54 protein-coding genes and 1 riboswitch (2 of these 55 running past the window's edge) are annotated in these 54,689 nt (G+C 65.9%); of the genes, 27 read left to right on the top strand and 27 right to left on the bottom strand.

The features are described from left to right. The 8 genes from rpsK to ACUCV0_RS20940 all read left to right on the top strand — a co-directional run. On the top strand, positions 1-271 hold the 3' portion of the coding sequence (gene rpsK / locus ACUCV0_RS20975; RefSeq protein ID WP_003281811.1) for a 30S ribosomal protein S11. 119 nt of this gene lie to the left of the window's left edge; only the last 271 of its 390 coding nucleotides appear in the window; its start codon lies beyond the left edge, outside the window; the stop codon is at positions 269-271. Positions 272-287: 16 nt separating this feature from the next. Continuing rightward, entirely contained in the window at positions 288-908 is a 621-nt protein-coding gene (gene rpsD / locus ACUCV0_RS20970) for a 30S ribosomal protein S4 (RefSeq protein ID WP_059316455.1), read from the top strand. Between the two features lie 22 nt (positions 909-930). Further along, positions 931-1,932, top strand: a complete 1,002-nt coding sequence (locus tag ACUCV0_RS20965; protein ID WP_059316454.1) for a DNA-directed RNA polymerase subunit alpha — start codon at positions 931-933, stop codon at positions 1,930-1,932. A gap of 44 nt (positions 1,933-1,976) precedes the next feature. Beyond that, a complete protein-coding gene (rplQ, locus tag ACUCV0_RS20960) occupies positions 1,977-2,366 on the top strand; it encodes a 50S ribosomal protein L17 (protein WP_482213581.1) in 390 nt (129 codons plus the stop codon). A 196-nt stretch (positions 2,367-2,562) separates the two neighbouring features. Beyond that, a complete protein-coding gene (locus tag ACUCV0_RS20955) occupies positions 2,563-4,020 on the top strand; it encodes a catalase (RefSeq protein WP_454253889.1) in 1,458 nt (485 codons plus the stop codon). Positions 4,021-4,165: 145 nt separating this feature from the next. Continuing rightward, complete coding sequence (yccS, locus tag ACUCV0_RS20950) at positions 4,166-6,370, top strand: YccS family putative transporter (protein ID WP_174523154.1); 2,205 nt, start codon at positions 4,166-4,168, stop codon at positions 6,368-6,370. Between the two features lie 87 nt (positions 6,371-6,457). Continuing rightward, complete coding sequence (locus ACUCV0_RS20945) at positions 6,458-7,357, top strand: sugar nucleotide-binding protein (RefSeq protein WP_174523153.1); 900 nt, start codon at positions 6,458-6,460, stop codon at positions 7,355-7,357. Continuing rightward, on the top strand, positions 7,350-8,279 hold the full coding sequence (locus ACUCV0_RS20940; RefSeq protein ID WP_482213580.1) for an NAD-dependent epimerase/dehydratase family protein: 930 nt from the start codon (positions 7,350-7,352) through the stop codon (positions 8,277-8,279). The genes ACUCV0_RS20945 and ACUCV0_RS20940 overlap by 8 nt, the downstream gene beginning before the upstream one ends. A gap of 91 nt (positions 8,280-8,370) precedes the next feature. Here ACUCV0_RS20940 and ACUCV0_RS20935 read toward each other — a convergent pair whose 3' ends face one another. From ACUCV0_RS20935 to ACUCV0_RS20915, 5 genes are all read right to left on the bottom strand, one after another. Next, positions 8,371-9,060, bottom strand: a complete 690-nt coding sequence (locus ACUCV0_RS20935) for an OmpW/AlkL family protein (protein ID WP_482213579.1) — start codon at positions 9,058-9,060, stop codon at positions 8,371-8,373. Between the two features lie 97 nt (positions 9,061-9,157). Continuing rightward, positions 9,158-9,652, bottom strand: coding sequence for a DUF3299 domain-containing protein (locus tag ACUCV0_RS20930; RefSeq protein WP_271653255.1), 495 nt, complete (start codon positions 9,650-9,652; stop codon positions 9,158-9,160). A 13-nt stretch (positions 9,653-9,665) separates the two neighbouring features. Next, on the bottom strand, positions 9,666-10,919 hold the full coding sequence (locus tag ACUCV0_RS20925) for an ABC transporter permease (protein WP_271653254.1): 1,254 nt from the start codon (positions 10,917-10,919) through the stop codon (positions 9,666-9,668). Position 10,920: 1 nt separating this feature from the next. Then, positions 10,921-11,628, bottom strand: a complete 708-nt coding sequence (locus ACUCV0_RS20920) for an ABC transporter ATP-binding protein (RefSeq protein ID WP_454253887.1) — start codon at positions 11,626-11,628, stop codon at positions 10,921-10,923. A 7-nt stretch (positions 11,629-11,635) separates the two neighbouring features. Next, positions 11,636-12,178 carry a ZrgA family zinc uptake protein gene (locus ACUCV0_RS20915; RefSeq protein WP_482213578.1) on the bottom strand — a complete coding sequence of 181 codons (543 nt, stop codon included), beginning with the start codon at positions 12,176-12,178 and terminating at the stop codon, positions 11,636-11,638. 122 nt (positions 12,179-12,300) lie between these two features. Between ACUCV0_RS20915 and ACUCV0_RS20910 the strand changes: the two genes are divergently transcribed. Beyond that, complete coding sequence (locus ACUCV0_RS20910) at positions 12,301-12,657, top strand: hypothetical protein (protein WP_454253885.1); 357 nt, start codon at positions 12,301-12,303, stop codon at positions 12,655-12,657. A 126-nt stretch (positions 12,658-12,783) separates the two neighbouring features. Here the strand turns inward: ACUCV0_RS20910 and trxA are convergent, their stop codons facing one another. From trxA to ACUCV0_RS20890, 4 genes are all read right to left on the bottom strand, one after another. Continuing rightward, the gene (gene trxA, locus ACUCV0_RS20905) at positions 12,784-13,653 is read right to left on the bottom strand and encodes a thioredoxin (protein WP_059316444.1); all 870 of its coding nucleotides are present in this window, start codon (positions 13,651-13,653) and stop codon (positions 12,784-12,786) included. 148 nt (positions 13,654-13,801) lie between these two features. Beyond that, entirely contained in the window at positions 13,802-15,535 is a 1,734-nt protein-coding gene (ltrA, locus tag ACUCV0_RS20900) for a group II intron reverse transcriptase/maturase (RefSeq protein ID WP_482213577.1), read from the bottom strand. A 1,118-nt stretch (positions 15,536-16,653) separates the two neighbouring features. Beyond that, entirely contained in the window at positions 16,654-17,301 is a 648-nt protein-coding gene (locus tag ACUCV0_RS20895) for a class I SAM-dependent methyltransferase (protein WP_059316443.1), read from the bottom strand. Then, the gene (locus ACUCV0_RS20890; RefSeq protein ID WP_059316442.1) at positions 17,298-17,762 is read right to left on the bottom strand and encodes a YbaY family lipoprotein; all 465 of its coding nucleotides are present in this window, start codon (positions 17,760-17,762) and stop codon (positions 17,298-17,300) included. The genes ACUCV0_RS20895 and ACUCV0_RS20890 overlap by 4 nt, the downstream gene beginning before the upstream one ends. A 181-nt stretch (positions 17,763-17,943) precedes the next feature. Between ACUCV0_RS20890 and nrdR the strand changes: the two genes are divergently transcribed. The 10 genes from nrdR to ribA all read left to right on the top strand — a co-directional run bounded on the left by nrdR (position 17,944) and on the right by ribA (position 25,611). Next, positions 17,944-18,414, top strand: coding sequence for a transcriptional regulator NrdR (gene nrdR / locus ACUCV0_RS20885; RefSeq protein ID WP_007161213.1), 471 nt, complete (start codon positions 17,944-17,946; stop codon positions 18,412-18,414). Further along, on the top strand, positions 18,411-19,535 hold the full coding sequence (ribD, locus tag ACUCV0_RS20880) for a bifunctional diaminohydroxyphosphoribosylaminopyrimidine deaminase/5-amino-6-(5-phosphoribosylamino)uracil reductase RibD (protein WP_482213576.1): 1,125 nt from the start codon (positions 18,411-18,413) through the stop codon (positions 19,533-19,535). Before nrdR ends, ribD begins: the two co-directional genes overlap by 4 nt. A 56-nt stretch (positions 19,536-19,591) precedes the next feature. Beyond that, positions 19,592-19,751: riboswitch (FMN riboswitch) on the top strand. A gap of 142 nt (positions 19,752-19,893) precedes the next feature. Next, on the top strand, positions 19,894-20,556 hold the full coding sequence (locus ACUCV0_RS20875; RefSeq protein ID WP_059316440.1) for a riboflavin synthase: 663 nt from the start codon (positions 19,894-19,896) through the stop codon (positions 20,554-20,556). 10 nt (positions 20,557-20,566) lie between these two features. Beyond that, positions 20,567-21,655 carry a bifunctional 3,4-dihydroxy-2-butanone-4-phosphate synthase/GTP cyclohydrolase II gene (ribBA, locus tag ACUCV0_RS20870; RefSeq protein ID WP_271653247.1) on the top strand — a complete coding sequence of 363 codons (1,089 nt, stop codon included), beginning with the start codon at positions 20,567-20,569 and terminating at the stop codon, positions 21,653-21,655. A gap of 109 nt (positions 21,656-21,764) precedes the next feature. Beyond that, complete coding sequence (ribH, locus tag ACUCV0_RS20865) at positions 21,765-22,241, top strand: 6,7-dimethyl-8-ribityllumazine synthase (RefSeq protein ID WP_007161209.1); 477 nt, start codon at positions 21,765-21,767, stop codon at positions 22,239-22,241. Next, complete coding sequence (gene nusB, locus ACUCV0_RS20860) at positions 22,238-22,729, top strand: transcription antitermination factor NusB (RefSeq protein ID WP_059316438.1); 492 nt, start codon at positions 22,238-22,240, stop codon at positions 22,727-22,729. Before ribH ends, nusB begins: the two co-directional genes overlap by 4 nt. A gap of 14 nt (positions 22,730-22,743) precedes the next feature. Beyond that, complete coding sequence (gene thiL, locus ACUCV0_RS20855) at positions 22,744-23,700, top strand: thiamine-phosphate kinase (RefSeq protein WP_482213575.1); 957 nt, start codon at positions 22,744-22,746, stop codon at positions 23,698-23,700. A gap of 22 nt (positions 23,701-23,722) precedes the next feature. Continuing rightward, entirely contained in the window at positions 23,723-24,232 is a 510-nt protein-coding gene (locus ACUCV0_RS20850) for a phosphatidylglycerophosphatase A family protein (RefSeq protein ID WP_323149233.1), read from the top strand. A 27-nt stretch (positions 24,233-24,259) separates the two neighbouring features. Next, positions 24,260-24,892 carry a retropepsin-like aspartic protease family protein gene (locus tag ACUCV0_RS20845; protein ID WP_323149232.1) on the top strand — a complete coding sequence of 211 codons (633 nt, stop codon included), beginning with the start codon at positions 24,260-24,262 and terminating at the stop codon, positions 24,890-24,892. 95 nt (positions 24,893-24,987) lie between these two features. Continuing rightward, on the top strand, positions 24,988-25,611 hold the full coding sequence (ribA, locus tag ACUCV0_RS20840; protein WP_323149231.1) for a GTP cyclohydrolase II: 624 nt from the start codon (positions 24,988-24,990) through the stop codon (positions 25,609-25,611). Between the two features lie 33 nt (positions 25,612-25,644). On the opposite strand, the gene dxs is transcribed toward ribA, so the two are convergent. The 3 genes from dxs to ACUCV0_RS20825 form a co-directional block, all read right to left on the bottom strand. Next, positions 25,645-27,576 (bottom strand): 1-deoxy-D-xylulose-5-phosphate synthase, encoded by a 1,932-nt coding sequence (gene dxs, locus ACUCV0_RS20835; RefSeq protein WP_482213574.1) that lies wholly within the window; start codon positions 27,574-27,576, stop codon positions 25,645-25,647. 150 nt (positions 27,577-27,726) lie between these two features. Beyond that, on the bottom strand, positions 27,727-28,605 hold the full coding sequence (locus tag ACUCV0_RS20830) for a polyprenyl synthetase family protein (protein WP_482213573.1): 879 nt from the start codon (positions 28,603-28,605) through the stop codon (positions 27,727-27,729). Then, entirely contained in the window at positions 28,602-28,844 is a 243-nt protein-coding gene (locus ACUCV0_RS20825; RefSeq protein WP_434775171.1) for an exodeoxyribonuclease VII small subunit, read from the bottom strand. Before ACUCV0_RS20825 ends, ACUCV0_RS20830 begins: the two co-directional genes overlap by 4 nt. A gap of 272 nt (positions 28,845-29,116) precedes the next feature. On the opposite strand from ACUCV0_RS20825, the gene ilvA reads away from it, so the two are divergent. Next, positions 29,117-30,658 carry a threonine ammonia-lyase, biosynthetic gene (gene ilvA, locus ACUCV0_RS20820; RefSeq protein WP_482213572.1) on the top strand — a complete coding sequence of 514 codons (1,542 nt, stop codon included), beginning with the start codon at positions 29,117-29,119 and terminating at the stop codon, positions 30,656-30,658. 286 nt (positions 30,659-30,944) lie between these two features. Here ilvA and ACUCV0_RS20815 read toward each other — a convergent pair whose 3' ends face one another. The 6 genes from ACUCV0_RS20815 to exaC form a co-directional block, all read right to left on the bottom strand. Beyond that, positions 30,945-32,006 carry an AsmA family protein gene (locus ACUCV0_RS20815; RefSeq protein WP_323149226.1) on the bottom strand — a complete coding sequence of 354 codons (1,062 nt, stop codon included), beginning with the start codon at positions 32,004-32,006 and terminating at the stop codon, positions 30,945-30,947. 437 nt (positions 32,007-32,443) lie between these two features. Next, positions 32,444-32,971 (bottom strand): inorganic diphosphatase, encoded by a 528-nt coding sequence (gene ppa, locus ACUCV0_RS20810; protein WP_007161198.1) that lies wholly within the window; start codon positions 32,969-32,971, stop codon positions 32,444-32,446. Between the two features lie 51 nt (positions 32,972-33,022). Continuing rightward, entirely contained in the window at positions 33,023-33,859 is an 837-nt protein-coding gene (locus tag ACUCV0_RS20805; RefSeq protein WP_482213571.1) for a M90 family metallopeptidase, read from the bottom strand. Positions 33,860-33,863: 4 nt separating this feature from the next. Then, positions 33,864-34,511, bottom strand: coding sequence for a DedA family protein (locus ACUCV0_RS20800; protein ID WP_271653239.1), 648 nt, complete (start codon positions 34,509-34,511; stop codon positions 33,864-33,866). 175 nt (positions 34,512-34,686) lie between these two features. Then, positions 34,687-35,718 carry an alcohol dehydrogenase AdhP gene (gene adhP, locus ACUCV0_RS20795; protein ID WP_482213570.1) on the bottom strand — a complete coding sequence of 344 codons (1,032 nt, stop codon included), beginning with the start codon at positions 35,716-35,718 and terminating at the stop codon, positions 34,687-34,689. Between the two features lie 185 nt (positions 35,719-35,903). Then, positions 35,904-37,424: an acetaldehyde dehydrogenase ExaC gene (gene exaC / locus ACUCV0_RS20790; protein ID WP_482213569.1), complete on the bottom strand. Its 1,521-nt coding sequence runs from the start codon at positions 37,422-37,424 to the stop codon at positions 35,904-35,906. A gap of 247 nt (positions 37,425-37,671) precedes the next feature. Between exaC and ACUCV0_RS20785 the strand changes: the two genes are divergently transcribed. After that, positions 37,672-39,564: a sigma-54-dependent Fis family transcriptional regulator gene (locus ACUCV0_RS20785; RefSeq protein ID WP_434775167.1), complete on the top strand. Its 1,893-nt coding sequence runs from the start codon at positions 37,672-37,674 to the stop codon at positions 39,562-39,564. Here the strand turns inward: ACUCV0_RS20785 and ACUCV0_RS20780 are convergent. Together ACUCV0_RS20780 and ACUCV0_RS20775 are read right to left on the bottom strand one after the other, a co-directional pair. Beyond that, complete coding sequence (locus ACUCV0_RS20780; protein ID WP_482213568.1) at positions 39,561-40,724, bottom strand: SLAC1 family transporter; 1,164 nt, start codon at positions 40,722-40,724, stop codon at positions 39,561-39,563. The two genes, ACUCV0_RS20785 and ACUCV0_RS20780, sit on opposite strands and share 4 nt — an antisense overlap. A gap of 129 nt (positions 40,725-40,853) precedes the next feature. Beyond that, positions 40,854-41,228: a COG4315 family predicted lipoprotein gene (locus ACUCV0_RS20775; RefSeq protein WP_271653235.1), complete on the bottom strand. Its 375-nt coding sequence runs from the start codon at positions 41,226-41,228 to the stop codon at positions 40,854-40,856. Between the two features lie 210 nt (positions 41,229-41,438). On the opposite strand from ACUCV0_RS20775, the gene mpl reads away from it, so the two are divergent. The 3 genes from mpl (at position 41,439) to ACUCV0_RS20760 (ending at position 43,877) form a co-directional block, all read left to right on the top strand. Further along, positions 41,439-42,794 (top strand): UDP-N-acetylmuramate:L-alanyl-gamma-D-glutamyl-meso-diaminopimelate ligase, encoded by a 1,356-nt coding sequence (gene mpl / locus ACUCV0_RS20770; protein ID WP_482213567.1) that lies wholly within the window; start codon positions 41,439-41,441, stop codon positions 42,792-42,794. After that, the gene (ubiX, locus tag ACUCV0_RS20765; RefSeq protein ID WP_007161189.1) at positions 42,794-43,426 is read left to right on the top strand and encodes a flavin prenyltransferase UbiX; all 633 of its coding nucleotides are present in this window, start codon (positions 42,794-42,796) and stop codon (positions 43,424-43,426) included. The genes mpl and ubiX overlap by 1 nt, the downstream gene beginning before the upstream one ends. A 178-nt stretch (positions 43,427-43,604) precedes the next feature. Further along, positions 43,605-43,877, top strand: coding sequence for a YceK/YidQ family lipoprotein (locus ACUCV0_RS20760; RefSeq protein WP_482213566.1), 273 nt, complete (start codon positions 43,605-43,607; stop codon positions 43,875-43,877). On the opposite strand, the gene ACUCV0_RS20755 is transcribed toward ACUCV0_RS20760, so the two are convergent. After that, positions 43,874-45,277 (bottom strand): aminotransferase-like domain-containing protein, encoded by a 1,404-nt coding sequence (locus ACUCV0_RS20755; protein WP_482213565.1) that lies wholly within the window; start codon positions 45,275-45,277, stop codon positions 43,874-43,876. The two genes, ACUCV0_RS20760 and ACUCV0_RS20755, sit on opposite strands and share 4 nt — an antisense overlap. A 145-nt stretch (positions 45,278-45,422) precedes the next feature. Here ACUCV0_RS20755 and ACUCV0_RS20750 point away from each other — a divergent pair, with 145 nt between their 5' ends. Beyond that, positions 45,423-45,551, top strand: coding sequence for a hypothetical protein (locus tag ACUCV0_RS20750; protein WP_257721101.1), 129 nt, complete (start codon positions 45,423-45,425; stop codon positions 45,549-45,551). Here ACUCV0_RS20750 and ACUCV0_RS20745 read toward each other — a convergent pair. Together ACUCV0_RS20745 and ACUCV0_RS20740 are read right to left on the bottom strand one after the other, a co-directional pair. Then, a complete protein-coding gene (locus tag ACUCV0_RS20745) occupies positions 45,539-46,015 on the bottom strand; it encodes a YbaK/EbsC family protein (RefSeq protein ID WP_323149219.1) in 477 nt (158 codons plus the stop codon). The two genes, ACUCV0_RS20750 and ACUCV0_RS20745, sit on opposite strands and share 13 nt — an antisense overlap. 63 nt (positions 46,016-46,078) lie before the next feature. Beyond that, a complete protein-coding gene (locus ACUCV0_RS20740) occupies positions 46,079-47,455 on the bottom strand; it encodes an L-serine ammonia-lyase (RefSeq protein ID WP_313649824.1) in 1,377 nt (458 codons plus the stop codon). A 126-nt stretch (positions 47,456-47,581) separates the two neighbouring features. Here ACUCV0_RS20740 and ACUCV0_RS20735 point away from each other — a divergent pair, with 126 nt between their 5' ends. Next, the gene (locus tag ACUCV0_RS20735) at positions 47,582-48,517 is read left to right on the top strand and encodes a LysR substrate-binding domain-containing protein (protein ID WP_323149217.1); all 936 of its coding nucleotides are present in this window, start codon (positions 47,582-47,584) and stop codon (positions 48,515-48,517) included. Positions 48,518-48,738: 221 nt separating this feature from the next. On the opposite strand, the gene ACUCV0_RS20730 is transcribed toward ACUCV0_RS20735, so the two are convergent. The 3 genes from ACUCV0_RS20730 to ACUCV0_RS20720 all read right to left on the bottom strand — a co-directional run bounded on the left by ACUCV0_RS20730 (position 48,739) and on the right by ACUCV0_RS20720 (position 52,536). Then, on the bottom strand, positions 48,739-49,380 hold the full coding sequence (locus ACUCV0_RS20730; RefSeq protein ID WP_059316416.1) for an oxidoreductase: 642 nt from the start codon (positions 49,378-49,380) through the stop codon (positions 48,739-48,741). A gap of 88 nt (positions 49,381-49,468) precedes the next feature. Then, positions 49,469-51,007, bottom strand: coding sequence for a C13 family peptidase (locus ACUCV0_RS20725; protein ID WP_271653229.1), 1,539 nt, complete (start codon positions 51,005-51,007; stop codon positions 49,469-49,471). A gap of 20 nt (positions 51,008-51,027) precedes the next feature. Next, positions 51,028-52,536: an AhpA/YtjB family protein gene (locus ACUCV0_RS20720; RefSeq protein WP_482213564.1), complete on the bottom strand. Its 1,509-nt coding sequence runs from the start codon at positions 52,534-52,536 to the stop codon at positions 51,028-51,030. A 189-nt stretch (positions 52,537-52,725) separates the two neighbouring features. Between ACUCV0_RS20720 and serB the strand changes: the two genes are divergently transcribed. Beyond that, positions 52,726-53,880 carry a phosphoserine phosphatase SerB gene (gene serB, locus ACUCV0_RS20715; protein WP_059316413.1) on the top strand — a complete coding sequence of 385 codons (1,155 nt, stop codon included), beginning with the start codon at positions 52,726-52,728 and terminating at the stop codon, positions 53,878-53,880. 112 nt (positions 53,881-53,992) lie between these two features. Here serB and ACUCV0_RS20710 read toward each other — a convergent pair whose 3' ends face one another. Further along, a protein-coding gene (locus tag ACUCV0_RS20710) for an EAL domain-containing protein (RefSeq protein WP_482213563.1) crosses the window boundary here: on the bottom strand, positions 53,993-54,689 show its final stretch. The gene runs 1,379 nt beyond the window's last position; 697 of the gene's 2,076 nt are visible here — the last part of the coding sequence; its start codon lies beyond the right edge, outside the window; it ends in the stop codon at positions 53,993-53,995.

Raw genomic sequence — 54,689 nt, 5'->3', positions numbered from 1 at the left:
TGCGTTGTCCTGGGCGACCTCCGGTGGCTCCGGCTTCCGTGGCTCCCGTAAGAGCACCCCGTTCGCTGCGCAGATCGCTGCCGAACGTGCCGGCCAAGCCGCCCTGGAATATGGTTTGAAGAATCTGGATGTGAACGTCAAAGGTCCCGGCCCCGGCCGTGAGTCCGCTGTTCGCGCCCTGAATGCCTGTGGTTACAAGATCGCCAGCATCACCGACGTGACGCCTATCCCGCATAACGGGTGCCGTCCGCCGAAGAAGCGTCGCGTGTAATAGGAGACAGTGAGAAATGGCTCGTTACATTGGTCCCAAGTGCAAACTGTCCCGCCGCGAAGGCACTGACCTCTTCCTGAAGAGCGGCGCTCGTGCCCTCGACTCGAAGTGCAAGCTGGAAACCGTTCCTGGCCAGCATGGTCAGCGTCGCGGTCGTCTGTCCGACTACGGTCTGCAGCTGCGTGAAAAGCAGAAAGTTCGCCGTATGTATGGCGTGCTCGAGCGTCAGTTCGCCGGTTACTACCAGGAAGCTGCCCGTCGCAAGGGTGCTACCGGTGAGAACCTGCTGCAGCTGCTCGAATGCCGTCTGGACAACGTGGTGTATCGCATGGGCTTTGGTGCCACTCGCGCTGAATCGCGCCAGCTGGTCTCCCACAAGTCGATCACCGTCAACGGTCAGACCGTTAACATTCCCTCCTATCAGGTCAAGGTCGGCGACGTCGTCGCGGTCCGTGAAAAGGCCAAAAACCAGCTGCGTATCGCTCAAGCTCTCGAGCTGTGCGGCCAGCGTGGCCGGGTTGAGTGGGTCGAAGTGAGCACCGAGAAAAAGGAAGGCACCTTCAAAAACGTGCCGGCCCGTGGTGATCTCTCCGCCGACATCAACGAAAACCTGATTGTCGAGCTCTACTCCAAGTAAGGGCTAGAAAGTAGGTGCATCCATGCAGAGTTCGGTAAATGAGTTCCTGACCCCCCGCCATATCGATGTGCAGGCGGTTAGTCAGACCCGTGCCAAGATCACCCTCGAGCCTCTCGAGCGTGGTTTCGGCCATACCTTGGGCAACGCGCTGCGGCGTATCCTGTTGTCCTCCATGCCTGGCTGCGCGGTAGTCGAAGCAGAGATCGACGGTGTTCTGCACGAGTACAGCGCCATCGAAGGCGTGCAGGAAGACGTGATCGAGATCCTGCTCAACCTCAAGGGTCTGGCCATCAAGTTGCACGGCCGTGACGAAGTCACCCTGAGTCTGAGCAAGAAAGGTCAGGGGCCAGTTCTGGCCTCCGACATTCAGGTCGATCACGACGTCGAGATCGTCAACGGTGAGCACGTCATCGCCCACTTGGCGGACAACGGTTCGCTGAACATGAAGCTGAAAATCGCGCGCGGTCGTGGCTATGAGCCCGCCGATGCGCGTCAGAGCGAAGAAGACGAAACCCGCGCAATCGGTCGTCTCCAGCTCGATGCTACGTTCAGCCCGGTTCGTCGCGTGGCCTATGTGGTGGAAAACGCCCGGGTCGAACAGCGTACCAACCTGGACAAGCTCGTGCTTGACCTGGAAACCAACGGTACCCTGGATCCGGAAGAAGCCATCCGCCGTGCCGCCACCATCCTGCAGCAGCAGCTGGCAGCGTTTGTCGACCTCAAGGGCGACAGCGAGCCGGTCGTGGTCGAGCAGGAAGACGAAATCGATCCGATCCTGCTGCGTCCGGTGGACGATCTGGAACTGACCGTTCGTTCGGCCAACTGCCTCAAGGCGGAGAACATCTACTACATCGGTGACCTGATTCAGCGTACCGAAGTGGAGCTGCTCAAGACCCCGAACCTGGGCAAGAAGTCCCTGACCGAAATCAAGGACGTCCTGGCCTCCCGTGGTCTGTCGCTCGGTATGCGCCTGGACAACTGGCCCCCTGCAAGCCTTAAGAAGGACGACAAGGCTACTGCCTGATCGTCATTGTTCACCGAACGATAGTTTGGGAAGGAATTTCAATCATGCGTCATCGTAAAAGTGGTCGTCATCTGAGCCGCACGAGCGCACACCGCAAGGCCATGTTTCAGAACATGGCTGTGTCGCTGTTCGAGCACGAGCTGATCAAAACTACCCTGCCGAAAGCCAAGGAACTGCGCCGCGTTGCCGAGCCGCTGATCACCCTGGCCAAGGAAGACAGCGTCGCCAATCGTCGCCTGGCTTTCGACCGTACCCGTTCGAAAGCTGCCGTTGGCAAGCTGTTCAGCGACCTGGGCAAGCGCTACGCCAACCGTCCGGGTGGCTACCTGCGCATCCTGAAGTGCGGCTTCCGCGCTGGCGACAACGCGCCCATGGCGTACGTCGAGCTGATCGATCGCCCTGTTGGTGGTACTGTGGAACAAGCTGCTGAATAAGTAGCTGCCTTCCAGGAAAAGCCGGGCTCTTGCCCGGCTTTTTCATGTCCGGCATTCGGCTAGAGCAATGCGGGCAATATGGGTTCTCCTGGTTTTCTCTATCAGGGTGCTAGGATCAATAAATTAGTCCTAAAGTATTGCCATGGCGATACTTCTCCCAAGCGATCAGCCAACGCGATCCAGAGGGAGAAAACCTGTGACTGATACCAAGATCCTCACCACCGCCAGCGGCATCCCGGTGGCCGATAATCAGAATTCCCGTACCGCTGGTCCCCGTGGCCCGCTGATGCTCGACGACTTCCATCTGGTCGAGAAGCTGGCGCATTTCAATCGGGAAGTCATTCCCGAGCGCCGGGTGCACGCCAAGGGGTCTGCTGCCTATGGCACCTTTACCGTCACCCAAGACATCACCCACCTGACCAGCGCCAAGTTGTTCGCCACCGTTGGCAAGCAGACCGAGACCATCCTGCGTTTTTCCACCGTGGGTGGCGAGCGCGGCTCGGCGGATACCGAGCGCGATCCGCGTGGCTTTGCCCTGAAGTTCTATACCGAGGAAGGTAACTGGGACATCGTCGGCAACAACACCCCGGTGTTCTTCATCCGTGATCCCCTCAAGTTTCCCGACTTCATCCATACCCAGAAACGCGATCCCTGGAGCAACCTGAAGAGCCCCCAGATGATGTGGGACTTCTGGTCGCTGTCGCCGGAGTCGCTGCATCAGGTGACCATCCTCTTCTCCGATCGCGGCATTCCAGATGGCTATCGCTTCATGCACGGCTTCGGTAGCCACACCTTCAGCCTGATCAACGCCCAGGGCGAGCGGCACTTCGTGAAGTTTCACTTCAAGAGCCAGCAGGGGATCAAGAACTTGGCGCCTGCCGAAGCGGCGCGCCTGGCGGGTACAGATCCGGACTACAGCCAGCGCGACCTGTTCCAGGCCATTGAGCGCGGTGAATTCCCGCGCTGGAAGATGTGCATCCAGGTGATGAGCGAACAGGAGGCAGCCGGTCGTGCCGAGAATCCCTTCGATGTGACCAAGGTCTGGTCGCAGCAGGAGTACCCGTTGCAGGAAGTGGGCGTGCTGGAACTCAACCGCAATCCGCAGAACTACTTTGCCGAAGTGGAGCAGGCCTCCTTTGCACCGAGCAACGTGGTGCCGGGCATAGGCCTGTCGCCCGATCGCATGCTGCAGGGCCGGGTATTCGCCTACGCCGATGCCCAGCGGTATCGGGTGGGGACCAACTACCAGCAACTGCCGGTCAACGCTCCCCGTTGCCCCTATGCCAACAACCAGCGGGATGGTGCCATGCGCTTCGATGGCAATGGTGGTTCCCAGCCGAACTACGAGCCGAACAGCTATGGCCACACGCCCAAGCAGGCGCCGCAGTATCGAGAGCCCGCACTGAACTTCGCAGGTCCCGCCGATCGCTACGATCACCGGGTGGACGAGGACTACTACAGTCAGGCCGGTGCGCTGTTCCGCCTGATGAACGCGGACCAGCAGGCGCTACTGATCGGCAACATCGTCGGGGCCATGGGTTCGGTGACCCGCGATGTCCAGCTGCGGCAGATCGGTCACTTCCTCAAGGCCGACCCCGCCTATGGGATGGGTATCGCCAAGGGCCTGGGAATAGATCCCAGCGAAGTGGCCTGACACAGAGGAAAGGAAAAGCCCGGCGCATGCCGGGCTTTTTTTGTCCGTGAAAAAAATGCGGGAAAGGCTGTCTCGGACGCCGCTTGCGACGTCGCAGTGCTAAGGTTCGCATCAAGCGCGAAAACACGAGGCTCGCTCTCCCGTCATGACTGTGTTTGGAGTGTCTTTGCGCCAGCTATGGGCGCACGAAAAGGCCAGCTATGGCGTTCGCGTCTTTGTCGCCCTGAGCGGCGCCATGGCCGTCTGTTGGTCGCTCGGCGATTTGCGGGCGCTATCGCCGGTGTTCCTCGGCATTATCGCCAGTGCCCTGGCGGAAACCGACGACAGCTGGCTAGGTCGTCTAAAGTCGTTGGTGGTGACGCTGCTGTGCTTCGCGGTCGCTGCCTTCGCCGTTGAGCTGCTGTTTCCCTATCCCTGGATTTTCGTGGCGGGCCTGGGCCTGGCCACCTTCAGCCTGACGATGCTGGGTGCCATCGGCGAGCGTTATGCCTCGGTGGCTCAGGCGACGGTGATCCTGTCCATCTATGCCATGATCGGCGTGGATCAGCGCCTCGGCGCCCAGGTACCGCTGTGGTACGAGCCGGCGCACCTGCTGGCCGGCGCCCTGTGGTATGGCCTGCTCTCGGTGCTCTGGTGCGCGCTCTTCGCCCACCAACCGGTACGCCAGAATCTATCCGCCCTCTATGGAGAGCTAGGGACCCTGCTCAGGCTCAAGGCCGAGATGCTCGAGCCAGTGCGCGGGGTGGACCTGCACCGGCGACGCGTGCTCCTGGCGCAGCAGAACGGCAAGGTGGTGCAGGCGCTGAACCAGGCCAAGGCGACCATCCTCAATCGCTTCGGCCGCTCGGGGCGGCCTGGGGCGCGCTCCGGACGTTACTTCCGCCTCTATTTCATGGCGCAGGACATCCATGAGCGTGCCAGCTCCTCCCACTATCCCTACAGCGCCCTGACCGAGGCCTTCTTCCATAGCGACATCCTGTTTCGCTGCCAGCGCCTGCTCAAGCTGCAGGCCAGCGCCTGTCTCAACATGGGCGAGGCGATCCGGCTCGGCCAGCCCTTCGAATACGGTCAGCAGAGCCAACAGGGTCTGACCGATCTGCAGGCATCGCTGGAGTATCTCAAGCAGCAGCAGAATCCGCGCTGGCGGGGTCTGTTGCGCTCCCTGGATCTGCTCGGCCATAACCTTTCGACCCTGGAACGGCAGTTCTCCGAAGCGGGCAACAGTGATTCGGGCGCGGCGGATCTGGACACCAGCCTGTTGGATCCCGCTGCGCGCTCCCTGCCCGAGGTGTTTCGGCGCATCCGCCTGCAGCTGACCCCAACCTCGTTGCTGTTCCGCCATGGCCTGCGCATGGCCCTGGCGTTGATGGCCGGCTATGGCGTGCTGCACCTAATCCACCCGGTGAACGGCTACTGGATCCTGTTGACCACGGTATTCGTCTGCCGACCGCAATACGGGGCGACCCGGGTGCGCCTGGTGCAGCGGATCGTGGGCACGGTGATCGGCTTGCTGCTGGGTAGTGCCTTGCTGGAGCTGTTCGCTCAGCCGGAAGTCCAGCTGCTGCTGGCGCTGGTCGCCGGGCTGGTGTTCTTTATCACCCGCACGGATCGATACACCATCGCTACCGCGGCCATTACCCTGATGGTGCTGTTCTGCTTCAACCAGGTGGGCAATGGCTTCATGCTGATCTGGCCGCGGCTGCTGGATACCCTGCTGGGCTGCCTGATCGCGGTGCTGGCGGTGTTCTTCGTCCTGCCGGACTGGCAGGGGCGGCGCCTGCATCAGGTGATGGCCAATACCCTGCGCACCAATGCACTCTATCTGCGCCGGTTGCACGAGCAGTACCGGACCGGCAAGCGGGACGATCTCGACTACCGTGTGGCGCGGCGCAATGCCCATAACGCCGATGCGACGCTGTCGGCCGCGCTGGCCAACATGCTGCGCGATCCCGGGCACTTCCGCCGCAACCTGGAGGCGGGCTTTCGCTACCTGGCACTGTCCAACACGCTGCTGGGCTATCTGTCGGCGTTGGGCGCGCATCGCCGCCAGCTGGAGGCGGCCGAGCACGATGCTCTGGTGGAGCGCGCCGTGACGCGCATTGCCGAGGGCATGGAGGCCATCGCCGCAGCGGTGGCGGAGCGGCGCAGTCTGCCGCCTACGGCCGAGGAGGAAAGCAGCCTCGCCGACGAGCTGGAAGCCGCGGCCGACGACAACGACGATGGCTACCGGCTGGTGTGCACCCAGCTGGCGCTGATCTGTCGGCTGCTGCCCAATCTCAAGAGCGCCGCCAACCATACGCTGCGTGAGCAAAGCCGCGAACAACCGGCAGCCGTTACCGCCGATGCTTGAGCAAGGTTGGCGCGACGAGCTATGTTGATTGATGTCCGTCGACTTTTTCGACGCCTGTTTATGCTGGTCTGAAGGCTGTTCCAAGTCATGCGTATGCGTCTTCTAGTAGTGGGCGGGGAGAGCGCCCTGGGCAAGGCGCTACTCGCCGCCGGTGCCGAAGCGGGCATCGAATTCGTTGCCCCCGAGACCCCGGCGGAGGGCTGGTACGCCGCCGGGCTGACCGAGGTGCTCGACCGGGTACGTCCGGGGGCGGTGATCAATCTCGCCTATTATCGCGACTGGCTGCAGGCGGCGGATTTCGATCCGGCGTTGATGCAGCGTCAGGCGCTCGCCGTCCAACGCCTGGCCGGCCTCTGTCAGCACTACCAGATTCCCTTGATCCAACCCTCCGGTTATCAGCTGTTCGATGGCTCGCGCGTGGCCGGCTATAGTGAAAAGGATCTTCCGCGGCCTCCCGGGGCGCGGGGCGAGGCGCTCTGGCGGGTCGAGCAGCTGGTCAGGGCTCTGTGCCCGATGCATATCCTGCTGCGCCTGGGCTGGGTGCTGGACGATTCCTGCGACGGTCGCCTGGGACGTCTGCTACAGCAACTGGGTACCGAGCAGGTCGTCCCCCTGGCGGGTGACCGGCGCGGCAATCCGACCACGGTGGGCGATGTTGCCCGGGTGCTGCTGGCGGTGGTCAAGCAGCTCGACTGCGGCGCACCGCTTTGGGGGACCTATCACTACGGTGCCCAGGAAGCGGTGTCGGAGCTGGGTCTGGGCGAAACCGTCGCCCAGCTCTGGCAGGAATTCGACCGGCCGGTGCGCTGCGAATGGCAGGAGGTGACGCACCTGGAGCGTGCGGATGCCGCGGAAGAGCCACAACAGGGGGTGCTGATCAGTCGCAAGCTGCTCAACACCTTCGGAATCAAGGCGCGGCGCTGGCAGCAGGAGCTGCCGGCGCTGTTGCAGGGCTTTCGGCAGGACGAGGTAGGTTTCGATGAGTGATGCGCCCATTCTGATCACTGGCGGTGCCGGTTTCATCGGCTCCCACCTGGCCGATGCGCTGCTGGCGCGGGGCAAACGAGTACGGATACTGGACGACCTGAGTACCGGCAAGCGCGAGAATCTGCCGCTGGACAATGAAGGTATCGAGCTGCGGGTGGGTGACGTGGCCGATACGGCAACGTTGGAAGCCGCGGTAACTGGCTGCGCAGCGGTAGTACACCTGGCCGCGGTGGCCTCGGTGCAGGCCTCGGTGGAAGACCCGGTGGGCACCCACAGGGCCAATTTCATCGGTACCCTGAATCTGTGCGAGGCCATGCGCAAGGCCGGGATCAAGCGGGTGGTCTATGCCTCCAGCGCAGCGGTCTATGGTGCCAATGGCCAGGGCCAGGCCATCGACGAGGAGTTGCCCAAGGCACCGTTGACGCCCTATGCGGCGGACAAGCTGGCCGGCGAGTACTACCTCGACTTCTATCGCCGCGAGCACGCTCTGGAGCCGGCGATTTTTCGCTTCTTTAATATCTATGGCCCGCGTCAGGATCCGTCCTCGCCCTATTCGGGGGTAATCAGCATCTTTACCGAGCGCGCCCGCCGCCAGACACCGATCACGGTCTTTGGTGACGGCGAGCAGACCCGCGATTTCGTCTATGTGGCCGACCTGGTGGGTATCCTGGTGCAGGCGCTGGAAGCACCCGAGGTGACAGCCGGGGCAGTGAACGTAGGGCGCGGCGAGACCATCAGCCTGAACGGCCTCCTGGCCGAGATCGGCCAGGTGCTCGGTGGCCTGCCGCAGGTGACCCATGGTGCGGCGCGGGCGGGGGACATCCGCCATTCGAAGGCGGACAACCGTCGTCTGCGCGAGCGCTTCGACTTCAGCCAGCCCACGGCCATGGGCACGGGGCTGGCGGCGCTGCTACGAGACTAATCGGGGAGGCCAGGGGCAACCCCTGGCCTGTTGGGCTTCAACGCTGGAGCTGTCTCAGCGCCAACCTACGGTGCTAGTGGCGGGCAGTAGGTTAGAAGCGATAGCCCAGGCCGATCATGTACACCCAGGGATCCACGTCCAGATCGACCTTGGCCCGAGCGCCGAGGGCGGTGTTATCGACGTGGGCGGTGGTCGAGATGTCGATGTAGCGGACCTGGGCGTTGAGCATGACCCGGTCGGTGAGCATGAGATCAGCGCCGACTTGGGCGGACCAGCCCCAGGAATTGTCGGCACGGAAGTTGTCGAAGCCGGCCGCGCTGGCGCCGCTGCCGACATGCTCGTCATAGATCCAGGTGTAGTTGAGGCCAGCGCCGACATAGGGCTGGAACGTCGCCTTGGCGTCCAGTGGGTAGTAGACCAGGCTCAGGGTCGGCGGCAGGTGCTTGAGAGTGCCCAGCTTGCCATTGGCGGCGTCCAGACCGGTGTCCTTGATGTTGACCTCATGCTCGAAGGGCGTGGCCGCCAGCAGTTCTAAGCCCAGGTGGTCGGTCAGCATGTAGGCGACGTTCAGCCCCAGCTGGGTGTCGCTGTCCATGGTCGCCTTGCCGCCGAGGTTGGCGCCGCTCAGGGCGCCTCGATCGATCTTGACGTCGGAGCTGCGCTCGTGGGGATCGACGGTGATGGCACCGGCACGCAGGATGATGTCGCCAGCCTGGTGGGCCTGGGCGAGGGGGGCGGCCAAGGCGAGGGCGAGCAGGCTGAGGCGGAAGAAAGGACGCATGGCTAGGGCTCCGGAAGCATTGAAAAAGGGCTGGGAGCAGCCTAGCGAAGCTTAAATGTCAGACTCTTGATCTCGCTCAAGGGTCGGGCATATCCCCTCAGGAGCCGTCGCCCTTGAGGATGTAGGGAAGGATGCGCTGCGCCTGCAGCCAGTAGCCGGCGACGGCCACCTCGCTGCGCTGGCTGCCCACGCCCAGGCGGCCTTCCACCCAATAGGGCAGGTGCAGCTTGGACAGCCAGAGGTCGTGGCTGCCCTTGACGTAGACGATCTGATTGCCGGGTGGCGGTGGCACGTGGATGCAGGCGCCGTAGTAGGGGACCAGGAGGAACTCGGTGACCTCGCCCTCGTCGGTAACCATCAGGGGGACCACGTATCCGGGCAGGCGCACGTCCTGGCCATCCAGCGCCGCTACCGTCGGAGCGTCCGGCCAGGGCTGGCTGGCGGCCGGGCCGTCTTCGCCGAGACCGTGGTCGATGCTGCCCGGGTTGAAGCGCGGCGCATCGGCCGGTACCAGCTCGCGCCAGGCGAGTTGACGGGGTTCGGCCTGGGCCCAGGGCAGCCAGCAGAGCAACAGCAGGAGCGCCAGGCGCATGGTGGGGCCTCGTTCATAGTCGCACGGACAACCCGTCCGTGAGGGCCTGGCGGCAGCCGCGCCAGGCCGGAATGCAGCCGAGCACCAGGGCGGCGAGCAGGATGCCGCCGAGCAGTTGCCCATCGTAGAGCGAGGGCCAGTCCAGCGGCAATGCCAGACCGTATTCCGCCAGCAGCCAGGGGCGGCCCAGGGCGATGGCGCCATAGAGCAGGGCCAGGCCGCCCAGGCAGCCGGCCAGGGTGAGGGCCAGTGCTTCGGCCAGCAGCAAGCCGAACAGATGCCGCGGCTGGGCGCCCACCGAACGCAGGATGGCCATCTCCCGCCGCCGTTCGTTAAGGCTGGCGAGCAGGGCGGTAAGCATGCCCACCAGACCAGTGAGGACCACGCACAGCGACATCACCAGCAGCGCCTGTTCTGCGGTGCCGAGCAGACCCCAGAGTTCCTGCAGGGCCACGCCGGGCAGGATCGCCAGCAAGGGCTCGCCGGTATAGCTGTTGACCGCACGCTGCACCGCGAAGGTGGCTACCCGACTCTTGAGGCCGACCAGAGCGGCCGTGAGATCCTGCGGGGTGAGGTCGCGCTGGCGCACCTCGGCATCGCTGAGCGAGGGGCCGGGCATGCCGCCGCGCCAGTCCAGGTGCAGGGCGGTCATGCCGCTCAGCGGAATGTGCAGGGTGCGATCGACCGGGGTACCGGTGGGCGCGAGGATGCCGACCACGGTGAAGGGATGGTCGCTGTGCTCGGTCAGGCTGATGGTGGCGACGCCATGGGCCAGCACGATCTTGTCGCCCAGCCGGTAGTGCAGCGCCTTGGCCACCTCGGCGCCCAGCACGACCTCGAAGACGTCGTTGAAGGGCCGGCCCTGGGCCAGGCGCAGGGGCTGGTTGCGCCCATAGTGATAGTGGGTGAAGTAGTTGCCGTCGGTGCCCAGCACCCGGTAGCCGCGGTGGGAATCGCCGAGCGACAGCGGGATGGTCCAGGCGACGCGAGGATCGGCGGCGAGCTTTTCGTAGCTTTCCCAGCGGATGTTGTTGGTGGCATTGCCAATGCGGAACACCGAATAGAGCAGCAGGTTGACCGCGCCGGAGCGGGCGCCCACCACCAGGTCGGTGCCGGCGATGGTACTGGCGAAGCTGGCCTTGGCCTCGGTGCGCAGCCGTTCGACGCCTAGTAGCAGGGCCACCGAGACGGCGATGGTGAAGATGGTGAGCAGGGCGGTAGCGCGACGATTGCGCAGGCTGGCCCAGGCCAGCTGAAGGAGGGGCATCCTAGGTCTCCGCCCGGGCAGCGTTGAGCTGGGCCAGGGTGAGGTGGCGGTCGAAATGGCCTGCCAGGCCGCGATCGTGGCTGACGAACAGCAGGCCGGCGCCGGCTGCGGCGCATTCGGCGAACAGCAGCTGCAGGAAGGCGTCGCGGTGATCGATATCCAGCGCCGAGGTGGGTTCGTCGGCGATCACCAGTTCCGGCTGGCCGATCAGGGCGCGAGCGGCGGCGACCCGCTGCTGCTGGCCGATGGACAATTCGCGGGCCGGGCGCCGGGGCAGGTCGGGATCGCTCAGGCCCAGGGCGCGCAGCAGGGTCAGGGCAGCGTCCTGCGGATCGCCATGGCGCGCGCGGGCACGCTCGTGGCGCAGTCTGGAGAACTGACAGGGCAGCAGGACATTGTCCAGCACCGAGAGAAAGGGCAGCAGGTTGAACTGCTGGAAGAGAAAGCCGGTGTGGTCGACGCGAAAACGATCGCGCCGGGCAGTGGCGAGTTGCCCCAGATCCTGACCGAGCAGCCGGACCTGGCCGCGGCTGGGGCGCTGCACGCCGCCGAGCAGGCCGAGCAGGGTGGTCTTGCCGCTACCCGAGGGGCCTTCGAGAAACAGCGCCTCACCGCGCGCCAGCTGGAAGTGCTGGATATCCAGGCATTCCGCCTGGCCAGGCCAGGCGAAGCCAAGGTCCCGGATCTCGACCAGGGGCGCGGTGCTCATGGCCGTCCTACCACTTCAATCGCGGTTGCTGAGCCGTCAGCTCGGCGCCCTGCTGGCCGCTGGCGACGATGGCCTGCACTTCGACACTGTGACTGTTGGGAAAGCGGGCGAACCAGCCGGAGAGGTCCAGGCCGTCGAGGGCGGTCGGCTTGTTGCAGGTGAAGCTCATGGTGGCTTCCACATCCAGATGGCCGCTGGCGTTGGTGTCCTTGGCGAACAGCGGACTGATGGCACTGGCTTCGGCCAATTGGCAATCGGCTGCTGCGGGCAGCTTCACCAGTGCCTGAGGATTCTCCAGGCTCTGCCGAAGCGCGGCGACGGCGTCCTGCTCCTTCTGGTTGCGCGGTGCATGTTCGAAACCCAGCAGATCGGCCGCCGGACTGCGCCACTGCAACTCCAGGCCCGTATCGGTCTGTGCCAGATCGAGGTGGGATTCGCCGTGCACATGGGCACCCAGGGCGCCGTGCTCGTGTTCGTCATGGTCGTCATGGGCAAGGGCCGGTTGGACGAGTGCGGCAGCAAGGCAGAAGGTCAGCAGGGGCAGGCGCATGGTGGGCTTCCAGTGAACGGAAAGGCGCTATGTTATGTTGTTGCTTTTCCGCGCTGCAACCTTGGTTTGGCGTCGGCCGGTGGCTGTGGGAGCATGGGCCTCTGCACGACGAGGAGAACACCATGGTACGCATTCGCGGAACCATCGGCAGCCAGCCCGTGGATCTCACGGTAGAACTGGATGAGGCCGACTGGCAGCGCCTGGCCGCGGCCCTGCGGCCGACGGAGGCGCCCCTGCCTGCTGCGGCGGTGGCCGCCGCACCTAGCGGGCCCAAGTCGGGAGGCGACATGCTCTGGGATCAGGTGGTCAAGCTGCTCAGCTCCGCCGGGCGGCTCAGCGGACCGGACATCCTCGTGGCGCTGGAAAAGCTGACCGGCAATCTGGGCGTGGCCAAGCAGCTGCTGGTCCGGCTGAGGCACAGTCCCCAGGTGCGCATGGAGCGAGTGGGGGAGGCGCAGTTCTATATCTGGCAGGGGTGAAGCTAGAGGTAGCTTGGTGGAAAACGCTGGGCGGTTTTCCACGCTACGAAAGGTCCACAACGCCAGGCGGGCGCTGGCTGTGGATAAGGCTGCGCCCAGGGCGACGCAGCCGTTATCGATAGGCGCTTAGTACAGCGCCTGGTACAGGCGGCGGCGATAGGTGGCGACCAGCGGGTGGTCATTGCCCAGCAGATCGAAGACCTGCACCAGGGTCTTGCGCGGCAGGTCGTCGCCATAGCCACGATTGCGGCGGAACAGGTCGAGCAGGCCATCCAGCGCCGGTTCGTACTGCTGGCGGGCCAGTTGCTGCACGGCCAGCTGGTAGGCGGCTTCGTCATCACCGGCATCGCGAGCCAGGCGGCTCTTGAGCTCGGCGACCTCGGGCAGACTCGCGGCCTGGCGGAGAAAGGTCAGCTGGGCACGGGCGCCGGCCAGGGCCTGCTTGTGTTCGTCGCCCTTGACCGCATCCAGTACCGCCTGGGCATCGTCCAGTTCATTGCGCTCGGCCAGGCAGCGGGCATAGAGGATCAGCGCCAGGGCGTTGCTGTTGTCCTCTTCCAGTAGCGCCTTGAGCAGCGCCTCGGCCTCGGCGAAACGGCCTTCGGCGAACAGCGCCTGGGCGGCTTCCAGCGGATCTTCCGCGGCCGGTGGCAAGGCCTGCACATGGGGTTCGAGCAGGGCACGGATGGCCGACTCCGGCTGGGCGCCAGCGAAGCCGTCCACCGGCTGGCCGTCCTTGAACAGCACCACCGTCGGCAGGCTGCGGATGCCGAATCTCATCACCAGTTCCTGCTCGATGTCGCAGTTGACCTTGGCCAGGTGCAGGGCGCCGCCATAGGACTCGGTGATCTTGGCCAGCAGCGGCATCAGCACCTTGCAGGGCGCGCACCACTCGGCCCAGAAGTCCACCAGCACCGGGGTGCTGAAGGAGGCGTCGATGACCTGTTGCTGGAAGGTGTCGAGGGTGGCGTCGAAAATGTAGGGGACCTGGCTCATGGCGGACTCGGCAGAGGCGGGTGGCCCCAGATCATTCCTGATCCGGAGCCCCCTAAGAACCGTGCTTGCGACTTTCACAGCACACGGCTCAAGCTTACGAAAAGTCAGCCCAGAGGCTGACCGGCAACGTTGACTAACGATCCTATCATTACAGACCGCTGTGTCGCAGAGTCACTTGTTTACGCTGGCTGTGAATCAGCGAGTGACAGTTGGGATGGAGAAGTACGCGATTTTTCAGAGTGTCCTTGCCGCCGTCCACCCGTCGAATGACATGGTGGTCGTCCCAGCCCGTTTCCCTGGTAATCGCGTGACCGCACAGAGCGCAGTTCCCTTTCTGGCGCCGGTAAAGGCTTAGGATTTGTTTCCTGAAACGCAGCTTGTGCTGCATCCTTTGGACCCTTAGCTTTTCCCATTTCTGCTCAAGCGCAGCGTCGTACGGGTGGTACCCGCCTGATAGACGCTTTTGGCGCTTGATTACGGTCTTCGTTAGCTCATAAAGCTCACGATACTTTCGCTCTCCCTTCTTGCCTCTATAGGGATGCGCGAACACCTGTTTCCGCCCGCCGATGGAATGGAAGTATTTGTTCCAGCTCCACGTAGCTAGCTTCTTCGGATGTCGGCGCTTCGCCCACCTTCGCAGCAACCAGAAAATCAAGTTATCTAGTTTCTTGAAGGTAGCTTTAGCAACAGCCTGAGAATGGTATTGAGCCCACCCTCGTAGTACCGGGTTCAGACGGCTGATCAACTCTTCCTGAGTCAGAGCCCCACTGGATCTCACTATGTCCCTTACCTTTCGATAGAACGTCGAGATGTTCTTCTTCGAGGGTTTGGTAAACAGTTTGGTCCGTCGGTAAGGCGATTTCGGCACGTATTTCCTGAAATTCCACCCTAGGAAATCAAAGCCCTGAAGGATGTGGGTTATCTGCGTTTTCTCTTGGGACAAGCTCACTCCTCGTATTGACAGGAATTGCTCGACCCAAGGTATGACCTCGTCAGTCAACAGCTCTTTGGTAGCTGCTGTGATGATGAAGTCGTCCGCGTATCGCACCACATGCACTCTGGGCGTATCGGCGTTGGTACCCGCTAGCTTTCTGGCCAGATGGCCTTTGAGCTGCTTCTCCAAACCGTTAAGGGTGGCGTTAGCCAAACAGGGCGAAATAATCCCACCTTGTGGCGTCCCGGCCTCCGTAGCCATGAAGTGTCGCCGGTCAATGACCCCGGCCTTCAACCAAAGCCGCAGTACCTTTTTGTCCATAGGGACGTTCTGGCACAGCCACTCGTGATTGATGTTGTCGAAGAACCCCTTGATGTCACCTTCCAGAACCCACATAGGTGAGTCGTCTTGCGACATTAACTGAAAGATTTCAACCATCGCATCAGCGGTCGAGCGATCCGGCCGGAAGCCGAAACTTTTCGGGTCGCTGGTGCTTTCGATGACGGGTTCCAGGGCGGACAGGTAGAGCGCTTGCATGGCCCGATCAAACATCGTCGGTATGCCTAGCGGGCGCTTTTCCTTCTTCCCTGGCTTCGGTATCCAAACCCTTTTTAGCGGTTTGGGCCGATAGCCTCGTTTCTCCGATAGACGCTTCGCGGCGTGGAGCTTGGCTGGAGGCGTCCCCCAGGTTTCTCCATCGACGCCCGGAGTCTTGCGACCCCGGTTTTCCGTCACCCGTCTTACAGCCATACAGCGGCCATAAAACGAATGGGTCAGTAACCGTTGTAGGCGTTTAACCCTACGCCAGTCACCGGCCATTGTTGCCTGCGCAATCTTCAACTGCGTTTTCCGAACGGAGATCTGGATCTTGGCCCAATCGAGATCGTGCCAGCCCTTCACGCCTTCAGGAGACGCAGACGAAACCGATGTTTCTGGTTGCGTATTCATACAGTCCTCCTCAGGTCAGTAACCTTCGGGACGGACTTCTCCCCCTAGGGGTTGAAGTCACCCCTAGGGTCGTTTCGCTGGAAATCAGCACTAGATCATGCGCCCGTAAACCAGGTGCACGTCAGCCAGGGTTGCCCCTTTCGATGATGTTTCAACCGATATGCCGCCCATTACAGACAGCCATTCGCTTTTTGCACCCTCCCATTCCCCACACCCAACAGCTTTCCTTGCGGATTGCCTGCCTTCCGATGTTGCTGGTTAGGCGGGTGGTCGGGATTGCCACGTTCCCCGCTGTGCATCGATTCCCCGGTTAGGTTCCATCTTTCCCCCGGCAGTCGTAGTGGTACCGCGTCGCTTCTTTCGACAGCGAGCGCCGATCTGCTTTGCCGATTTTGGCCAGGGCCCATAAATTGCCGTGGGCCCAGTAGTGCTTACGAGGGTTCGAACGATGATTCACATGAGTTAACCATGCGGGTTGGGTCACTAGCCCCTTGCCTCCGTGCAATTCGGAAGCGTCACGCTGCTGTTGCCAGACCTGCGTGTCCCGTGAGGGATAGGACGTTGTCCACCGGGCTTCACACCTCAGGGTTGGCCCCCGACGCATGCCGATGTAGTGAACTGGCAGGTACATGCCAGGCTCGGTGCCCCCTGTATTAGCAAGGTTGAGCAATGCACAAGCGGAGCGGTTGCTCCGTGCTTGGACGAGATACCCTAGCGTCTCACGACGTTGGCATGGGCCAAATGAGACCAAGGCATCCCAGAGATGGATTGACCCCTTGCGGGGTCAAATCACCCACAGGGAGTCTTGTTACATTTAGATACAATTTCCATGGCGGAAACTGCTCTCTGTTACGTCTGACTGATCAATTTATAGCCAAAAATGGCCAAATTTGAGACGTACTTACCCTGGCAAGCAGGGATCGCATTGTCCCCACAAGTGGGTCGAATCAGGCGCGGCAGAGCCGGCTCTCGTGCTTTATTTAGGCTTCAAACCCCTGTAGAACAAGGGTTTCGGCGCCAAGACTAAGCTGGTCGACCAAGCACAACACGAGCATTCGTGTCGCACCGAAAGATGCACTATAGGTGGGGGCGCCGCCCTTGGAAACAAGGCAGGTGGCTCAGCCCTGATAGAGCGTCACGCGGCGGAATTCTTCCGGCTCCGCCAGATCCGGCAGGGTGCAGGCCTGGAGTTCGGCGAGGCGGCTGAAACCGGGGTGGACCAGGTCGCGTACGCGCGAGTCGGCCAGCAATAGGCTGTCGGCACGGCTCTGCAACGATCCCAGCAGGGACAGGTTGGCGCGGTCGTAGAGCACGTCGGCGGCCAGGATCAGCTCGAAGCGCTCGGTGCTGGCCTGGAAATCGGCCAGCGTCTGGATCTGCAGGCCGTTGGCCCGGGCATTGGCACGACAGGCGGCCAGTGCCAATGGATCGAGGTCGCAACAGACCACCCGCGCCGCGCCGGCCTGGGCGGCGGCGAGACCGGCGATGCCCGAACCGCTGCCGAAATCCAGTACCTGGCGCCCAGCGACTACCGCGGGGTTCGCGACTATCCACTGCGCCAGGGCCAGACCACTGGCCCAGCAGAAGGCCCAGTAGGGCGGCGCCTCCAGCAGGCGCTGGGTTTCCGCCGGGGAAAAGGCCCGCGTCATGTTGGCGGGATCGACCAGCCACAAGGATAGCGTACTGCCGGGCAAGGCCTGCAGGCGGAGGCGGGCGTCGCCGAGCAGCGCCGCCAGGGCGTCGGCAAGGTCGGAGGGCGGGGTCACGGAGTCTGGTTCAGCACCAGTTCGCCGAGGTTCTGCGTGGTCGGCCCGCCCACACCGACCGGTGGCAGGTAGCTGGCCAGTTGACCGGCCTGGATCAGACGGGCGTGGAATTCCACCTTGAGGTCCGGACGGGTGGGGAAGATGTCCGGGTTGAAGGGCAGGCGGAAGGCCAGGGGCGCGCCCTTGCCGGTCACCGTCTCGCTGGCCAGCAGGCGCTGGGGCAGGCCCTTGGCGTTGACCGCCAGCAGGGCGATCTCGACCTGGGCACCGGCCGGGACCAGGCCCTGGGCATTGCGCAAGACGCCGGAGATCTCGCGCAGATTGGCCGGGGTAGGAGCACCCGCCACCGGAACCGGCTCGTCGGCCGGGGTGGTGGGCTGCGGCGGCGTGGTTTCGGGTGGGCTGGAGCACGCCACGAGCAGACCGGTGAGCAGCAGGGGCAGGAGGACGCGTGGGGTCATGGCAGGATCCGTAGGTCGCGGCCCGCGAGGGCTGCACGGGAGGTTGAGGAGTGGCCGTCGAGTAGAGTGCGCTCTTATAGCCTGGCGGCCTCTAGCTGTCGATTCGTCCGGTACCCGGAGGTTCCCGACGAGGGGTGATCGGGTACCATGAGGGCTTTCCCTTCCGGCGGTCGACTCTCCCATGCATTGTCCCTTCTGCGGCGCCCACGACACCAAGGTCACGGATTCCCGGCTGGTTGCGGCCGGCGAGCAGGTGCGCCGGCGGCGTGAATGTCTGGCCTGCCAGGAACGTTTCACCACCTTCGAGACCGCCGAGCTGGTCCTGCCGCGACTGATCAAGCAGGACGGGACCCGCCAGCCCTTCGACGAAGACAAGTTGCGCGCCGGCATGCAGCGCGCCCTGGAGAAGCGGCCGGTCAGCGTCGAGCGCCTGGAAGAGGCCATCGCCCTGATCAAGCACCGGCTGCGCGCCACCGGCGAGCGGGAGATCCGTTCCCGGGTGGTGGGCGAACTGGTGATGGATGAACTGCGCAAGCTGGACCAGGTGGCCTATATCCGCTTCGCCTCGGTCTATCGGCAATTCCAGGACCTGGCCGAGTTTCGCGACGAGATCGAGCGACTGGCCCAGGATCCGGGCAAGCAGCCGGTATGAGCCCTGCCAACGAGATGAATGACGAATTCTGGATGGCCCGCGCCCTGGCGCTGGCGGCGCTCGGCCGCTACAGCACGGCGCCCAATCCCCAGGTTGGCTGCGTCATCGTCCGGGACGGCCGGATAGTAGGCGAGGGCTGGCACCGCCAGGCCGGCGGTCCCCATGCCGAGGTGCATGCCCTGCGCCAGGCGGGGGAGGCCGCGCGCGGCGCCACCGCCTATGTGACCCTGGAACCCTGCAGCCACCATGGCCGCACGCCGCCCTGCGCCGACGCCCTGGTCGCGGCTGGCGTGGCCGAGGTGGTGGCAGCCATGACCGATCCCAATCCGCTGGTGGCCGGCCGTGGCCTCGCCCGTCTCGCCGCCGCTGGCATCGCCACCCGCGCCGGGGTGCTGGAAGCCGAGGCCCGGGCGCTCAATGCCGGCTTCATCCAGCGCATGCTGACCGGGCGGCCCTTCGTGCGGGTCAAGCTGGCGCTGAGTCTGGACGGTCGCACCGCCATGGCCAATGGCGAGAGCCAGTGGATCACCGGGCCGCTGGCGCGCCAGAGTGTCCAGCGGCTAAGGGCCGAAGCGGGCGTGGTGATCACCGGCGCCGATACCGTGCTGGCCGACGGCGCCCGCCTGACCGTGCGCCAGACCGAGCTGGGCCTGAGCGGTGACGAACTGGAGCTGGCCACCCTGCGCACGCCGCAGCGGCTGCTGGTGGACGGCCGCGGCCGGGTGCCGCTCACGGCCCCGTTCTTCCAGGCCGGCGCGGCGCGAGTGGCCGGTATGGCCGCCGAGGCGCCTGCCTATGCCGCTGCTGGTCACGACTACCTGGCGTTGCCTGGCGCCCAGGGCCAGGTCGATCTGGCCGCCCTGCTGACCCGATTGGGCAGCGAGCAGGTCAACGACGTCCTGGTGGAAGCCGGACCGCACCTCGCCGGTGCCTTCGCCCAGGCCGGGCTGGTCGATGAGTACCATCTGTTCCTGGCGCCCAAGTTCCTCGGCTCCAGCGCCCGACCGCTGCTGGACTGGCCGCTGGAGCACCTGGCCGAGGCACCGCAGCTGGAGATCCTCAGCGCCACGCCGGTGGGCGCGGACCTGCACCTGATCGCCCGACCTGTCCGGCGTGCCTGACGCCCCTGGCCCCCTGGCGGCGAACTGTGTTACAAAACCTGCGCTGCCTGCGGGTAGCGAGTTCTCAGGGCGGGGTGTAATTCCCCACCGGCGGTAATGCCCGATCGACTCGGGACGAGCCCGCGAGCGCTCCCTTGCCCTCTGCGGCGGGGGAGGTCAGCAGACCCGGTTGGATTCCGGGGCCGACGGTCATAGTCCGGATGAGAGAGAACGGGATAGCCTCGCCTGGCAGGGGTGCGAGCCCCTCGTCCGTCTGATTTCCCTTCTGTCCGTACGCCCTGTTTTTTCACCGAAACAGGAGTTCGTCGATGTCTAGCTGCACCGCCGTTTCGGCTCCGCCTCTTGGAGGCCTGAGCTGATGTTTACCGGAATCATCGAAGCCCTCGGCGAGATCCGCGCCCTCACGCCCAAGGGCGGAGACGTGCGCCTCTATGTCGCCACCGGCAAGCTCGACCTTGCCGACGTCAAGCTCGGCGACAGCATCGCCGTCAACGGGGTCTGCCTCACCGCCGTGGAGTTGCCTGGCGACGGCTTCTGGGCCGACGTCAGCCGCGAGACCCTGAGCCTTACCAGCCTGGGTGGGCTCAAGCCTGGCAGCCGGGTCAACCTGGAAAAGGCGCTGATGCCCACCAGCCGTCTCGGCGGCCACCTGGTCAGCGGCCACGTGGACGGCCTCGGCGAAGTGGTTTCCCGCGCAGATAACGCCCGTGCCGTGCAATTCCGTCTGCGCGCCCCGGCCGAGCTGGCCCGTTACATCGCCCTAAAGGGATCCATCACCGTGGACGGCGTCAGCCTCACGGTGAACGCGGTGGACGGCGCCGAGTTCGAGCTGACCATCGTACCCCACACCCTCGGCGAGACCATCATGGCCGACTACCGCGCCGGTCGGCGGGTGAACCTGGAGGTGGACCTCCTGGCCCGCTACCTGGAACGCCTGCTGCTGGGCGACAAGGCCGCCGAGTCCAGCAAGGGCGGCGTCACCGAAAACTTCCTCGCCGAACACGGCTATCTGCAGCGCTAAGGACGACACCGTGGCACTTTCCAGCATCGAAGACATCATCCAGGACATCCGCGCGGGCAAGATGGTCATCCTCATGGACGACGAGGACCGCGAGAACGAAGGCGACATCATCATCGCCTCCGAATGCGTCACCGCCGAACACATCAACTTCATGGCCCGCCATGCCCGCGGCCTGATCTGCATGCCCATGAGCAAGGGCCTCTGCGAACGCCTCAATCTGCCGATGATGGCCAGCCGCAACGCCTCCGGCTTCGGCACCAAGTTCACCGTCTCCATCGAGGCCGCCGAGGGCATCAGCACCGGCATCTCCGCCGCTGACCGGGCGCGCACCGTGCAGGCCGCCATCGCCAAGGACGCCAAGGCCGGCGACGTGGTCAGCCCTGGCCACATGTTCCCGCTGATGGCCCAGCCCGGTGGCGTGCTGGCCCGCGCCGGCCACACCGAGGCCGCCTGCGACCTGGCGCGCATGGCCGGCTTCGCCGAGAGCGGCGTGATCTGCGAGGTGATGAACGACGACGGCACCATGGCCCGTCGCGACGAACTCGAGACCTTCGCCGAGCAGCACGGCCTCAAGGTCGGCACCATCGCCGATCTGATCCACTACCGCCTGCTTCACGAGCACACCGTCAAGCGCATCGACGAGCAGCAGCTCGATACCGAACTCGGCCCCTTCAAGCTGGTGACCTACCGCGATGAGGTGGAGGGCGACGTCCATCTGGCGCTGATCCGCGGTGACCTGGCCAGCCAGGAGCTGCCCCTGGTGCGGGTGCACAACATGGACCCGCTGCGCGACCTGCTGCAGGTCCACCAGCCGGGTCGCTGGAGTCTGCGCAGCGCCATGGAGCGGGTCGCTCGCGAAGGCGCTGGCGTGGTGCTGCTGCTGGGGCACTCGCTGGAAGGCGACGACCTGCTGGCGCATCTGCGCGAGCCGCGTCCGGCGCCCAAGGCACTGTCCACCTACAGCACCGTCGGTGCCGGTTCGCAGATCCTGCGCGACCTGGGCATTCGTCAGATGCGGCTGCTCAGCTCGCCGATGAAGTTCAACGCCATATCCGGCTTCGACCTGGAAGTAGTAGACTATCTGCCTCCTGAAGAATGACCCTTCCGCCTGGCGCGCCCGCCCGGGTGGTGCGGCGCGCTTCACCTGGATTTCCACGGACGGCCTGGCAGTTGCCGGCCGTCCGGCTCTTTGACAACTGGACCCGCACATGAACATCAAGACCTTTGAAGGCACCTTCATCGCTCCCCAGGGCCGTTTCGCCCTGGTGGTCGGCCGCTTCAACAGCTTCGTCGTCGAGAGCCTGCTGCAGGGCGCCATCGACGCCCTGGTGCGCCACGGCATCAAGCCGGACGACCTGACCATCATCCGCGTCCCCGGCGCCTTCGAGATCCCGCTGGCCGTGCAGAAGATCGCCCAGCGCGACGAATTCGACGCCATCATCGCCCTCGGCGCGGTCATCCGTGGCGGCACGCCCCACTTCGAATACGTGGCCGGCGAGTGCACCAAGGGCCTGGCCCAGGTCTCCATGGAATTCGGCGTCCCGGTGTCCTTTGGCGTCCTGACCGTCGACTCCATCGAGCAGGCCATCGAGCGCTCCGGCACCAAGGCCGGCAACAAGGGCGCCGAAGCGGCCCTGTCCGCTCTGGAAATGGTCAGCCTGCTGGCGCAGCTGGAGGCCAAGTGAGCGGCGATCTGACTCCGCCCGCGGCCGGCAAGCCCGCGGGCAAGAAGGCCCCCACCGGCAAACTGGCTGCTCGCCGCGAAGCGCGCAGCCTGTCGGTCCAGGCCCTGTACCAGTGGCACATGGCGGGCCAGGCGATCAACGAGATCGAGGCGCAGTTTCGCGTCGACAACGACTTCGCCAAGGTCGACGGCGCCTACTTCCATGAAGTCCTCCATGGCGTCCCGGCCAACAAGAGCGAGATCGACGGTCTGATCCTGCCCTGCCTGGACCGTGCCATGGACGAGGTGGACCCGGTCGAACTCGCCGTGCTGCGGCTGTCCTGCTATGAGCTGCTCAAGCGCATCGACGTGCCCTATCGCGTGGTGATCAACGAGGGCATCGAGATGGCCAAGATCTTCGGCGCCACCGACGGCCACAAGTTCGTCAACGGCGTGCTGGACAAGCTGGCGCCCAAGCTGCGCAGCGCCGAGTTGCGCGGCAAGCGCTGATCGCCCACGTCGGCATGGGTGAATTCGAACTCATCCGTCGCTATTTCGCCGCGGCGCCCTGCGCGCGCGGCGGTCCGGGCGTGGCCCTGGGGATCGGTGACGACTGCGCGCTGCTGGCACCCGCTCCGGGTGAGCAGCTGGCGGTATCCACCGACACCCTGACCGCCGGGGTGCACTTCCCCGATCCCTGCCCGGACGCCTTCGGCCTCGGGCAGCGCGCCCTGGCGGTGAGCGCCAGCGACCTGGCCGCCATGGGTGCGGCGCCTTTGGGCTTCACCCTGGCGCTGACCCTGCCGGCGGTCGAGCCGAGCTGGCTGGAAGGCCTCGCCGCAGGACTCGCCCAGATGGCCGAGCGGTGCGACCTGCGCCTGGTCGGAGGTGATACCACCCGCGGTCCACTGTCCCTCACTCTCACGGTCTTCGGTCGGGTTCCGGCTGGTCAGGCGCTGCTGCGCAGCGGCGCCCGGCCGGGCGATCTGCTGTGCCTGGGCGGCGCGCCCGGCGAGGCAGGGGGCGCCTTGCCCTTCGTTCTCGGCCAGCGTGCTCCAGAGGGCGCCGCCAGTCGGCGCCTGCTGGCTCGCTACTGGGCGCCCCAACCGCAATTCGAACTCGGCCTCTGGTTGCGGGGCAGGGCGACGGCGGCCCAGGATGTCTCCGACGGCCTAGTGGCCGATTGCGGGCATATCGCCGCGGCCTCTGGCGTGCGACTGGTGGTGGAGGCCGCGCGGCTGCCGGTGAGCCCGGCGCTGGCCGAGCTGTTTCCGGCCGACGAGGTGCTGCGCCTAGCGCTGGGCGCGGGCGATGACTATCTGCTGGTCTTCACCCTGCCGCCCGAGCAGGCCCCGGCCCTGGCCGTCGCCTGGCCCCAGGCGCAGGTGATCGGTCGGGTCGAGACGGGCAGCGGTGTTGCTGTCCTCGCCGCCGACGGTCAGCCCATGACGCCGGCGCAGACCGGTTTCCAACACTTCTAGCGCCTTCGAGCGGAGTCCTTCCTTGAGCGAACACCAAGCCCCCGCCCAGCCGGTCCCCCTGTCGGTCTGGCGTGATCCCTGGCACTTCCTGGCCTTTGGCCTGGGTTCCGGCACCCTGCCCAAGGCACCCGGTACTTGGGGATCGCTGATCGCCTTGCCCTTCGTGCCGCTGTGGCAGCTGCTCACTGGCTGGAGCTATCCGTTGTTGTTGGTGATCCTCACCCTGTTCGGTTGCTGGTTGTGCGGCAAGGTTGCCCGGGAGCTGGGCGTGCACGACCACGAGGGCATCGTCTGGGACGAGATGGTCGGCATCTGGATCACCTTCTGGCTGGCGCCCCCGGGGTTGATCTGGCTAGTGGTGGGTTTCGTCGCCTTCCGCGTGCTAGACATCTGCAAGCCCTGGCCAATCCGCTGGCTGGATGTCAATGTCCGCGGCGGCGTCGGCATCATGGTCGACGATGTACTGGCCGGCATCCTCGCCTGGCTGGTGGTTCAGGGACTACATATCGGTTGGGGTCATCTCGTCGGCTGACGAGACGCAGGCCCAAGGAGCAGGGCAGTGAAAAGACTGGGCGCGTGCGGCCTCATCTGGGCCGTCGGTACGCTCGCCTGGGCGCAGCCCCAGGTCAGGGTCGTGGGGTTGTTCAACGGCGCGGCGGTGGTCAACGTCAATGGCCAGCGCAAGCTGCTCAAGGTCGGGCAGCGGCTGGACGAGGTCGAGGTGGTCAGCGCGGATTCCCAGCAAGCGGTGCTGCGCATCGAGGGCCGGACCCAGGCCTTCGGTCTCGATCGCGAATACAGCGATGGCTACAGCGCGCCGCAGCACCGCGAATTCAGCGTGCCACGCAGCAACAACGGTCACTATCAGGTCACCGCCAACGTTAACGGCCGGCCGGTATCCCTGCTGGTGGACACCGGTGCCACCAGCGTGGCCCTGAGCGGTGCCCAGGCCGACCAGTTGGGGATCCGCTACCGGGACGGCACTCAGGGCTGGGTGGAGACCGCCAGTGGTCATGCCCGCGCCTGGCGTACCACGCTCAAGCAGGTGCGCCTGGGCGATGTGGAGGTCGTCGGGGTGGAGGCCATGGTGCTGGAGGGCAACTACCCCAGCCAGGGTCTGCTGGGCATGAGTTTCCTCAATCGGGTCGGCTGGCGCGAGGCCCAGGGCATCTTCTACGTCCAGGCGCGCTGATAGATCATCGGGTATCGACGTCATAACCCCTGGCGATGACGCCGGACCCGGGGAAAAGGTTACAATGTACGTCTTTCCCCGTCAGGAGCCTGCAGGTGTCCGTCGTCTTTGTCGCCGCCTCCCAACTGCCCACCCCCTTCGGCCTGTTCACCATGCACGGTTTTCTCGATGAGACCGATGGCAAGGAGCATGTCGCCCTGACCTTCGGCGACGTGGCCGACGGCGAGCCGGTGCTGGGACGGCTGCATTCCGAATGCCTGACCGGCGATGCGCTGTTCAGCCTGAGATGCGACTGCGGTTTCCAGCTGGAAGCGGCGTTGCGTGCCATCGCCGAGGCGGGCCGTGGCGTGCTGCTCTATCTGCGCCAGGAAGGGCGTGGTATCGGCCTGCTCAACAAGATCCGTGCCTATGAGCTGCAGGATGCCGGGGCCGATACGGTGGAAGCCAACGAACGTCTGGGCTTTGGCGCCGACCAGCGCACCTATGCCCTGTGCAAGCCGATGCTCGACCACCTGGGCATCACCTCGCTGCGGTTGATGACCAACAATCCGCGCAAGGTGAAGGCGTTGGAAGTCTTGGGGATTCCCGTAGCCGAGCGGGTGCCTCTGCAAGAGGGGCTCAATCCGCACAACCGCCGCTATCTGCTGACCAAGGCCGGCAAGCTGGGTCACATGCTCGGTAATCTGCACCAGAACGAAGACATGGAAAAGGCGCCCTAGGGCGCCTTTTTACTGGCCAGCTGCAGGCTGCGCTCAGGCTTCCTTGCGCAGACCGGTCGGTGCCAGGTCCGCCAGGGCCAGACGCTCGCGTACTGAGCGTTCGATGCCCGCCTCATCGAGGCCGCATTCGGCCAGCATGTCGGCCGGCTTGGCGTGTTCGATGTAGCTATCCGGCAGGCCCAGGTTGAGTACCGGCCGGAGCAGGGCGTTGGCCTGCAGGAACTCGTTGACCGCACTGCCGGCGCCACCCATGACGCTATTTTCCTCGACGGTGACCAATAGGTCGTGGTCGGCGGCGAACTGGCGGATCAGCGCCTCGTCCAGCGGCTTGACGAATCTCATGTCGGCCACGCTGGCGTCCAGACGCTCGGCGACCTGCAGGGCTTCGGCCAGTTGCACGCCAAAGACCAGGAAGCCGACCTTGGGGCCGCTCTTTTGGCTGGTTTGGCGACGCACCACGCCTTTACCGATAGGCAGGGGTTCCAGGCCCGGGTCGAGGGCGGCGTTGGGGCCGCTACCACGGGGATAACGCACCGCCGCCGGACCCTGATGACGATAGCCGGTGGTAAGCAGGCGGCGCAGTTCGTTCTCGTCGCTGGGCGCCATGATCACCATGCCGGGGATGCAGCGCAGATAGGACAGATCGAAACTGCCGGCGTGAGTCGGGCCGTCTTCGCCCACCAGACCGGCGCGGTCGATGGCGAAGAGCACGTCCAGGTTCTGCACCGCCACGTCGTGGATCAGCTGGTCATAGCCGCGCTGCAGGAAGGTGGAATAGATGGCGACCACCGGCTTCATGCCGTCGCAGGCCAGGCCCGCGGCCAGGGTCACCGCGTGCTGCTCGGCGATGGCCACGTCGAAATAGCGCTCGGGGTAGCGTTCGGCGAAGCGGATCAGGTCGGAGCCTTCCTTCATCGCCGGGGTGATGCCCACCAGCTTGGAGTCGGCGGCGGCCATGTCGCACAGCCAGTCGCCAAAGATGTTGGAGTACTTGGGCGCACCCGGGCGCTTGGGCTTGGCGTCCAGCGGCTCCAGTTTGGTGATGGCGTGATAGCCGATGGGATCGGCCTCGGCGATGGACAGGCCCTTGCCCTTGCGGGTGATCACATGGAGAAACTGCGGACCCTTGGCATCGCGCAGATTGCGCAGGGTGCTGACCAGGGTCGGCAGGTCGTGGCCGTCGATGGGGCCGATGTAGTTCCAACCCAGCTCCTCGAACAGGGTGCCGGGTACCAGCATGCCCTTGGCGGCTTCTTCGGTGCGGCGGGCGATTTCCCAGGCACCGGGCAGCTTGGATAGGGCCTTCTTGCCGTTCTCGCGCAGGTGCTGGTAGGTACGGCTGGAAAGCAGCCGCGCCAGGTAGTTGGACAGGCCGCCAACGTTGCGCGAGATGGACATGTCGTTGTCGTTGAGCACCACCAGCATGTTGGCGCCGGTGTCCGAGGCATGGTTGAGCGCCTCGAAGGCCATGCCCGCGGTCAGGGCGCCGTCGCCGATCACCGCGACCGACTTGCGCTCGATGCCCTGCAACTGGGCGGCGATGGCCATGCCCAGGGCAGCGCCGATGGAGGTGCTGGAGTGACCGACGCCAAAGGTGTCGTATTCGCTCTCGCTGCGGCGCGGGAAGGCAGCCAGGCCGTCCTTCTGGCGCAGGCTGGCCATGCCTTCGCGACGACCGGTGAGGATCTTGTGCGGATAGGCCTGGTGGCCCACGTCCCACACCAGCCGGTCTTCCGGGGTGTTGAAGACGTAATGCAGGGCCACGGTCAGTTCGATGACGCCCAGGCCGGCGCCGAAGTGACCGCCGGTCTGGCCCACGGTCCACAGGAGAAAGGCGCGCAGTTCGTCGGCGACGGCTTCCAGCTCGGCGTCATCGAGCTGGCGCAGCTGCACCGGCGAGTCGATGCGGTCGAGCAGGGGCGTCGCGGGACGCTGGCGGGGAATCTCGTGAAACGTCTTGGGCATCTGGCTGATCACTTTGCGCAGAGAATTAGGCAGTTTACCCGATGCCCGCGTGGCATCCCAACAGCGGGCAGGGCGTCTTGTCATGCCCCTGTGACAACGGACCCGGGGGCAAATGCGGCTCGGGTCGCGAGTTTTTCCGCTGGAGCGCGTCTAGCTACGTCGTTCCACGATATAGCGGGCCAGGGCGCGCAGGGGTTCGGCGGGCTCGCCCAGCGGCTCTATGGCGGCCAGGGCGGTGTCGCGTAGCTCCAAGGCATAGGCCTTAGCGGCTTCCAGGCCAAGCAGCGCCGGGTAGGTCGGTTTGTCGCGGGCGAGGTCGGCGCCCTGGCGCTTGCCGAGGGTTTCCGTATCGCTCTCGATGTCGAGCACGTCGTCCCACACCTGAAAGGCCAGGCCGATGGCCTCGGCATAGCGGGCGAGGGCGTCGCGCTCGGTAGGGCCGGCGGCTTCGCTGGCCAGGGCGCCGAGCTGGACGCTGGCGGCAATCAGGGCACCGGTCTTGTGCAGGTGCATGGTTTCCAGCGCCGGCTGGTCGATACGCCGGCCGACCGATTCCAGATCGATGGCCTGGCCACCGACCATGCCCGCCGGGCCACTGGCGCGGGCCAGCACGGCGACCATCTCCAGTCGCACGGCGGCAGCCTGGGGCGCCGCCAGCAGCGTCTCGAAGGCCAGGGTCTGCAGGCCGTCGCCCGCGAGGATGGCGCAGGCCTCGTCATAGGCCTTGTGGGTAGTGGGTCGGCCGCGGCGCAGGTCGTCGTCGTCCATGGCCGGCAGGTCGTCGTGGACCAGGGAATAGGCGTGGATCAGCTCCACCGCGCAGGCCGCCTGGTCGGCGCGCGCCGGATCGCCCCCCAGGGCTTCGCAGGCGGCGTAGACCAGTAGCGGCCGTACTCGCTTGCCGCCACCCATGACGCTATAGGCCATGGCGGCATAGAGCCGGGCGAGTTCGGCGCGGGGCGCGCTGAAGAGGGGAGCGAGGGCGGTATCGACGCGGGTCTGGCAGCGTTGCTGGTAGGCCTCGATCATGCGTCGTCCCCGCCCGGAGCGAAGGGGGCGGCCGTGAGTTCGCCATCCTTTTCCAGCAGGATCTGCACCTTCTGCTCGGCCTGCGCCAGGGCGCCCTGGCATTCGCGGGTCAGGCGGATGCCCTGTTCAAAGGCGCCGAGGGAGTCCTCCAGGGACAGCTCGCCGCTTTCCAGGCGTTCCACCAGGGTCTGCAGTTCGGCCAGGGATTGTTCGAAGTCGGGAGCTTTCTTGCGGGCCATCGGGATTCTCGGCAGACGCGATCGGATCGCGGGAAGGTAGCAAAGGGCGGAGCAGGGTAGCAATTTTGCCACACTCGGCGGCGCTGCTTGACGCGGTGCTCGTCGAGGCCCTAGGGTAGCGGTCATGAATACGCGCAGCCCCCAACGCCCCAGCATTATTACCGCCATTACCTGATGGCGGGACAGCGTTAGCTGCGCAACCAAACCCGCCCAAGAGGCGGGTTTGTTCTTTCTGTCTCCTGGGCCCCGACGAAATACCGCAGGAGCCCACCATGACCGCCCAGGAACCCGCCACCGCTCTCTTGCAGCGCTATGCCCGCAAGATTCTCGAAGCCCCCGTCTACGACGTGGCCATCGAGACGCCCCTGCAACCGGCGCGGGCGCTGTCCGAACGGCTGGGCTGCCAGGTGCTGCTCAAGCGCGAAGACCTGCAGCCAGTGTTTTCCTTCAAGATTCGTGGCGCCTACACCAAGCTGGCCAGCCTCTCGGCCAGCGAGAAGGCCCGTGGGGTGATCACCGCCAGCGCCGGCAACCATGCCCAGGGCCTGTCCCTGGCGGCCCGCGAGCTGGGCGTGCGGGCGACCATCGTCATGCCGCGCACTACCCCCGAGCTCAAGGTCATCGGCGTGCAGTCCCGTGGTGGTGAGGTGGTACTGCACGGCGACGCCTTTCCCGAGGCCCTGGCCGAGGCGCTGCGCCTGGCCGAGGAGCAGGGCTACACCTTCGTGCCGCCCTATGACGATCCCGACGTCATCGCCGGCCAGGGCACCGTGGCCATGGAGATCCTGCGCCAGCATCCCGGTCGCCTGGACGCCATCTTCGTCCCCGTGGGCGGTGGTGGTCTGATCGCCGGTATCGCGGCCTATGTGAAATACCTGCGCCCCGAGATCCGGGTCATCGGCGTCGAGCCGGACGACTCCAACTGCCTGCAGCAGGCGATGGCCGCCGGCGAACGAGTGGTCCTGCCGCGGGTAGGGCTGTTCGCCGACGGCGTGGCCGTGGCCCAGATCGGCCATCACACCTTCGAGATCTGCCGGCGCTACGTGGACGAAGTGATCACCGTGAACAGCGATGAGATCTGCGCGGCGATCAAGGACATCTACGACGATACCCGCTCCATCACCGAGCCTTCGGGCGCCCTGGGGGTGGCCGGGATCAAGAAGTACGCCGAGCGCGCAGGCAGTGGCGGCCAGGTGCTGGTGGCCATTGACTCCGGTGCCAACATCAACTTCGACCGCCTGCGCCATGTGGCCGAACGCGCCGAGCTGGGCGAGCAGCGCGAAGCCATCATCGCCGTGACCATTCCCGAGCGGCCGGGCAGCTTTCGCGCCTTCTGCGAGGCCCTGGGCCGGCGGCAGATCACCGAGTTCAACTACCGGTACCACACCGGCCAGGAGGCCCATATCTTCGTTGGTGTCCAGACCCATCCGCAGCGCGATCCGCGTGACGTCCTCATCCAGGGCCTGCGCGACCAGGGCTTCCCGGTGCTGGACCTGACCGACAACGAACTGGCCAAGCTGCATATCCGCCACACCGTGGGTGGCCACGCGGCACGGGTCGGTGAGGAGCAGGTGTTCCGCTTCGAATTCCCCGAGCGGCCCAGGGCGCTGTTCGACTTCCTCGACCGCCTGGGCGGCCGCTGGAACATCAGCATGTTCCACTACCGCAACCACGGCGCGGCGGATGGGCGGGTATTCGCTGCGCTGGAAGCCAGTGATGCCGAGCGGGGCGAGCTGCTGGCGACCCTGGATGCCATCGGCTATCGCTATTGGGACGAGACCGAGAATCCGGCGTATCGGTTGTTTATCGGGTGATTGGGTTTTCAGGACCGCAGCATGGCAGTCCATCGATGCGGCCGCTCTGCATTGATCGCGGCCATGGGCCGCTCCTACGGGCTCATCCATGCCTGTAGGAGCGGCCCATGGCCGCGATAGTCTGTAACGGGCACTGGAGCCCGTCAGTGGAAAAGGCTGCGCCGTTTTCCACGCTACGGAGTCCAATCGCCCCCTCTCCCTCCGGGAGAGGGCTGGGGTGAGGGCGGCCAGACGTTAGAAATTAGCTGTTGGGCTTCGCTACGCTCAGCGCCAACCTACGAGAGCGTCAATCCGCGTCATACCGCGCGCTGAAGGCCTGGACGAAGGCGTTGCGCAGGATATTGAAGAAAGCCTGTAGCGGACTGATGTCCTGGTTCTTCACGCTGCCTGAGAGATCCACCCGGGTGGCGAACTGGTCGCGGGGCTGGTTCTTGAGCAGGGTCTGGGCGGTGCCCACCACGGCTTCCCAGGCGCTTTCCAAGGCGTTCTTGTTGCGGTTCTCGACGTCCTGCTGCCAGTCGAAGATGTCGACGTTCTTCATCAGCGGCTTGACGTAGCCACTGAGCCGGCCGTCCACCGCCTTGGCCTCCACTACCACGTCGCCGCTACCGGCACGGAAATCGAACTTGCCATAGGCGCGAGCGAAATCGTTGAGTTTGGGCAAGTCGATGTCGGTGACTCTCAGGCGGAAATCGAAGTCGGTGAAATCCTTGAAGGGATCGAAGCGGGCGCTGGCTTCCAGGGGGGCGCTGCCGAGGATGGCGGCCTTGCCTTCGAAGTGGGCGATGCGCTCGCCCTGGGCGTCGGCGGCGTTGGTCAGGTTGTAGAGGCTGGCGTTGACGTCGGTGGCCGCTAGGTTCACCTGGGGCTTGGAGTTGAAGTTGCGGAAGGTCACCCGCCCATTCACCACCCGTACCTCGTCGAGGGTGATGGAGATCAGCTTGTCCACCTGGTCCTGCCAGTCGGTGCCTTCACCGGTCTGCGATTGCTCCTTGCGTGCACCGCCGTCGACGAAATTGAGTTCGGGGTGATCGAAGAGGATGCGCCCGACGATGGCATGGTCCTGCCACAGCGAACGCCAGCTCACCGCGATATCGATGCTGGGCGCCTTGAGAAAGGGCACCGGCACCTTGCCGTTGACCTTGACGATCTCCAGCCCTTCGATGCGATAGGCGCCGCGCCACCAGGCCAGGTCCACGTCGGCGATCTGGCCGCGATAGTCGCCCATGTCCGCGAGCTTCTCGTTGAGGTAGTGGCGGATCACCAGGGGGGCAGCCAGGTGCAGACACAGCAGCAGCGCGACCAGGCCGATAAGGATGAAAAGAGGCAAACGCAGACGACGGGACATGATGGCAGCTCAGGGCGGACTCGTTCCCGGTCGACCCTGCAGAGCGGGTCTGAGTTTCTTTCTGCTTCGTCAGCCCGTTGATTCAGGCAGATCCGAATGTCGCGAGCGGCTCTGCTTGGCGGCCGGCGCCCCACCGCACTACCCGGCCAGGGCTTGAACGACAGGTGCAAAAAAGCCGGCTTGTGGCCGGCTTTCGAGGGCGGGTTGAGCTGATTTTTGGTGAGCCCGGCCCGCCCGGGTTGCCCTTGCCGGGCAGATGAGAAAGAGGCCATGGCCTCGGGCGGCGATCGGCAGATGGCGGATCGGCGCAGGGTCGCGGATGGCGACGAGGGGTGCAGAGTAGTCGCTTTGCCGCCGGATAGGAAGTCCGGAATGGCTGGTGTGACGTCCGGAAACAGAAAAGCCCGGCGAGCCGGGCTTTTCGAAAGGAACGCGGATCAGCCCTTGTAGGCGGCCACGGCCTTGGTGATCTCGGCGCGGGCGGCGTCGGCGTCGCCCCAGCCTTCGACCTTGACCCATTTGCCCTTCTCCAGATCCTTGTAGTTCTCGAAGAAGTGCTTGATCTGCTCCAGCAGCAGGGCCGGCAGGTCGGTGTATTCCTTCACGTCCTTGTACAGGACGCTCAGCTTGTCGTGGGGGACGGCGATCAGCTTGGCATCACCACCGGCTTCGTCGGTCATGTGCAGCACGCCGACCGGACGGGCGCGGATCACGGCGCCGGGCGCGACCGGGTAGGGGGTCACGACCAGCACGTCCAGGGGATCGCCATCGTCGGCCAGGGTGTTGGGGATGTAGCCGTAGTTGGCCGGGTAGAACATGGGGGTGGCCATGAAGCGGTCGACGAAGAGGGCGTCGCTGTCCTTGTCGATCTCGTACTTGATCGGCGCGTGGTTGGCCGGAATCTCGATGGCGACGTAGATGTCGTTCGGCAGGTCTTTGCCGGCGGGAATCTTGCTGTAGCTCATGAACGGGTCCCTCTGGTCGGTTGGGAAAAGTGGCCGGGAGTATAGGCGCTTTCAGATCGGGGTTCGAGCCTCGGACCCCGGGGTTGTCGGGTGTTGCACGCTCGCCAGGCTGGCGGCGAGACGGCTGCATGGGTCCTGGCGGAACAGTTGCTGCAGCTGTGCGTAGACCGCCGGATAGTGCTCGCTGAGCAGGTCGGGGGCGCTGAAGAAGTACTCGCAGGCGACGGCGAAGAATTCCTCGGGGCTTTCCGCCGCATAGGGATCAAGGACGGTCTGCGCATCCGGATCGGCATCGAGCTGGCGATTGAGGTCGTCGTAGGCGATCTGCAAGGCGCTGGTCCAGGCGGCCTGGGGCATGCCTTCGTGCAGCGGCGGCTGGCCATTGCACAGGCCACCGGCGAGCAGGTCGATGAGGTGGGCGAATTCGTGGATGACCAGGTTGTAGGCCTCCCAGCCGCCACTGGCCTGGATGCCGGGCCAGGCCAGCACCACCTGGCCGCGGTCCCAGGCTTCGCCGTCGCGTTCCTCGTCCCACTCGTGTTCCAGGCCGCCCTCGTCGCGATGGCGCTGCGGGCTGACGAAGGCGTCCGGGTAGACGACGATCTCGCGGACATTGGGGTAGAGCGCCGCTTCCGGCAGGTGCAGCAGCGGCAAGAGCGCCTGGGCGGCCAGCAGCAGCCGGTCGCCGTCGTTCAGTGCCAGGCCCTGGAGCAGGGTGAGGCGCTTCTCGGCGAGGAACAGCACGCAGTGCTCGCGCAGCCAGGTGTCTTCCTCCTCGCTCAGGCCATCGAGGATCGGCAGGCGCTGGCGCAGGCGCGCCCAGAGGTCATCGGCGATGGCGACCCGCTCCAGCAGGCGCCGCTCGCGCCAGGCGCGCCAGAAGCCCAAGGACTCAGGCCCCGCTCTGGACCGCGGCGCGACGGCTCTTGATCAGGCCGAGGATCATCGGCAGCAGGGAGATGCCGATGATGGCCAGGACCATGACGGTGAGGTTCTGCTTGATGAAGGGCACGTTGCCAAAGAAGTAGCCCAGGCTCACCAGGCCGCCGACCCACAACAGCGAACCGAGCACGCTGTAGGCGAGGAAGTAGGGGTAGTGCATGCGCCCGACGCCGGCGACGAAGGGGGCGAAGGTACGGATGATGGGCAGGAAGCGCGCCAGGGTGATGGTCTTGCCACCGTGGTGCTCGTAGAAGGCCTGGGTGCGCAGCAGGTAGTCGCGGCGGAATACCTTGGAGTCGGGGTTGCTGAACAGCTTGTCGCCGGCGAAGCGGCCGATCAGGTAGTTGGTGCTGTCGCCCGCCACTGCGGCGAACATCAGCAGGCCGGCCAGCAGATAGGGATCCATGTCGCCCAGGGCGGAAATGGCACCGGCGATGAACAGCAGGGAGTCGCCGGGCAGGAAGGGCATGACCACCAGGCCCGTCTCGCAGAAGATCACGGCGAAGAGGATGACGTAGATCCAGGTGCCGTACTGGGCTACCAACCCGCTGAGATAGACGTCGAGGTGCAGGATCAGGTCGATCGGGTTGAATTCCATGGGGCGTGCCTACCGTAGGTGCGAGGGTCCGGCGGCGATTATAAGGGCAGCCGGGGCCAGCGTTTGTGGCCTGGTCGAGATCGGCGCCGGGAAAAAACGCCAGCCGCTCAGAGGTCACGGTAGGGCAAAGGTTCAGTCCCGCGCCTAGATGGGCGCGGGACTGTTGGACCGGTTCTCAGCTCAGCGCCATGTCGATCACCACTCGACCCTCGATGCCGCCTTCATGCATGCGCGCGAAGATGTCGTTGATGTTCTCCAGCGGCTCGGCGCTCACCGTGGCCTTGACCTTGCCTTCGCCGGCGAAGTCCAGGGCCTCCTGCAGGTCCAGGCGGGTGCCGACGATGGAACCGCGCACCGTAGTGCCGTTGAGCACCATGTCGAAGATCGACAGCGGGAAGTCACCCGGCGGCAGGCCGTTGAGGGCAATGGTGCCACCGCGACGGGTCATGCCGATGGCCTGCTCGAAGGCCTTGGGCGAGACCGCCGTGACCAGGGCGCCGTGGGCACCACCGATCTCCTTCTTCAGGTAGGCCGCCGGGTCCTGCTCGCGGGCATTGACCGTGACCTCGGCGCCCAGTCGGCGGGCGAGGTCGAGCTTCCGGTCGTCCACATCCACCGCCGCCACGTTCAGGCCCATGGCCCGGGCGTACTGCACCGCCATGTGGCCAAGGCCGCCGATACCGGAGATCACCACCCAGTTGCCCGGATTGGTGTCGGTCATCTTCAGGCCCTTGTAGACGGTGACCCCGGCGCAGAGGATGGGCGCGATCTCGACGAAGCCGACGTTGTCCGGCAGGCGGCCGACGTAGCCGGCATCGGCCAGGGTGTATTCGGCGAAGCCGCCGTTCACCGAGTAGCCGGTGTTCTGCTGGGATTCACAGAGGGTCTCCCAGCCACCCAGGCAGTGCTCGCAATGGCCACAGGTGGAATACAGCCAGGGCACCCCGACCCGGTCGCCTTCCTTGACATGGGTGACCCCGGCGCCCACCGCCACCACATGACCGACGCCTTCGTGACCGGGGATGAAGGGCGGATTGGGCTTGACCGGCCAGTCGCCCTGGGCGGCATGCAGATCGGTGTGGCAGACGCCACTGGCGGCAATCTTGACCAGTACCTGGCCGGCGCCTGGGGTAGGCACCTCGACTTCGCGGAATTCCAGGGGTTTGCCAAAGGCGGTGACGACAGCGGCTTTCATTGTTTTAGGCATGACGAGTCCCTCATGGATGCATGATGCGTGGATGAAGCCAGACGGGGCCTGCGCCGGGACGCACCTGTCCACCGCGGGCGGCCGTTGCCTCTAGCGTCGGCCACCCACGGGGAGCGGGTGTTGATCCAGGTCAGGTGGGAGGCGCGCCTCGACTTCCTGCTGAGGCGCGCGATCCAGGCGTCGCTTTAGAAGAAGCCCAGCGGATTGATGTCGTAGCTGACCAGCAGGTTCTTGGTCTGCTGGTAGTGGTCGAGCATCATCTTGTGGGTTTCACGGCCGACGCCGGATTTCTTGTAGCCGCCGAAGGCGGCGTGGGCGGGGTAGAGGTGGTAGCAGTTGGTCCAGACGCGACCGGCCTTGATGCCGCGACCCATGCGGTAGGCGCGATTGATGTCGCGGGTCCAGACGCCGGCGCCCAGTCCGAACTCGGTGTCGTTGGCGATGGCCAGGGCCTCGGCTTCGTCCTTGAAGGTGGTCACCCCGATCACCGGGCCGAAGATCTCCTCCTGGAAGACGCGCATCTTGTTGTGGCCCTTGAGCAGGGTCGGCTGGATGTAATAGCCGCTGGCCAGGTCGCCCTGCAGTTTCTCGACGTTGCCGCCGGTGAGGAACTCGGCGCCTTCCTCGCGGGCGATCTCCAGGTAGGAGACGATCTTCTCGAACTGCTGCTGGGAAGCCTGGGCACCGACCATGGTCTCGGTGTCCAGCGGATCGCCGCGCTTGATCTGGGCGATCTTCTTCATCACCGCTTCCATGAAGGGGGAGTAGATGGATTCCTGCACCAGGGCGCGGGACGGGCAGGTGCAGACCTCGCCCTGGTTGAAGAAGCCCAGCACCAGACCTTCCGCGGCCTTCTCGATGAAGCTCGGCTCGGCCTGCATGATGTCTTCGAAGTAGATGTTGGGCGACTTGCCGCCCAGCTCCACGGTGCTGGGAATGATGTTCTTGGCCGCGCAGGAGAGGATGTGCGAACCCACCGGGGTGGAGCCGGTAAAGGCGATCTTGGCGATACGGGTGCTGGTGGCCAGCGCCTCGCCGGCCTCCTTGCCATAGCCCTGCACCACGTTGAGCACACCGGGCGGCAGGAGGTCGCCGACGATCTCGGCGAACAGGGTGATGGACAGCGGCGTCTGCTCGGCAGGCTTGAGCACCACGCAGTTGCCGGCGGCCAGCGCCGGGGCCAGCTTCCAGGCGGCCATCAGCAGCGGGAAGTTCCAGGGGATGATCTGGCCGACCACGCCCAGTGGCTCGTGGAAGTGATAGCTGGCGGTGTTGTCGTTGATCTCGGCGGCGCTGCCTTCCTGGGCGCGGATGCAGCCGGCGAAGTAGCGGAAGTGATCGGCGGCCAGGGGCACGTCGGCGTTGAGCGTCTCGCGCACCGCCTTGCCGTTGTCCCAGGTCTCGGCGACGGCCAGTTTTTCCAGATTCTGTTCGATGCGGTCGGCGATCTTGAGCAGGATCAGCGAGCGGTCCTGCACCGAGGTGCGGCCCCAGGCAGCGGCGGCGGCGTGGGCGGCGTCCAGGGCGCGCTCGATGTCGGCGGCGTCGGAGCGGGGGAATTCACCGATCACCGAGCCGTTCACCGGGGAGGTGTTGGTGAAGTACTGGCCTTTCACCGGGGCGACGAATTCGCCGCCGATGTAGTTGCCGTAGCGGGCCTGCAGGGTCAGCAGGGCGTCTTGGGTGCCGGGAGCTGCGTAGCGCATGGTGGGTCTCCTGTTTGTTCTTGTATGAAGCGGCGCTCCGATCCTGAGCAAGGCGCGGGCCAAGTCGGGCGAACCCGCATGGATGCGACGTTGCGGGCTTTTCCAGGGAGTGCCGTCATCTGCCACTGTGACAGAGGTGTCACCCCTTGGCGTGACAGCCTGTCACCTGGGGGTGACAGAGTGCGCAGTCCGACCGATTTGGCCTATGCTGGAGGCCGCGCAGACGCCCCCGCGGAGGACAACGACAATGGCCGCCACCCCGTCCGATCGTCATGCCAGCCAGGTGCTCGAACTCGCCCGCGGCGCTGTCCCTGACGGCCCGGCCAGCGATCCGGCCATCGCCCGCTCCTGGCGGCGCTGTCTCGACGAACACCAGCTCGACCCGGCCGCGCGCGTAGCGCCCTGGGTGCTGGAGCGCGCCCGCTTCGACGAGCACCGCCAGCGCCAGCAGCGGGTCTTGCAGATCGCCCGCGGCCAGATGAATTCCCTGCACCAGCAGCTGGGCGGCGCCGGCCATGCCGTGCTGCTCACCGATGCCCGCGGGCTGATCCTCGACTGCGTGACCGCCGAGGCCGAGCGCGAGACCTTCCAGCAGGCCGGACTGTGGCTGGGCGCCGACTGGAGCGAGGCCTGCGAAGGCACCAACGGCATCGGCACCTGCGTGGTGGAGCGCCAGGCGCTGACCATCCATCGCGACGAACACTTTCGCAGCCGCCATACCCAGCTGACCTGCTCGGCCAGCCCGGTCTTCGATCCGGCGGGCGAGCTGCTGGCAGTGCTGGATGTCTCCACCGCGCGCCAGGAGTCCTCGCGTCAGGGCCAGTTCCACACCATGGCGCTGGTCAATCTTTCGGCCAAGCTGATCGAGAGCTGCTATTTCCTCGACCGTTACGCCGCGGGTTACCTGCTGCGCTTCCATGCCCAGGCGGCCTATGTCGGCCTGCTCAGCGAAGGGCTGCTGGCCTTCGACGACGAAGGTCGCGTCCAGGCCGCCAACGAAACCGCGCTGATGCTGCTCGGCCTGGCGCGTAGTGCGGTGTTGGGGCAGCGGATGGAGGCCCTGTTCGAGCTACGGCTGGACGACCTGTTGGAGCGCGCCCGCCCGCAACCCAGCGCTTGCTGGGCACTGCGTGGTCGCCAGGGGCAGGGCTTCCACGGCCTGGTGCGCGGCCCTCAGGTGCGCCCGGTTACCCCGGTAGCGGTGCCCAAGACGCCCCTGCCCAGCGGTATCTGCCTGGCCGATCCGGCGCTGGCGCGGGATTTCACCCGGGCGCTCAAGGTCCTGGAGCGCGACGTGCCGGTGCTGCTGCATGGCGAGACCGGCACCGGCAAGGAAGCCTTCGCCAGCGCCCTGCACCGCGCCAGCAGCCGCGCCGGCCAGGCCTTCGTCGCGCTCAATTGCGCGGCCATTCCGGAGACGCTGATCGAAAGCGAGCTGTTTGGCTATCGTGGCGGCAGCTTCACCGGGGCGCGCAAGGAAGGCATGGCCGGCAAGCTGCAGCAGGCCGATGGCGGCATCCTCTTTCTCGACGAGATCGGCGACATGCCCCTGGCGCTGCAGACGCGCTTGCTCAGGGTGCTGGAAGAGCGCCAGGTGGTTCCCCTCGGCGGCGGTGCTCCGCGTGCCCTGGACCTGCGCCTGATCAGCGCCAGTCACCGTGATCTGGAAGCCCTGGTGGCCGCCGGCAGTTTTCGCGAAGACCTCTACTATCGCCTGCGCGGCCTGGTGGTGACCCTGCCGGCCCTGCGTGAGCGCAGTGATCGCGGCGAACTGCTCGATCTGCTGCTGGCCGAGGAGGCCCGCGGCGAGGCGATCCGTCTCGATCCGGCAGCCCGTGCCTGTCTGCTCGCCCAGCCCTGGCCTGGCAACGTCCGGCAGCTGCGTACCGTGCTGCGCACCCTGGTGGCCCTGAGCGAAGACGGCCATATCGGCCTGGACGAGCTACCGGCGGAGTGCCGTGGTGCCCGGCTCTTCGTTCCATCCAGCGCGGCGCCGGTCGATAGCGCTCGAGAGGAGCTGCGTGCGGTGCTGGACGACTGCCACTGGCAGATGACTCGCGCGGCCAAGCGCCTGGGGGTGAGTCGCAACACCCTTTATCGTTGGCTGCATCAGCACGGCTTGCAGCGCCCGCAGGATTAGCGCTCCGCCTTGGCACAGAGGTGGGCGATGCAGGGCGAGACGAACAGACTGCCTCGGTAGGCGCCTGCCAGGGTGCGGCTGGCGACCAGGGCCCATAGCAGGGCCAGCAGCACCACCAGCACGGCGCCCAGACCGGTGAAGAAGGGCGCCGCCAGGGCTTCCCCCAGGCGCAGGGTGGTCAGGGCATAGACACCCAGGGGAAAGGTGAAGCCCCACCAGCTCAGGTTGAAGGGCATGCCCTCACGGGCATGGCGATGGGTCACTAGCACAGCCAGCGCCAGCCACCAGAGCCCCAGTCCCCAGAGCAGCACCGCGCCCAACAGGCCCAGGCCCTGGGCGATCTCGCCAATTCCGGCCAGGCCATGGGCGGCGAACACTGCTGGTGCATCGGTGCCCAGTACCAGCAGGCCCAGGGCGCCGGTGGCGATCGGTCCCAACGCCAGCCAGCTCGACGCGGCCATGCTGGCCGGCGGCAGCTTGTGCAGCGCCAGGCGCAAGAGCAGGATCACCAGCAGGCTCAAGGCGACGGGCACCGAATAGGCCCAGAGCACATAGCTGGCGACGAGCACCGTGAATTGCTCGCTGGCCGCCAGGTGCGGCACCAGCAGGCCACCACTGGCGGCGGCCACCTCGGCGGCCACCACCGGCAACAGCCAGACCGCGGTCATCTGGTCGATGCGGTGTGCCTGGCGGGTAAACATCAGATAGGGGATCAGCACCCCGCAGGCCAGCGCCATGGCCGCATCCAGCCACCAGAGTCCGAGCGCCAGGGTCACCACCGACTCGCCCCAGTGCGGCAGGCCGAACAGCAACAGGCCGTTGATCAGGGTCGCCAGTCCCATGGGAATGGTGCCCAGGAACATGGAAACCGTGGCGTGGGCGAAGATCTCGCGGGCTTCCTGGTAGAACAGCAGCCAGCGGGCGGCATAGAGCCCGGTGAACAGGCTGAACAGCAGGACATCGAGCAGCCAGAGGCCTTCGGCGATGGCATGCAGGCCGGGAAGCGGCAGGGGGAAGGCTGCCAGCGCGAGCGCCAGGATGCCCGTGCCCATGGTCACGGCGAACCAGTTGGGCGTGAACTGGCGGATGACCTCCAGTGGGCGGTCGAGCTGGCTGAAGGGTCTGAGTACCTGCTCGGGGACGACGGTGAAAAGCGGCATGGCAGGGCTCCGGAAGGGATGGCCTCCAGGCTAAGCCTGCTCGCTTATCATTAAAAATGAATGATTATGAAATATTAAACCACTGGTTAGATAAGGCGCTGCCCTTGCTTGCCAGGCAGCGCCTGGGCATCAGGGCTTGGCCACGTGCCAGACCTGGTTCACGCCATCACCGGTGGTATCGCCCGGCTTGCTGTCCTTGATCCAGGTATACAGCGGCTTACCCTGGTAGGCCCATTGCTGGCTGCCGTCGTCACGGGTCACCAGGCTGTAGCCATCGGCGGCCTTGGCCCCGGCCTCGGCTTTCAGCGGTGGCCAGTTCTGGGCGCAGGGGCCGTTACAGGCGGACTTGCCCGCGCTGTCCTTGGCGAAGGTGTAGAGCGTCATGCCCTGGCTGTCGACGAGCACCTTGCCCAGGGCGGTGTCGGCGATCTTGGTCGGCGCCGCGGCGAGGGCGAGTCCGGCGAAAGAGAGGGTTGCAACGGTAATCAGCAGGCGTTTCAGCATGGTCGACCTCTTGTCATTGTCATTAAGGCGAGCGTACCTACGGACGTGCACAGGCATCCGCATAGCCAGGGATGCCCTTCGCACTCTAGTCGAAATCCCGCTGGATGGGGCGAGCGCAGCGCTCCGCCATCCGCGACGGCCATCGCTCCGGCGGCGCGGCCCCCCGTGCTAACCTTGCCGCCGTTCAATTTGCAGCGGAGCCCGCCTGTCATGCACATCCACATCCTCGGTATCTGCGGCACCTTCATGGGATCGCTCGCGGTGCTGGCCAAGGAAGCCGGCCATCGCGTGACCGGCTCCGACGCCAACGTCTATCCGCCCATGAGCACCCAGCTGGAGGCCCAGGGCATCGAGCTGACCCAGGGCTACGATCCGGCGCAACTCGATCCGGCGCCGGACTTGGTGGTGATCGGCAACGCCCTGTCGCGCGGCAATCCGGCGGTGGAGTTCGTGCTGGACAAGGGGCTGCCCTATGTCTCCGGTCCTCAGTGGCTGGCCGAGCATGTGCTGCAGGGCCGCTGGGTGCTGGCAGTCGCCGGGACCCACGGCAAGACCACCACCACCAGCATGCTGGCCTGGGTGCTGGAACACGCCGGCATGAGTCCGGGCTTTCTCATCGGTGGGGTGCCGCAGAACTTCGGCATCTCCGCGCGCCTGGGCGGTACGCCCTTCTTCGTGGTGGAAGCCGACGAATACGACAGCGCCTTCTTCGACAAGAGATCCAAGTTCGTCCACTACCGGCCGCGGACCACCATCCTCAATAACCTGGAATACGATCACGCGGACATCTTCCCGGATCTGGCAGCCATCGAGCGGCAGTTCCACCACCTGGTGCGGACCATTCCCAGCAGCGGCCTGATCATCCACCCCACCGCCGAGACGGCGCTGGTGCGGGTGCTGCAGATGGGCTGCTGGACCCCGGTGCAGACCACCGGCGAAGGTGGCCAATGGCAGGCCCGCCTGCTGGCGGAGGACGGTTCGCGCTTCGAGGTGCTCTTCGACGGCGAGGTCCAGGGCACCGTGAACTGGGGGCTGACCGGCCAGCACAACGTGGCCAATGCCCTGGCCACCCTGGCGGCGGCTCGTCATGTCGGTGTGGTGCCGGGTATGGGCGTCGCCGCCCTGAGCGAATTCCGCAGTGTGAAGCGGCGTATGGAGAAGGTCGCCGAGGTGCGCGGGGTGACCGTCTACGACGACTTCGCCCACCATCCCACCGCCATCGCCACCACCCTGCAGGGGCTGCGCGCCCGGGTCGGCAGCGAGCGGATCATCGCCGTCATCGAGCCGCGCTCCAATTCCATGAAGCTGGGCGCCCACCGCGACGGTCTGCCAGACAGTGTCACCGGTGCCGACAGCGTGGTCTGGTACGCCCCGCCGAACCTGGGCTGGGACCTGGCCGGAACCGCCGCCGCCTGTCAGGTGCCTGCGGTGGTCTGCGATTCCCTGGAGGCCATCATCGCGCGGGTCCAGGCCGAGCTGGACGGACCCACCCATGTGGTGATCATGAGCAACGGTGGTTTCGGCGGCCTGCACGGCAAGCTGGCCGCGGCCCTGGAGCAGGCATGATGGCCGGTCCGGAACGCATCACCCTGGCGCTGACCGGCGCCTCCGGCTCCCAGTATGGCCTGCGTCTGCTCGACTGCCTGGTGCAGGAGGAGCGCGAAGTGCACTTCCTCATCTCCAAAGCCGCGCAGCTGGTGATGGCCACCGAGACCGACGTAGTGCTGCCGCCCAAGCCCCAGGCCATGCAGGCCTTTCTCACCGAATACACCGGCGCGGCGCCGGGCCAGGTGCGGGTGTTCGGCCAGAGCGACTGGATGGCGCCGCCGGCGTCCGGTTCCAGCGCCCCGGCGGCCATGGTGGTGTGTCCCTGTTCCACCGGTACCCTGTCGGCCATTGCCACCGGCGCCAGTAACAATCTCATCGAACGCGCCGCCGACGTCGCCCTCAAGGAGCGCCGGCAACTGATTCTGGTGCCGCGCGAGTCGCCGTTCTCCAGCATCCACCTGGAAAACATGCTCAAGCTGTCCAACCTGGGCGTGACCATCCTGCCGGCCTCGCCAGGCTTCTATCACCAGCCGCAGACCCTCGATGACCTGGTGGACTTCGTGGTGGCACGCATCCTCAACACCCTGGGCATCCCCCAGGACATGCTGCCGCGCTGGGGCGAGCATCACCTGTCCGGTAACGATGACTAGGTTCTGTACGAAAAGTCGCCGAGCGAAGGTCAGGCAAGGCAAAAATCAGCGAGGAAGCGGACCGGGCTCGCGCTCGAGTTTACGAATGGTAAATGAGCATTCCGAGCTGATTTTTAACGCAGCATCACCGAGCGCAGGCAGTTTTCTTACAGAACCTAAGGCCGTCGCGCGCCTCGGCTTGCTGCTGACGGCCGTCCTGGTCCTCGGCGGCTGCGCCACGGCGCGTACCCTGGACGCTGCCAAGCCCGGTGCGCCGGTGGTCTATGCCGGCACCCGGCTGGATCTCTATGCCCTGCAGGGCGGCTGCTGCGCCTTGGAGCGCTTCGGCGCCGAGGCCCCGGCCTGGCCGGTACTGGACCTGCCCGGCAGTGCCCTGCTCGATACCCTGTTGCTGCCGCTGTCGCTACCGGCAGCTATCGGCGGGCGGGGCAGCGTGCGGGGCGGGCTCTAGCAGGCTTGCAGCAACTCCCCGAGCTTGGCCATGGCCGCCTCGCTGCGCGCGTCCCAGGGATGACCGCAGTTGAGTCTGATGCAGTTTCGAAAGCCCTGCTGCGCGGAAAAGATCGGCCCGGGCGCCAGGCTGATGCCCTCGGCCAGCGCCTGGCGATACAGCGCCAGGCTGTCCACTCGAGAGGGCAATTCGAACCAGAGGAAGTAGCCGCCCCGGGGGCGGCTGACGTGGGTGTCGGCCGGAAAGTAGCGGCGCGCCGCGGCCAGCATGGCCTGGCGCTGCCGGTCGAGACTCAGTCGTAGACGACGCAGATGACGATCGTAGCCGCCGTGCTGCAGATAGTCCGCCAAGGCGGCCTGGGCCGGCATCGAGGGGGTGATGGTGGTCATCAGCCGCAGTCGCGCGACGGCTCCCGCCTGGCGGCCGGCCGCGATCCAGCCGATGCGATAGCCGGGGGCCAGGCACTTGGAAAAGGAGCCGCAGTGCAGTACCAGGCCATCGGTGTCGAAGCGCTTGACCGGGCGGTGCGGTTCGCTGCCGCTGTAGAGTTCGGCATAGACGTCGTCTTCCAGCAGCGGCACCTGGTGGCGTCGCAGCAGGCCATAGAGGCGCTGCTGGGCCTGGTCGTCGAGGCTGACCCCGGTGGGATTCTGCAGGCCGCTCATGAACCAGCAGGCCTTGATCGGCAGGCGGGCCAGGGCCTCCTCCAGGGCGTCGAGATTGAGGCCCTGCTCGGGGTCCACCGGGATTTCCACCGCCTTGAGTTGCAGTCGTTCCAGCACCTGCAGGCTGGCGTAGAAGGCCGGGCTTTCCACCGCGACCAGATCGCCGGGGCGGGTCAGGCTCTGCAGGCCCAGGTTGAGCGCCTCCAGGGCGCCGTGGGTGATCACCAGCTCTTCGCCGACCTCGGGCATGCCGGCCAGGCCATAGCGCCGGGCGATCTGGCGACGCAGCTCGGGATGACCGGGGGTCACATAGGCGGTGAGGTCATGGGCGGGCAGGTCGCGCAGGCCGTGGGCCATGCTGCGGGCCAGGCGCGCCAGGGGAAAGAGATCGGGGCTGGGAAAGGCCGAGCCGAAGGGCACGATGCCCGGATCCTGCAGGGACTGCAGCACCGAATACACCAGGTCGCTCACCGCTACCTCGGTGCCTTCCAGCGGGGCGAGCAGCGGCGCCGAGTCGCGTGACCGGGCGGGTTCGCGAACGAAATAGCCGGATCGCTCCCGCGCCTCGATCAAGCCACGGCTTTCCAGCAGGTAATAGGCCTGGAATACCGTGGAGGGGCTGATGCCGTGCGTCTGGCTGGCACTGCGCACCGAGGGCAGGCGATCGCCGGGAGCGAGGACGCCGGTGGTCATCAGGGTGGCGAGCTGGTCGGCGAATCTTTCGTAGCGCTTCATGCAGGGCCAGGGCAGGGGAGACCGTCACTATAGCGAGCACGGGCCCATCTGATCCGGTTTTTCATGTGTCTACCTGCTGCTGTAACGCTGGCGTCCGGAGGCCTAAGCTTTATCCATCCCTTTCTGGCATCTCCCGGAGGCAGCCATGGACGATGGTGTTTTCATGATTCTCTTCAGCCTGCTCGCACTCATCCTGCTCGGCGGCGGCTACTACGCCTGTGTGGTCCTGAACAAGGACCGCCGCGACGTGGAAAAGAACGATCAGCTGCGCTGATCGCCCACCTCGCAGACATCCACCCAGCGCGCCTCGCTGAGGGCGGCCAGCCGCTCGGGCGTGAGGCGCACGGCGCTGTGGATGGCGCCCGCGGCGGGTAGCACCTCGTCGAAAGCCTTGAGCGATTCGTCGCAGTAGACCGGCAGCGGCGTGGCCAGTCCAAAGGGGCAGACGCCGCCCACCGGATGCCCGGTAAGGCCTTCCACGGTGGCGGCATCGAGCAACTTGGCCTTGCCGCCGAAGGCGGCCTTGAGCTTGCGGTTGTCCAGCCGCGCATCACCTCGCGCGACCAGCAGCAGTTGCTGCTCCCCTACCTTCAGCCCCAGGGTCTTGGCGATGCGCCCGGGCTCCACGCCATGGGCGGCCGCCGCCAGGGTAACGGTCGCGGTACTGGTCGTGGCCTCGAGGATCTCGAGGTCGGGCGCGATGCGGGCGAGGTGCTGGCGGACGGAGTCGAGGCTCATGGGGCTTCCTGTGAGGGGAAAACCCGACTCTCGGCAATCCGCGCCACCCCCGTCAAGGCCGACTCAGCACTCCACGAAGGTCACGGCCAGACCGCCGCGAGAGGTTTCCTTGTACTTGTCGTGCATGTCAGCGCCGGTTTCCTTCATGGTGCGGATCACCTGGTCGAGGGAGATGAAGTGCTCGCCGTCGCCGCGCAGGGCCATCTGGGCAGCGTTGATCGCCTTGACCGCGGCGATGGCGTTGCGCTCGATGCAGGGCACCTGTACCAGGCCACCGACCGGGTCGCAGGTCAGCCCGAGGTTGTGCTCCAGACCGATCTCGGCGGCGTTTTCCAGCTGTGCGGGGCTGGCGCCCAGCACCTCGGCCAGACCGGCGGCAGCCATGGCGCAGGCCGAGCCGACCTCGCCCTGGCAACCCACCTCGGCACCGGAGATGGAGGCGTTCTTCTTGCACAGGATGCCGACCGCGGCGGCGGCGAGCATGAAGCGCACCACATCGTCGTCGCAGGCATCGGGATTGAATTTCATGTAGTACATCAGCACCGCCGGGATGATCCCGGCCGCGCCGTTGGTGGGCGCGGTGACCATGCGGCCGCCGGCAGCGTTTTCCTCGTTCACCGCCAGGGCGAAGAGGTTGACCCACTCCATGGCGGAGAGGGTCGAGCCGATGACGTTGGGCTTGCCGATGGCCTGCAAGCTCTGGTGCAGGCGGGCAGCGCGCCGGCGCACCTTGAGGCCGCCGGGCAGGATGCCTTCGTTGGCGAGACCGTTCTGGACGCATTCGCGCATCACGCCCCAGATGCGTAGCAGGCCGCTGCGGATCTCTTCCTCGGAGCGCCAGCTCTTCTCGTTGGCCAGCATCAGCTCGGCCACGCCCAGGCCGTGGCTGCGACAGAGGTGCAGCAGCTCGGCGCCGCTGGAGAATTCGTAGGGCAGCTCGGTGGTATCGCTGTCCAGCACGCCGCTGGCGGCCTGGGCGGCGTCCACCACGAAGCCGCCACCGATGGAGTAGTAGGTCGCTTCAGCCACTTCACCGGTGGTGCCAAAGGCGGTCAGGGTCATGGCATTGGGGTGGTAGGGCAGGCTTTCCTCCAGCAGCAGCATGTCTTCCTGCCAGTTGAAATGGACCGCCTGGCGGCCGGCCAGCAACAGGGTGCGCTCGTTGCGCAGGACCTCGATGCGCGGTTCGACGGCAGCGGGATCGACGCGATCCGGCCATTCGCCCATCAGCCCGATCAGGGTCGCCCGGTCGGTGCCATGGCCGATACCGGTGGCCGACAGCGAACCATAGAGGCGCACCTCGACCCGCTTGACCTGCTCCAGCAGACCTTCGTCGACCAGGCGCTGGGCGAAGAGGGCGCCCGCCCGCATCGGTCCCACGGTATGGGAGCTGGACGGACCCACGCCGATTTTGAACAGGTCGAAGACGCTGATGGCCATGTCGGTAATCCCTGATTGAGCTTGAATAGTTGCCAGACAAGGTGCCGGCGGATGGCTCATAGTGGTGATAAGCCTTCAACTCGCACAAACGAAAGCTTCTAAGCGATCCTTTAGCGGAACTCATCGATGAGCCGGATCCTCAATGCTCAAACCCAGGCCTGGTTGCAGGTGTTCGTCTGCGCCGCGCGCCATCTGTCCTTCACGCGCTGTGCCGAAGAGCTGCATGTGACGCCAGGCGCTATCAGCCAGCAGATGCGCCAGCTGGAGGAGCGCCTGGGCTTCAAGCTGTTCCATCGCGTCGCGCGTGGACTGGAGCTGACCGCCGAGGGCCAGCGTCTGGCGACCACCCTCAACCAGGCCTATGGGCTGATCGACGCCGAACTGCGGCGGCTCAATGCCGGCCAATTCGGCGGCGTGGTGCGGCTCAGGTCGATCCCCTCGTTCCTGGGCAAGTGGCTGACCCCGCGGCTACCGCGGTTGCAGGCACGCTTTCCCGATCTGCAACTGCGGCTGGTGGCCGAGGACAGCAGCTGGTCGCTGCGCGAGGGTGAATTCGACCTCGCCATCGATCTCAACGACGGCAGCTACCCGGGACTGGCCTCGACGCCGCTGATGGATGAAGAGATCTTCCCGGTATGCGCCCCTAGTCTGCTGGCGGGACGGCCACCGCTGGAGCGACCGGAGGACCTGGAGTTCTATCCGCTGCTGCACGACATCACCGCCTGGCGCGGCAGCTACGAATACGCCGAGTGGGAGTTCTATCTCGCCAGCATCGGCGCGCCGGCGCTGGATGTGCGGCGGGGCCATACCTTCAACCGCAACCACCTGACCATCGAGGCGGCCATCGCCGGCATGGGCGTGGCCATCGCCCGGCGCGCCCTGATCACCGACGAACTGGCCCGTGGCGTGCTGGTGGTGCCGTCCTTCGGCCGTTCGGTGCCGGCCCACAAGAGGTACATGCTGCTCTACGCCCAGGGTGCCCTGGCCGATCCCCGCCTGCGCGCCCTGCACGACTGGCTGGTGCAGGAGGTGGATCAGATGGCGCTGGCGCAGCCGGCGTAGGAGCGGTCCACGACCGCGATCGGATGCCCCCAGGCCTGGTAGCGAGGGCTAACAACATAAGCCTGAATGAGAGAGGGATCGCGGCCATGGGCCGCTCCTACAGGCTACCGTAGGTTGGGTTGAGCGCAGCGAAGCCCAACAGTGTTTGCCTCGGCACCGGCATGTTGGGCTTCGACGATGGAGCCTTCTCAGCCCAACCTACGGTCGATAGCAGCCAAGCCTCAACGCCCCAGTTTGCGCAACTCGTCCGACTCCACCACCCGTACGCCCTGGCTTTCTTCCAGGGCCAGGCGCCACAGGGCGCGGGCCAGGACAGCGGCTTCGATGCCGTGCCATTTGCCGGGTAGCCACTGTGAGAGCGGGGCGGCCAGGCGTTCGCCCAGGCGCTCTTCCGGGCGCTGGCCGATCAGCAGCGACGGCCGCGCCAGGGTCAGCTGCGTCCAGCCCTGGGCGCGCAGGGCTTCTTCCAGTTCGCCCTTGACCTTGTTGTAAAAGATCGAGGACTGCGAATCGGCGCCGATGGCGCTGACCACGATGTAGTGCCGCGCGCCCAGTTCCAGGGCGCGCTGACCGACCGCCAGGGGCAGGCCGTAATCCACGGCGCGAAAGGCCGCTTCGGAGCCGGCCTGCTTCATGGTGGTACCCAGGCAGCAGAAGGCCACATCCAGTGGGCCTTCCAGCGTCGGCAGCAGGCTGTTGAGGTCGCCCACCGGGTTGTCCAGTCGAACGTGCTCTGCCAGAGGACGACGAGTGGGTGCCAGCACCCGCGGTACCGTCGGCTCATTGAGGAGGCGGTCGAGCAGGTGTTCGCCGGTCAGGCCAGTGGCGCCGGCGATGAGGGCATGCTGAGGCGTCAGGTACACGGGGCTCTCCTTGTAGCGGCGACCGCTGATGTCAGGTTGGACCTCAGGCGTTCCGGTTGTTCGTCAACGTCCCAGGCAAAGGTGGCACTCAGCGACTCGCGCGCCAGGCGCGCCACTTCTGCAGCACGGCGGGTGGTGCCCAGAGCTGGGGTTCGGATGGGTCGAAGCCTTCGGTCTTCTCGCGCACGGCCACGGTGTCGCGGGCGCGCTGGAAAGCCTGCTCGGGATCGTCGGTGTGCTGGAAGGCCTCGGCGAACAGCGCGCGACCGAAATAGGTGAAATCGGCTTCGTCGGTGCAGCCGAAGGAGGTGCGATCAGCCTTGGAGGCGGTCATCACCAGGGTATGGTCGTCCTGCAACTGTGGGATGAAGCCGCCGCTGTAGCAGCTGGAGACGATGACCAGCTTGTCGCGCCCGCGCAGTGGCGCGAGCAGCCGGCCCAGTTCCGCCGCCGGCAGGCTAGAGAGGTCCAGGCCCGGCTGGTCGAGCACCAGTTGATGGTCGGCCGAGCCATGGCTGGTCAGGTAGATGAGGATCAGGTCTTCGGGACCGGTGCGCTGGGCCAGGGCCTGCAGGCTCTGGTAGAGGTTCTCGCGGGTGGCCAGCGGATGGTCGCTGCGGATGTCCTTGGCGTTGATCAGGTGGACGACATCGCGGGCGCCCCAGGTGGTGGTGAGGAAGTTGGCCACGTAGTTGGCTTCACGCTGGAACACGCCCTGACCGCCGTCGCCAGCCAGGACCAGGCCATAGAGCTCGGTAGCGGGAGTGGAGGCCGGGATCTGCTGCAGCTCCTGGTCGAGCACCTTGCCCTGGTCGAGCAGGCCGCGCTCCAGGGGATCGGCGATGTATTGCCCCTGGTCGTCGCGGATGCGCTTGCCGCCTTCCCAGAGACCCCGTTCGAGCTGGCCGTCGGCCCGGGTCAGCACGCCCATGCCGGCATAGACGCCATCGGCGAAGTTGCCGCGGTAGACACTGGCGTCGCTGTTGGTGAGCACGCCCTGACCGTCGAATTTCCAGTTGCGGAAGGCGCCGCGGTACTGGCTGCCATCGCTGCCGACGAATTCGCCGTTGCCGGTCAGCTCACCCGCGCTGAAGCGACCGCGCCAGAGGTCGCCCCCGGCGCTGCGATAGACGCCGGCACCCTCGAACTGGTCGTCGACGAATTCGCCGTCATAGCGATCGCCGCCTGGCTCCTGCCACTGGCCAACCCCATTGAGGTGGCCGTCGTTGAAGGTGCCGATGGTCTGGGTCCCGTCGCTGTCCAGCTTGGAGCCCTGGCCCTGCATGCGGCCATTGACGAAGCTGCCGTGGTATTCCCAGCCGCTGCTGCTGATCAAATTGCCCTGGCCGTGATAGAGGCCGCGGCGAAAGGTCCCCTGGTAATAGGTACCGTCGGCGAACTGCTGTTCGCCCGGACCCTCGGCCAGGCCATCCTTGAAGCGTCCCTTGAGCCAGTTGCCGTTGGGCCACTCGATGCGACCGCTACCGTTGAGCAGACCGCTGACGATCTCGCCGGTATAGACCCCGCCATCGGGCAACCTCACGCTGCTCGCGTTGGGCGCCGCCTGGGCGACGCAGGTCGCCAGCAGCAGCGCGGCGAGGGCGAGACGGTTCAGGAGGGTGCTCATAGGTGGGGTCGGCGGGCGCCCTAGCGCGCCTCGAGCCGGACCAGATGACGCTCCAGCGTCGCGGAGTAGGGTTCCAGGAGACGCTCCACGCAGCTGGCCCCGGCGGGGCTGGCGATGGTGCGGATGCGGGCACGCTTACGCAGCAGCTCGTCCTCGGCGATGCTCTGCTCGACCAGCAGCAGGTTGCGACTGTGGCGGCTCAGTGACTGGGCATTGCGTACGGTGGTGTTGTCGAGCAATTGGGCAAGCTCCAGGCCAGCGAGGCGTTCGCCCTGCGTCAGACCCAGCTGCAGCTGCAGGGTTGCACCGCTGCCGACCACTTCCACCTGCAGCGCATGACCCAGGGCGCGCATGATCTCGCCACAGCAGAGGGCGCGAGTCAGGTAGTCGTCGTCGTCGCTGCGCTCGTGGAAGAGGATCAGGCTGCCGCCGTCCTTGAGGGTATGCAGTTCGCCGTCATAGAGCTCGGTGGCCTGCTGCAGGCAGTCGCGATAACGCTCCAGCAACTGCTCGAGGCGACTGCGCGGCAGGCGGCTGAGCTGGTCCTGGGCGCCCAGCTGGATGGCCAGCACCGCGGAGGTGACGATATCGGGCTCGGTGGGCACTACCGGGGCTGGCGTAGGTGGTGGCTCGGTGAAGGAGTCCGGCACCAGCTCGGCGAAGGCGTCGGCATCCAGCTCGCTGTCGACCTCGGCGTTGGCCGCCGCCGGTTTGCGTACAGCCGGCTTGGCGGCGGCCTTGCGCGCGGGTGGTGGCTTGATGCTCAGGCCACCCTGCTCGTCGGCGAAGGGATCGTCGTCCTCGGTCACTTCCGCCTTGGGCGGTTTAGGCGGCTTGGGCGGCACCAGACGGCTCTGCAGCTGACGGGCCAGATCGCCCAGTTCGTCGAGCCGTCCCGCGCCCGGCGCCGGGTCATCGGGGTCGCGCAGCCAGACGCGCAGCTCCAGCAGCGGAGTCGACAGCTGGCGCCCGAGCCGCAGGCTGAGGATCAGGGTCAGGCCCAGCAGGATCAGTCCGAGCAGCCCCATGTTCTGCAGGCTGATCATCATCGGCTGCTGGAACTGGTCCATGTCCAGCGCCAGGCGCACCTGGCCGGCGGTAACGTCCTGGAAACGGATCGGCGTGCTGTAGATGCCATCGGTGGCGGTCAGCAGGCCCTGGCTCGGCCGGGTGCCGGACTCGGCCAGCACTCGGTTGTCGGGGCTGTAGACCGCGGCATGGGCGACCAGCGGATTACGCGCCAGGTTGCTCAGCAGCACATTGAGGCTGAGGTTGTCGTTGGCCACCAGCAACTCGGCGGCGGAGTTGGCCGTCTGGGTCACCAGGCTCTGGCCGACGGCGTCGGCCTGCTGCTGCATGGCATGGCGGAACTGCATGCTCATGATGCCGGCATAGATCACCAGGGCGGCGGCCACCAGCAACAGGCTGTGGGAAACGATGCGCAAGGCCACCGGCACACGACGCTGGCGCAGGGCTCGGTAGATCAGCAGGAAGAAATTATCGGGCTTGACGGTCGCGGGGCGGGTCACAGAAATCGTTTCTTTGGACAAAAAATGTTCGGCCAGTATAACCAGCGCGCCAGGGGCGCGAAAATGACGAATGCAGGGCTTCGCCCGCAAAAGAGGCCGGCGGTGGGCTCTCGCCGCCAGCCGGTGCCCATGGCTCGGCACCGCTGGAGCGAAAGGGTAGACTGCGCGCTTTTCCGCGAGGGTATCGCCATGCAAGACGTTATCGGACTCCAGGCCGTGGGCACGCTGCCCGCCGATTGGTTGGCTGCCCTCACCGGCGCCCTGGCCGCGGCCGGTGCCCGGCTGGAATCGCTGCAGCAGCAAGGCCTGGACAACGGTGCCGCGGTGACCCTGCTGGTCAGCCCGGCCAGTGCCGGCGCCGCGCTGGTCCAGGCGCTGCAGGCGCTGGATCTGCAGGTGGCGCCCCTGGCACAGCCCGCGCCGGACACCGGCGAAGCCCATGTCCTGACGCTGATGGGCCGCAGCCTGGCCGATCTGCCGCTGACCCGGCTGGCCGCGCTGTGCCGGGAGCAGGGCTTGAACATCCACGCCATCCGCGCCCTGAGCGAGCCGGGCGCGACCGAACGCGCCGCCCTGGAACTGCGCGTCGTCGGCGAACCGCATGAGGCCCAAGCCCTGCGCGCCGGGCTGCTGGCGCTGGCCCAGGAAGGCCAGGCCGACATCGGCTGGCAACCCGACGACCTGCAGCGCCAGCACAGACGTCTGGCCGTGTTCGACATGGACAGCACCCTGATCCAGGCCGAGGTCATCGACGAGCTGGCCAAGGCCGCCGGTATCGGCGAGCGGGTGGCGGCCATCACCGAGCGGGCCATGCGCGGCGAGATCGACTTCCGTGCCAGCTTCACCGAGCGCATGGCCCTGCTGCAGGGTCTGTCGGAAGAGGTGCTGGCAGACATCGGTGCCGGCCTGCGCCTGACCGAGGGCGCCGAGCGCCTGTTCGCCGAACTGAAGCGGTTGGGCTACAAGACTGCCATCCTCTCCGGCGGCTTCACCTATTTCGCCCGCCAGGTGCAGGCCCGGCTGGGGATCGACTACGTCTATGCCAACGAACTGGAAATCGTCGATGGCAAGCTGACTGGCCGCGCCGTCGAACCCATCGTCGATGCCCAGCGCAAGGCCGATCTGCTACGGGAGCTGGCCAGCCGGGAAGGCCTGGAGCTGGAGCAGACCATCGCCGTGGGCGACGGCGCCAACGACCTGCCGATGCTGGCCCTGGCCGGCCTAGGCGTGGCCTTTCGCGCCAAGCCGCTGGTGCGCCAGTCCGCGCGCCAGTCCATCAGTGTGTTGGGGCTGGATGGCGTGCTCTATCTGCTGGGCGTGGAGGATCGTCTTACCCAGGGCTGAGTCTCCCAGCGCGGCCATCGCGGTCCGCCGGTGCGGCTGCTCCTACGGGTGTTCGATGTAAACGTAGGAGCGGCCCATGGCCGCGATGCACCTAGTTCAATCAGGATCGCCGCTACTCGGCCTGGAACTCGTAGTCCATCGCCTGGCTGGGTTCCTGCAGGTAATAGCCCTGGATGAAGTGCACCCCGACCTGCCACAGCTGGGCCAGCACGCTGGCGCTCTCGACGAAAGGCGCGATGGTCTGGATATTCTGGGCGCTGAGGTCGGCGACCATGGCCTTGAGGCGCTCCTGATGGTCCGGTTGCCCCAGGTCCTTGATCAGCTTGCCCGACAGCTTGACGTAGTCGGGCACCAGAAAACGCAATGCGGCGAGTGGCTGATCGCCGCTGGCGAAACCGCTGAGGGTGATCGGATGGCCCTGGCGGCGTAGCCGCTGCGCCATGGCCAGGGCCTGCTCCGGCTGGGCCAGCAGGTCTTCTTCGCTCACCTGGAAGATCACCGCCTCCGCGTCCAGCTGCTGCGCTTCCAGTGTCTTGCTCAGCCAGGGCAGTAATTCCAGGTCGCCCAGGGTGGCGCCCGAGAGGTGCACGAAGATGCGGGTGCCATGGCCACGGGCACGGTGCTCGCCAAGCTGGCGCACCGCCTGGTGGATCACCCAGCGATCGATCTGGCCGCTCAGGCCACTGTCACGCGCGGTCCGGGCGAATTCGGCTGGAGAGACTTCCTCGCCCTGGGGGTTGATCAGTCGCAGGAGGGCCTCGTAATACTCATGGCTGCTGCCGCGCAGGCCGATCACCGGCTGGAACAGC

The organism is Pseudomonas sp. VMV1, from assembly GCF_056790235.1.
The sequence above is the reverse complement of the archived record's forward strand: the minus strand, read 5'-3'. Positions and strand labels throughout refer to the sequence as shown.

Excerpts from the sequence above, each read along its gene's own strand:
- ACUCV0_RS20725 (WP_271653229.1), bottom strand. The coding sequence starts at position 51,007 with ATGAGCACCCTCCTGAACCGTCTCGCCCTCGCCGCGCTGCTGCTGGCG.
- nrdR (WP_007161213.1), top strand. The coding sequence starts at position 17,944 with ATGCATTGTCCCTTCTGCGGCGCCCACGACACCAAGGTCACGGATTCC.
- ppa (WP_007161198.1), bottom strand. The coding sequence starts at position 32,971 with ATGAGCTACAGCAAGATTCCCGCCGGCAAAGACCTGCCGAACGACATC.
- mpl (WP_482213567.1), top strand. The coding sequence starts at position 41,439 with ATGCACATCCACATCCTCGGTATCTGCGGCACCTTCATGGGATCGCTC.
- ACUCV0_RS20890 (WP_059316442.1), bottom strand. The coding sequence starts at position 17,762 with ATGACCCCACGCGTCCTCCTGCCCCTGCTGCTCACCGGTCTGCTCGTG.
- serB (WP_059316413.1), top strand. The coding sequence starts at position 52,726 with ATGCAAGACGTTATCGGACTCCAGGCCGTGGGCACGCTGCCCGCCGAT.
- ACUCV0_RS20925 (WP_271653254.1), bottom strand. The coding sequence starts at position 10,919 with ATGCCCCTCCTTCAGCTGGCCTGGGCCAGCCTGCGCAATCGTCGCGCT.
- thiL (WP_482213575.1), top strand. The coding sequence starts at position 22,744 with ATGGGTGAATTCGAACTCATCCGTCGCTATTTCGCCGCGGCGCCCTGC.
- ACUCV0_RS20775 (WP_271653235.1), bottom strand. The coding sequence starts at position 41,228 with ATGCTGAAACGCCTGCTGATTACCGTTGCAACCCTCTCTTTCGCCGGA.
- ACUCV0_RS20800 (WP_271653239.1), bottom strand. The coding sequence starts at position 34,511 with ATGGAATTCAACCCGATCGACCTGATCCTGCACCTCGACGTCTATCTC.
- rplQ (WP_482213581.1), top strand. The coding sequence starts at position 1,977 with ATGCGTCATCGTAAAAGTGGTCGTCATCTGAGCCGCACGAGCGCACAC.
- ACUCV0_RS20780 (WP_482213568.1), bottom strand. The coding sequence starts at position 40,724 with ATGCCGCTTTTCACCGTCGTCCCCGAGCAGGTACTCAGACCCTTCAGC.
- ACUCV0_RS20830 (WP_482213573.1), bottom strand. The coding sequence starts at position 28,605 with ATGATCGAGGCCTACCAGCAACGCTGCCAGACCCGCGTCGATACCGCC.
- ACUCV0_RS20920 (WP_454253887.1), bottom strand. The coding sequence starts at position 11,628 with ATGAGCACCGCGCCCCTGGTCGAGATCCGGGACCTTGGCTTCGCCTGG.
- adhP (WP_482213570.1), bottom strand. The coding sequence starts at position 35,718 with ATGCCTAAAACAATGAAAGCCGCTGTCGTCACCGCCTTTGGCAAACCC.
- ACUCV0_RS20935 (WP_482213579.1), bottom strand. The coding sequence starts at position 9,060 with ATGCGTCCTTTCTTCCGCCTCAGCCTGCTCGCCCTCGCCTTGGCCGCC.
- ACUCV0_RS20785 (WP_434775167.1), top strand. The coding sequence starts at position 37,672 with ATGGCCGCCACCCCGTCCGATCGTCATGCCAGCCAGGTGCTCGAACTC.
- dxs (WP_482213574.1), bottom strand. The coding sequence starts at position 27,576 with ATGCCCAAGACGTTTCACGAGATTCCCCGCCAGCGTCCCGCGACGCCC.
- ACUCV0_RS20735 (WP_323149217.1), top strand. The coding sequence starts at position 47,582 with ATGAGCCGGATCCTCAATGCTCAAACCCAGGCCTGGTTGCAGGTGTTC.
- ACUCV0_RS20915 (WP_482213578.1), bottom strand. The coding sequence starts at position 12,178 with ATGCGCCTGCCCCTGCTGACCTTCTGCCTTGCTGCCGCACTCGTCCAA.
- ubiX (WP_007161189.1), top strand. The coding sequence starts at position 42,794 with ATGGCCGGTCCGGAACGCATCACCCTGGCGCTGACCGGCGCCTCCGGC.
- ribD (WP_482213576.1), top strand. The coding sequence starts at position 18,411 with ATGAGCCCTGCCAACGAGATGAATGACGAATTCTGGATGGCCCGCGCC.
- ACUCV0_RS20750 (WP_257721101.1), top strand. The coding sequence starts at position 45,423 with ATGGACGATGGTGTTTTCATGATTCTCTTCAGCCTGCTCGCACTCATC.
- rpsD (WP_059316455.1), top strand. The coding sequence starts at position 288 with ATGGCTCGTTACATTGGTCCCAAGTGCAAACTGTCCCGCCGCGAAGGC.
- trxA (WP_059316444.1), bottom strand. The coding sequence starts at position 13,653 with ATGAGCCAGGTCCCCTACATTTTCGACGCCACCCTCGACACCTTCCAG.
- ilvA (WP_482213572.1), top strand. The coding sequence starts at position 29,117 with ATGACCGCCCAGGAACCCGCCACCGCTCTCTTGCAGCGCTATGCCCGC.
- ACUCV0_RS20755 (WP_482213565.1), bottom strand. The coding sequence starts at position 45,277 with ATGAAGCGCTACGAAAGATTCGCCGACCAGCTCGCCACCCTGATGACC.
- ACUCV0_RS20875 (WP_059316440.1), top strand. The coding sequence starts at position 19,894 with ATGTTTACCGGAATCATCGAAGCCCTCGGCGAGATCCGCGCCCTCACG.
- exaC (WP_482213569.1), bottom strand. The coding sequence starts at position 37,424 with ATGCGCTACGCAGCTCCCGGCACCCAAGACGCCCTGCTGACCCTGCAG.
- ACUCV0_RS20910 (WP_454253885.1), top strand. The coding sequence starts at position 12,301 with ATGGTACGCATTCGCGGAACCATCGGCAGCCAGCCCGTGGATCTCACG.
- ACUCV0_RS20740 (WP_313649824.1), bottom strand. The coding sequence starts at position 47,455 with ATGGCCATCAGCGTCTTCGACCTGTTCAAAATCGGCGTGGGTCCGTCC.
- ltrA (WP_482213577.1), bottom strand. The coding sequence starts at position 15,535 with ATGAATACGCAACCAGAAACATCGGTTTCGTCTGCGTCTCCTGAAGGC.
- ACUCV0_RS20965 (WP_059316454.1), top strand. The coding sequence starts at position 931 with ATGCAGAGTTCGGTAAATGAGTTCCTGACCCCCCGCCATATCGATGTG.
- ACUCV0_RS20945 (WP_174523153.1), top strand. The coding sequence starts at position 6,458 with ATGCGTATGCGTCTTCTAGTAGTGGGCGGGGAGAGCGCCCTGGGCAAG.
- ribH (WP_007161209.1), top strand. The coding sequence starts at position 21,765 with ATGAACATCAAGACCTTTGAAGGCACCTTCATCGCTCCCCAGGGCCGT.
- ACUCV0_RS20815 (WP_323149226.1), bottom strand. The coding sequence starts at position 32,006 with ATGTCCCGTCGTCTGCGTTTGCCTCTTTTCATCCTTATCGGCCTGGTC.
- ACUCV0_RS20745 (WP_323149219.1), bottom strand. The coding sequence starts at position 46,015 with ATGAGCCTCGACTCCGTCCGCCAGCACCTCGCCCGCATCGCGCCCGAC.
- ACUCV0_RS20825 (WP_434775171.1), bottom strand. The coding sequence starts at position 28,844 with ATGGCCCGCAAGAAAGCTCCCGACTTCGAACAATCCCTGGCCGAACTG.
- yccS (WP_174523154.1), top strand. The coding sequence starts at position 4,166 with ATGACTGTGTTTGGAGTGTCTTTGCGCCAGCTATGGGCGCACGAAAAG.
- ACUCV0_RS20930 (WP_271653255.1), bottom strand. The coding sequence starts at position 9,652 with ATGCGCCTGGCGCTCCTGCTGTTGCTCTGCTGGCTGCCCTGGGCCCAG.
- ACUCV0_RS20940 (WP_482213580.1), top strand. The coding sequence starts at position 7,350 with ATGAGTGATGCGCCCATTCTGATCACTGGCGGTGCCGGTTTCATCGGC.